This is a genomic window from Cylindrospermopsis sp. CR12 (assembly GCF_001432185.1).
GTDB classification, from domain to species: domain Bacteria; phylum Cyanobacteriota; class Cyanobacteriia; order Cyanobacteriales; family Nostocaceae; genus Raphidiopsis; species Raphidiopsis raciborskii.
Genome location: NZ_LMVE01000131.1, coordinates 1 through 42,271, shown reverse-complemented (window position 1 = coordinate 42,271; position 42,271 = coordinate 1). Strand labels below are relative to the sequence as shown.

Genomic DNA, 42,271 nt, shown 5'->3' with positions numbered 1-42,271 from the left:
CGGTGAAAAACCCGAAGGGTGGGAAGCAAGCGGGAAACGAGTTAGTCGTGGAGTATATGAAACTTCTGATGGGTTCAAAATTAATGCGGACTGTAATGGTGCTGCTAATATTTTGAAAAAAGTAGCGGTGATGCTAGGAATTGATCTTAGCGGAATCAGTAGAGGCTGTTTAAGCCAGCCTCAGAAAGTTCGTTTATGGACTCTTCAGAAATCTCCGTGTCTTTAGACCGGAGAAGCTTAATAACATAACTCAACCAATGTGGGAAAAATAAAAATGCTGCAATTAGCACCTCATATATTTCATATCTTACACCAGCACGGTATAGAACACGCATTTGGCATACCCGGTGATTTTGCCCTTACCTTGTATGATGCCTTAAAAGAAAGCAAAATTAAGCCAGTAATTATGACCCATGAACCAAGTGTAGGTTTTGCTGCTGACGTTTATGCCCGTATTCGTGGTTTAGGTTTGGCAGTAGTTACCTATGGAGTAGGTGGCTTAAACATGGTTAATGCTGTAGCAGGTGCCTATGCAGAGAAGTCACCATTAGTAATTTTAAGTGGTAGTCCAGGAATAAAAGAAAGAAGACAGGATAGCTTACTACACCACAAAGTAAAAACCTTTGACAGTCAAAGACGAGTTTATGAAGAAGTAACAGTTTATGCTAGTGCTATTACTGATGTAGAAACAGCCGAGAGAAAAATACATCGTGCTATTGATTATGCAAAAACGTTTAAACGTCCTGTATATTTAGAAATACCCCGTGATATGGTATACGCGGAGTTACCGGAGGCGGAGTATGAACGAGTACCAATAAAGCACACGGATAGAGATACCTTAAAGGAGGCGGTATCAGAGACATTAGAAATACTAGAAAAAGCCAAATCACCAGTAATTATAGCGGGCGTGGAAGTACACCGTTTTGGGTTACAAGTAGAACTGTTAGCACTTGCAGAAAAATTGGGCGTACCGATTTGTGCCACCATGTTAGGAAAATCAGTATTTCCAGAAACCCATCCCCAATATCTAGGGATTTACAATGGTGAAGCGGGAGACGAAAATATTAACAAAATAGTGGAAGAATCCGACTGTTTATTAATGTTAGGGGTATTCATGACAGATATTAACCTAGGAATGTTTACTGCCCATATTAACCAAAAACATACCATATCTGCCACCTCAGAACGGATTGCTATTAAACATCATGAATATCAGAACATTTTATTTACCGACTTCATTGCGGGACTATTAAAAAATCCCCATTTACCACATTTTCAATTCCCAAATACTTATAGGATGCACCCGCGAGTAGAGGAAAAAATAGATAATATATCTATGGGTGGATTAATTTATGAAATTAATCAATTTATTGATCATAAAACCATAATTATTACCGATGTAGGAGACAGTTTATTTGCAGCAGATGATATTCAAACCAAACAAGGAACAAGCTATTTAGCTCCCGCTTTTTATGCGAGCATGGGTTTTGCCATTCCGGGAATAATAGGTGCTCAATTAGCAGATCCCTTTCGTCGGGTGTTGGCATTAGTTGGTGATGGTGCATTCCAAATGACAGGAATGGAACTATTAACAGCTAAAAGACTGGGAATGAACCCCATAGTAATTATTATTAATAATGGTTCTTTTGCTTCTTTAAGAGCCATGGGACATGAGGATGCGGACTTCGTAAATATTAGTACAATTGACTATGCTGATTTGGCTAAAGTTTTAGGAGGCAATGGCTTTGTAATTCATACAGGATTAGAACTAAGAAGAGCCTTGAGTGTAGCGAAAGACAGTGAAAATTTTAGCATTTTAGATGTGAGAATTTCTGCAGATGATATTTCACCAGCTTTACAAAGACTAAAAACTCTATTTACTCAAACTTTGAAATAAAACACAATAAGGAGTAAGGGAAATACCATGGAAATATTTTTAAAAATTGCTGAAATGGGACACAAGCAAGTAACATTCTGTTATGACCAAGAATCAGGATTGAAAGCTATTGTCGCCATCCACAATACTAATTTAGGTTCGGGGGTAGCCCTAGGGGGGACAAGATTATTGCCATATTCCACAGAAGAAGATGCTCTCAAAGATGTCCTGCGTTTGAGTTATGCCATGACCTATAAAGCAGCTTGTGCCAATATTCCCATGGGTGGTGGTAAAGCAGTAATCATAGCAGATCCCGAACAGAAAACCGATAAGTTATTTAATGCCTATGGAAGTTTTGTCAATAGTTTTGGAGGGAGTTTTATTACTGGACAAGATGTAAATATTTCCTGGGAAGATGCCCATAAAATAGGTGAAAAAACACCCTATATGATTGGGTTAATATCCACATACGGTGGTTCTAGCTATCCTACCGCAGTGGGAGTAGAAGCGGGGATGAAAGCAGCAGTAGATTTTTACTGGGGGAAGAAAAATCTCCAAGGCTTAAAAGTGGCTATTCAAGGAGTAGGCAAAGTGGGTAAAAACCTTTGTGAAATTTTATCCCACCAGGAAGTGGAAATTTTTGTCAGCGATATATCTAATCATAAACTGGCAGAAGTTGAGAAGTTATATCCGGTAAATATTGTAGATGTGGAAGAAATTTATGAATTAGATGTTGATATATTTGCTCCCTGTGCTTTAGGGGGGATCATTAATAGTTGTACCATTCCCAAATTGCAAGCTAAAATTATTGCAGGAGCAGCCAACAACCAACTGGAGAATGAGGAATTAGATAGTCAGCTATTAGTAGATAGAAATATAGTCTATTGTCCAGATTATGTAATTAACGCTGGAGGTTTAATTCATGTTTATGATGGCATGATAGGGCTAAGTGAAGAAAGTTCCTTGGCAAGAGTGAGGAATATATATAATACATTAAAACAGGTATTTGCAATTTCTAAAGAATACAATATTACTCCACTAACTGCATCAAGACAGTTAGCGGAGAGTCGGTTTTTAAATAATAAAACTCAAAATTAAATTGACATATTAACCTCTAATCACTATGATCGCTCTACCCCCTGGACTGACCACTTCTTCTGTAGTAGTACGTTCTTCAATGGGGGGTAAATCAGGGCGACGATCAAAAATCACTAACCAACCCGTATCCAGTCCTAGTCCTGCCAAATATTTATCTAACTGTTGGAGTCCCTGGGGGAGTGGATCTTTCTTACCAGGTTTCCACACCTTCAGTTCCATGCCCATCACCACCACACCATAGCGTAAACAAATATCCATGCGACCCGAACCGATCGCGTACTCTCGCTCTAACGTACCGCCCCCATTCACGATACGGTGTAAGAATGCCATTAATACCAGATGGGGGGCAATCTCGTGGTAGGGCACACTTTTCAGTAACGGTTCTCCATGTTGTCGCCAGAAGTCAAGAAAAGCATTTAAGAGTTTTTCAGGATTTAAACTATGGTCGGTGTTTAACCAACTGGGTTGAATTTGGGGCAAACTATCCTGACTACCTTGAGATAACACGCGAGGAATCACTTCCTGGTAAATGGGATTGGCAATAGTTAGTCCACCCAAAGAACTACGCTTCAGTAAACCTAAATCCAGTACAAAACGGCGATCATCTTCTGGAGTATCCGGTAAGTCTGATCCCGCTAATATAGGCTGAATAATCGCTTTAACCCGATCTTCCCGCAGTCTTTCCGCAAGGCTATCTAAATGGGTATCTTGACGCTGAATAAGGATTTCCTTAGCTTGTTTAATCACATCAATCGTAATAGGTTGATTGACATCTTTTACTAAAACAGTTGTAGCTTGACGAGCTAAAGCATTAACTAACCAGGGTTGTCCATCGGTTAAATAAAAGGCATGATGAATCGCTTCGGGAGTGAAGATTTGTCCCGTGGCTTCTGTATGTTGTAAATAGAGTTCTTGAACTTCATCAAAACTAAAATTAGAGAGGGTTAAGGACTCTGCTTTAATGTTAAAAGGGCTGGCGCTATTTAGGCGTTCACTGCCCCCAGATTTTACTTTATAATCCCGCACATCTCGCATTCCAATTAACCCCAAAGAATGGGGAAATCCGTGAGGACGATTAGGAAAACCAGAACGCAATTGTCGTAATACAAATATTAATGTTTCGTCGCTAAGTGCATCAATTTCATCCAGAAAAACAGCTAAAGGACGATCAGCCGTTGCTGCCCAGTTACTCAAAAAGGTGCTCAGTTGAGAACTACTTTCCGTCGCTGGCCATTCAGTGGGTTGTAAATCTGGAGGTAACCGAAAGCGGAGTGACTGTCGCCATTCCGCTAAAATAGACTGCTCGGCTTTGTGCGGATCCTGGGAAAAAGGTGCCCCCACCTCTAAGGACAGCATCACAGAAGTATAGTGGCCACTCGCAGTTAATTCCTGGGCAAGGGCTATCATAGCAGTGGTTTTCCCCACTTGTCGCGGGGCATGGATGATAAAGTAATTGCGTCCATCAATTAAGGCTTTCAACTCAGGCAGTCGCGCTGTGGGAGATAGCATATAGTGGATATCGGATTGGCATGGGCCAGCAGTGTTAAAGTGTTTAGGCATAGTTTTAATAATTAATAATTATGAAAGCAGCGATCGTTTATTGACTTTATATCTTCCGAGAATAAATCGGGACGCAATTACTAAATGCCAGTCTCACAACGATCGCTTTTGGGGATCCCGCGATCGCATCCGACTCCAGAAAGGAACACAATTCTTAGTGAAACTTAAGGGAAATCGTTTTTAAGTTTTTAAGATAAAATTCTATTTTCGTAAGACCGACGTGATGATGATCGTAATTGTGGCACTGGCAATCAAAGTAAAGGCAAGTTGCACAACCCACTGGGTGGCCTGTTGATAGTTACTAAAACGATCATTGAATTTCTCATTGTCTGCGGATAGCTTTCCCACGGTGCTGGACAACTGATCTACAGTATTAGACAACTGATCTACAGTATTAGACAAGTGATCTACAGTATTAGACAAGTGATCTAGTTTTTGCTCAATGCGATCGAGGCGATCTTCACTGATGGTTGATTGGGTCATGTTGAATCTCGAGATAAGTTTTAGATCCCCATTCTAACAAAAATGATTGCTCTTCTCACCTTCTAACGCTTTTTAGGGGATCCCACGATCGCGTATTTATTATAGGTACAAGACGGTTGAGGGCCAAGCATCGCTCCCAATTCCTGAAAGGATCCCCCTTCAACAAATTCAGGATTTTTCCTTGAGAAGAAACTGGGGATTTATGGAATAGTGGCAATTGAGGCGCGATCGCTAAAACCAGTCGGTTTTCAACCGACTTGCGCTTTGAGACCGGGAATTAATTCCCGGTCTCCCCCACAGACAGTGCTTTACAATCGCCCATTTTTAAAAACATTCTACCATAACTAGTAAAACACATATTGGGTTGAGGAAGGAAACCCAACCTACGTTCTTTACCGCTAACCCACTTATCTGAATTATTAAATTATATAGTACCTCTTCTAAGTGTTTTCAGAATCTTGCTGATCTTGAGAAAATGTGGATTACGTGACAGCTTGATGATAGTTGGGTCGTCAGTTTCTAGAACAATTTTGTTATAAATGTCAATCACCTGCATCAAATTGTCATAATCCAAAATTAACGCTGTTTCACCCTCCGGAAGATGATCTTGAACCAGATTTGTACTGGCTACCAATTTTTCTCCATTTAAGTTGGTAGCAGAAAAATTATTCCCAGGAATATCTAACTGGGATAGAACTTTTACAAATAACCCTAATAGCGTATCAGTATACAAGGGTGAAACTCCATCAGAGATTAAGGATGATCTGATGGAGAAAATGCCACTTGCTGATAAAGAATCACTACTATTGGGAATCAATTCCTGGATGGTATTTCTTAACTCCCGTAGGTTATTAGCAGAAACCACAAGAGTGATTTTTTCCTGATTATTAGTTGGGTTAGAGTCAATACCAGTAGCACTCTCTTGAATCTTGCCAGACTCGGATGTAGAACTAGCAGTTCCAACCATCTTGGCATCAGGTGAACTAACTTGGGCAAAACTCGTAAGCTGATGAAATAAAACTATTAAAGGTGAAAAAGTCAATGTAATAATCAAGGTTTTGATTTTGAACATGGTTATCCTCTTGCTTGAGTAACAGATGCTTGATATGGAATTTCTACCACTCAATTTTTAAAAATCCCGGAGAGCTGACTAGGTATATAAATATCTTGACCGTTTTTTTACAATTGAGACTTAGGAACTGATTAAGTTTTTACAAAATTAAAGGATAGCGAGCTATTATTTACCCGCTATCTAATTTGACAATCTTTGCTCAAACAAAAAGAAATTATTTCTCAGTCAATCATCAACAAGTTATATAATACCTGAACGAAGGGTTTTGAGAATCTTACTAATTTTGAGAAAGTCTTGGTTACGTGATAGCTTAATAATGGTTGGATCATCACTTTCTAGGACGATTCTATTATAGATATTGATTGCCTCTGTCAAGTTGTTAGAATCCAAAATTAAAGCTATTTCACCTTCAGCAAGACTATCTTGAGCTATAGTCACAGTAGGTTTGAAAATTTTTGTGCTCGCTACTAATTTTTCCGGATTTAAGTTGTTGGCAGAAAAATTGGTATTAGGAACACCCAGCTGAGATAATACCCTAGAAAAAGAAACTATTAGCTGCTCAATATGCGCAGGGGAAACACCATCGGAAATTAAAGATGCTCTCAGGGATGAAAAAGTAATCGGTGACAGAGAATCACTACCGCTAGAAACTAGTTGACCAATAGCATTTCTTAACTCCCGTAAGTTATTAGTAGAAACTATAACGGTAATGTTATCGGAACCTATAGATCCACCACCACTCATGGATCCTGCTGTCCCTAAACTGGGAGCGCTATTAGAACCTGTAGATCCACCACCACTCATAGATCCTGCTGTCCCTAAACTGGGAGCAGAAATGGGATTGTTATCAGAACCCGTAGATCCACCACCGCTTACAGATCCTGCTGTCCCTAAACTGGGAGAACTGACTTGAGCCCGACCTGTTAATTGGGTAGAAAGCACTATAAATGGTGTAAAAGTAAGAACAAAAATTACAGTTTTAAGGTTCAACATGATTAGTCTCCAAATTAAAAAGTTACAGCAATTTGCTTACGTAGCCATAGCTCTACTTACCGACAAAATTGAAACCATAACCGACCGTGAGAACAAGTATCCTACCACCCACACTATTATCAGTAAGATCTGCACCCTGAGCTGTGATTGCAAAGGGAATATTGGCTAGGGGAACTACGGATATACCAGCATTTAAACCTACCCCACTCCAACCTATACCCATTCCTATTTGGGGGTGAACTTGCACACCAAAACCCGCAAATAGTCCCGTAGTATCTTTACCCTGTCGGAAGTCACCACCTCCTGCTCCCAAGGAAAAAGAAAGGGCCATAGGATTAACAGGGTTATCAGGTTGTAAAAAAGAATAACTGGTTACGACACCGTAAACACCAGACGGTCTTATACCTTCAGTACCATACTGAGCAAAAGTTCTCCAACCAGCAGCAACACCTATAGCATGGTTTGTTTTTCTGTAGACAATGCGATGAGCTTTTAGGTCAAAGGTACCATTGTAACCAAAATTTTTGACACTCCCGTTGTTAAATGCTAGTTCTAAACCAATCAGGTTATAAGGATCGCCTAATCCAAAACCAGCAGTCATGCTCCCATCTGGATTACCATCACGACTTTTACCTGGTGTTGCAGCACCCGCTCCTATAAATATGTCACCCCAACTAGCACCAAAAGCACTGGGAGCACCAAAACTCAGTCCGGGTGTATAGGTTCGAGAGCTTTTCTGTTGTGATGTTTGTTTTTTGGGAACTGGTTCAGGTCTGGGAATTGTAGGGAGGACTGGTTCAATTAATAGGTCTCGACCCAATTTTTCCGCATTCTGAACAATCTCCATTTTCTCGTCTATCTTTTGTTCAGCATCTACCTGTTGGGCGATAGTTTGAGATTGGATGGGTAAGGGTTGATTAGCCCTTTTTTGACCAGTCTCTCTCAAACTATCAATAAATTCGGTAGTATGGTTTACCTTTATAGATTCTTCATTTGATGGGTCTATTTTTTTGTTCAATAATCCTTGATTATTCTCGCTTATGGAATCATTTGCTGAAACTGCTTTAATCCCAACAGATGTGGAAAAGAAGAGGAAACTTAATAAGTTTAGGGATAACAAACAGAGCCAATAATTAACCATTATTCTGGCTAATCGGTACTTGTACACAATATTTCTCATTAGGTTTTATAGAAGTTAATTATTGAGAAAATAGATTTTTATTCTAGTCTCATTCAGGAGATAGTTTCGATAAATTTCAATGAATTATGGCTGATATATTATGAAGAGATGCTAAATTTATCACCATGTTTATTGATAATGATATTTTTATATAAAATTTACTATATATTATTTGCAAAAAAGTGGGTTTGCAGTAAACTTGCTATTGCTTCTGGTTCCAACTTCTTATATTGCTCCTCTCCTAACATTAATATACAGTTGGGAGCTGTTCTACAAGCTTTCTGGCAATTGGTATGTTCAATTTTAACTTTATCTAATAAACCGCGATTGCACAAAGTTTTTTCTAGGTTAGCCAATAAAGATTTACCTCCATGCTTGAGACATGCAGATTTTTGACAAACCATAATTTTAGCTATATTTTCCTTCGATGAATAATCTAGGGGACAAAATCCTACAGGTCTAACCCCATAAGCTGTAAGTTTAATTTTGCCATTGACTCGATTTAATTTGCTTACTACACTTACACAAATTTGTTCCCCAGTTAATAAATTCCTCAAGGAACAGCGTAAATTCTTGGGAATCTTAATTTTTAGATCTTGGGTAGAAGTTTTTAAATACAAATGTTTGTATTTTATTTTACACTTACCCCCATCATTTCCCTGTGAACTAAAACCTAAAAATTGTCCCTCTATATTCAATTGTGATAAGGTTAGATACTTTTTACCCATGTTAATTACATAAATTAAGTTACTCAAGATATAGATACCTGCATTATTATATAATTCAGGTATCTTTTTGTGTCAGGTTAGTGTAGAAGTTTAGCTTTTACGGTTTGAGGCAAATTTTCTCGTGGGGGGATTTGACTAAATTCTAATTGCCAACCATTAGCTAAAGTAAGAACCTTGCCTGCTTCACTATCTGTTTGTTTAACAACTTCTTCTTCTAAGTCCTTTTTCGCGACATAGACAACTAAAGTTCCAGCATCATTTACCCGTAGCATTACTTTCATAAGATATTTCCTCAGCGGATTCTAGTTCTCTTTTGCGACAACCGATAATGTACCCCGTATTTAAAAAATGGACAGCATATATATAATATGCTTGTAGAAAAGTTCCTATACTCGCCACATAACCCACATCTCCAATCCTAGCTAAAACTTCTCCAATTTCTCGACCAGGAAAAGTACCATCATTTTTAATCAGTTTTTTGACTCGTACTTTTTGCCCAATCTCAAATACAGGTGGAGAGTTTAGTTCTATTTCATCTTTTTGCATTAATACCTCTATTAGTTTAACTTTTTCCTGTTAGTTTTTGAGTTGTTAAGATATAGACCTTCCTTAGTATTTATTTAATGCCAAAATCACCACTCTCCTGGTAGTGCAAATCTTCTATATATTTCCGGGTATTTTTACCTACTATAGCTTTCCAAGGTGGAACATTGGATCCCACTGCATTAGCGACTAGTTGAGATAGCTGTGAAAAGTTATCTGTGTTTATTCCTAAATCAACTCCATATATGTATTTTAAAGCCATAACAACCTCTTCTAAAGCTGCATTTCCTGCTCTTTCACCCAGTCCATTAACGGTAGTATTTACAGATAGGGCACCACCCCTAATACCAGCAATAGCATTAGCAGTAGCGAGTCCAAAATCGTTATGGGTATGAATTTCTATAGGAATTGATAATCGAGAGACTAGTCGTTTAATTTTCAGGTGGGTTTTAAAGGGTTCTAAGATACCCACCGTATCACAAAAACGAAATCTTGATGCACCCCATTCTTGAGCGTATAAAGCAACATCTTCCAGAAAACTTTCATCTGCTCTGGAACAGTCTTCTCCTCCCACTCCTACCCAAAGATTATGATCAAGTGCAAAGTGAATACAATCTTGCAATCTTTGTAAACTAACTCGCCATTGTCCATGGAATTTGCTAGCGATTTGGATTCCAGAAACGGGAATAGCAATGTGTACTCTTTTAATCCCACAGGAGAGAGAAGCTTTAATGTCTGAAATAACTGCTCGGTTCCAAGCTAGTAATTTGGCATTTAGATCTAAATCATTAATAGCTCTAATGGCATTAATTTGTTCTTCCCCCATGGCGGGTATACCTACTTCTAATTCCCCAATGCCAATGGCATCCAAAAATTGGGCGATCGCCACTTTTTCTTTGAGTGTAAAAGTAACTCTTGCTGCTTGTTCACCATCCCGTAATGTAGTATCGTTAATGTTAATTTTACCCATCACAAATATTCCTGTAGGGGACTAGTGATTAATTGGTGATCTTTCTAGCTCCCTGGCTATGGCTAGTAATTAAAGTCACTTAATTATGTCTGATTATGCCTCAATTCTTGCGTCATATCTGTATGCTAAACCACCAATTTTAGAGATAAACTAAGATGGTTTATTGGTGGGCTGATCAGAATCTTTTATGAATAATCTATGACTAATATAGCTATTAGTCATTCCCGTAATCACCAAAATAGTTAATCCAGCAATTAAACTAATAATCATGGTATTTGCCTTTTAGGGTTGGAAATAGATATTGATTAAACATTTTCCGCTAACCAATCAAAAATCTTTTCCAGTTGTTGTAAGTCTATTAGTCCATATTGCCAAAGCAACATGGGAATTGGTGCTTCATCAAACTTACGCTGTCGTAGAGCAACAGCAACATCAGCGTGGGAAAGTTCTAACTCATGATAGAGAAAGTGGAGTAGTTTCTTGTCTGTCTTGCAGTTAATCATAGAATTAGTCTAAATTCCAGTTTCTAAGGGAGGCACAATTATTTGTAGGATGGGTTGAGGTTAGATACTTAATCGGATAGTCCAGACCAAGTTTATCTTTCTAGATTAGTCAAGGATTTTGGTGAAGTTGTATGTTCTGCTTATAGCAGTTGACCTTTAACTCAAAAAAATTGCGCCTAGGGATTAAATTTATTGAATTTATTAAGATTGTACTCACTAGGTTTAAAACCCTAGTGAACAGAACTTAATCTTTTTTTGGGTAATGGGGACTAGTTTTTTATGGATGGGGTACTAGTATTTATCAAGTGGGGTTTTAGTTTTGTAGTACTCCATTGAGAAAACCTCCATGAAGGTTGCTCATGGTAGAGCTAAAAGCTATGTATTAACCGTTGCTATTAATAGTTTATATTTTTGATCGGTAAAAGACCGATTTATTTATTTTCTTTTAATATCTCTTACCCATTATCCAAAAAATTTCCTCCTAGTAAACTTGGTTTTTTTAGGACAATACTCAGAACAGTCTATAGCTGCTTCCGTAAGGACTATATCTGGTTTTACTGCGCACTTGAGATAATGGTTATTAGAAAAGAATTTACAGTTCTTACAGGGGACTTGACTAACTCCATTGACAGTCAATGACATTTTCTCCTCTAAAGCAGAGCGAATTTTTTGGAGAATTAATAAAAATACTGCCCAAACAATCACGAAGCCCAAAGGACTTAAACTAATAGCTATATCGGAAATACTCAGCCACTGACTTACCTCTTGTTTTTGACCATTTTCTTCGACACTTTCCCTTTGTTTCAGTCGATAAAATGTCTGATTTGTTGCTAAACTTTCCGAATGTTTTTCATGTTTTGATATTACCCCCATGCAGTTTTTAAAAACCCCCATAGAAATTTTCATAATTTCATGATTTTTTCAATTATATGTTTAGCGCCATAAAAGTTCACCTATATCTTTCGATAGGTTTCATTGTAAATATCCAAATCTCTATCTCAGGAAATAACTTTTATTCCCACCTTCAACGAGGTGGGAACTCTCGCCCTATTGCTTAATTATTTGACAGACGTGCTTTTACATCCGTTGCAAAGTCTTCATATCTTCTCAGAGGGGTGACCTCCACATGGACACTTTGACCCATTTTTTTCATAATGGGTAAATCCAAGAGGATTTGATCCAGAGTATCAGGTGTGGGAACATCTACAATGGCGATTACCCGACGAGTTCCTACACATTTCCATAGGTCCACTGACCATTAGGAATCAAATTCATGCCGGAAATTACCAGATTTTACGGAATTATCATTAAACTGTTTTTTGCAGGTCATCCTCCTGCTCATTTTCATGCAATTTGTGGTGAATATAATGCCATTTTTAACCTAGAAACCCTAGAATTTATCGAAGGTGAGTATGAAATTTGGACTAATGGTCAACACTGTAGCCAAAACCTTGAACCGTAAGTTAAATTCTACCCAGATATAGAACAGGTTTTTCAACTGGGTGGGATTCCCTCCTCCTCAACAGGACGAATGATTGGTGGAGCGGGGGTAACTTCTGATCTAAATATTGCTTCTAATGCTGCTTCTAAATTTTGTGCCATGACAATACGATTCTCATAAACTACAATCACTCTAGCTAAGGTGGGTAAACTATTTTGAGTTGCTTCTAAATAAATTGGCTCTACATACAATAAGGATTTTTCAATGGGAATAATTAGAAGATTCCCCTGTACTGCTTTCGATCCCTGACGATTCCATAGGGAAATTTGTTGAGAAATGATGGGATCTTGATTAATCCTAGCTTCTATTTGCTCTGGACCATAAATCAACCTTTCTTTAGGAAAATTATATAATAGTAGCTTACCGTAGTTCTCACCATCAGAACGTGCTGCTAACCAGGCAATTAAATTTGTTCTTTGTTTTGGCGTGTAGGGAAGCAATAGGATAAATTCTTCAAAGGGAACACTAGGTAAACTGGTTATCAAATAATATGGTTCAACTTGACGGGGTTCTCCGCTATAGATTTCGTTGGGAATTTGCCATTGGTCTTCGCGGTTATAAAATACTTGGGGATTGATTACATGATATGTCATTAATCGTTCCGATTGTATTTTAAACAAGTCCACTGGATAGCGAACATGACTGCGGAGATTTTCAGGCATGTTTATAAACGGTTGGAACATTTTAGGGAAAATTCTTGACCAAGTAGTAATTAAAGGATCCTCTGGTTTAGCTATATAAAATCTGACGGTACCATTATACGCATCAATGATAACTTTTACCGAATTACGAATGTAATTAATACCATTCTTATTCCGATCTGAGTAAGGGTAACTACTACTAATAGTATAGCCATCAATCACCCAATATAGATAGTTTTTGCCAGCTTTAATTTGTTTGTCTTTATCATTCAAATTACCATCTGCTGCTACTAAATAGGGTTCGCTATCAAATTTTAAAAAAGGAGCGATCGCCTGAATTCTCTGACTAATATTACGCCTGAATAATATCTTGGTTTCCGGTAAAAAATCTCGTGTAAAAATCATTGGCCAATCTTTGAAATACATGGCAAATAACCAACGTTTCCACCCAGTTCCAATTGTAATTCCCCCTTGACCATCGTAGGTATTATAAATATTATCTGCACCGCTAGGATAATCTAATTCTTTAACCCTAGTTCCGGTCATGACATGAGTATTGGAAATTTCTCCATAATAAATTCGTGGCTCACCAATAGGTATACTCTGATCAATAGCTGCATTAGCTGTAGTTAGAGCCTTACCATTACCACTGATGTCTTTAACAAAATATTCTGGCAAGCCTCCAGGTGCAGCTGTATTGACAGGACTAATTGTAAATCCATACCCATGGGTGTAGACTAAACTGCGATTGACCCAAGTTTGTGCTTGCGGGGGAACAGCATCATAATCTAATTCTCGTGCAGCAATTAGGACTTGACGTTTTTCTGGAACTGTCTGTGGTTGTGTTTCTGTGGTAATTTCTTTTTTAATCATGTAGCGGTCAATATCCGCGTCAGGAAACCGGTAATAGGGACGAATTTGCTGTAATTGACGATTAGTTTTTAAAAGTGGTTCTTGATCCCATAGTCGAATATTCCTAATAGTTAAATCATTGGCCCTTAGATCAGACCTAATCAGGTTTTGTTGGGGGTTAAAAGTTTGAGCGTCAATGGAGTCTAAATCAAATGCTTGACGGGTAAGAGCAATAGTACGTTCTATATAGGGTTTTTCTCTTTCCAGTTCATTGGGTTGTACTACCAGATATTGCATAATATTGGGTATCATCCAGTCAGTGAGGATTATTAATCCTGCATAGATCCCCAACCCATAAATTGCCCATTCATGATGGGGAGATTTGCGATGCCAAAATAAACTTTGCCATAATAGGTAAAACGCTAGAATCACCGCGCCCACGCAAAGTATGGTATTAGCTGGCAACTGAAAATGCACGTCGGTAAAACTAGCGCCAAAACTCACTCCCCTGGGTGAATACACTAGCTGATAGCGCCTTAACCAATAACTAAAACCTAATACCAGCATCATCCCACTAGCTAGGGTCAATAAATGACGTTTCTGTTTCGGTGCAAACCCAGGAAATATACCCTGACTAAGACTATTAGCCGATAGTAAATAGGTAAGAGCAACTGATATGATTCCATATACACATAATCCTAAAAACCAAAAACAGAGAATTTCTGCTACTGGTAAAGAAAATACGTAAAAGCTGATATCTTTGCCAAATAAAGGTTCTGTCTGGTTAAAAGTTGTAGGGTAAAAGTATAATAAGATGCTATTCCATCTTTGACATACTAACCAGCCAAAACCACAACTGATAATTATGGCGATCGCCCACAGCAAAAATTCCCTATATACTAAAATAGCTATCCCTATCCCTAATGCCAATATAAAATACCTAAATTGAGATATTATCTTGATTAAGATTTGGGGAATTATTTCAGATCTAAATATAATTGTCGAATCAGATAAATCATCAATTCGAGTACCTGGGTTTTGCCAATAGCTGATGACTAATTGTCCATACCAGATTAATATTATTCCTATTAACAAGCTCAAACCCAAGGTCAATGGTAATAACCAAATAAATTTAATTGGTCGGGTTACAGTTTCTATGTGATCTGGTTGATATAATTGTGGATATTGGGGACTCAAAAACTTTGTGATTCTGGTGCTTAACTTATTTTTTGCTGTAATTGCTGGATCCATCTTCAACTCTTGAGGATATTGCCACTTTTTCGCTAAGGAAAGGTTCCCCCAAAAATAAATTATGCTCGTCCCAGTAATAATCACCCAGATCATACCCTGAGTTATTAGTCGCACCAGTAAGTTGGGCAAGTAACCCACTTCCTGAAACCAAAAAATTTCTGCTCCCAAGGAACACGCCAAGTCTAAACTTAGCCACAACCCCAAAGCAACAATAATAACTTTAACGCACCACTTCCAAAACATCTACTTTCTAGGAAGAATTCTTTACATCCTACATTTTACCTCTGGTTTTTAAAAACTTTAGACATTCTCGCAAAAAGTTTTGGGGAATCTCTATACTCTCACCCCAGTGTTGATGTATATAAGAAGCGTGCACATTAGGTAAATTCCATCCTTCCCATCCCATATTTTCTTCACAGTCATAACGAAAAGTATTAAATAAGGGATATGTGGTTTCACTATTTAAACAAGAACGATGAAACTCGTGTCCATAAATATTTTTTCCCCCATGGTGTAAAAAACTGTTTTCTAAAACTACTGCGCGACGATAACCTAGAGTTAGTTTTTTATCCATTTTCGCCGATGTTGGTATTATTCCTACCATAGACCAGGCTTGATTATCAAAGTCAATGATGCTTTCACATAAATACATTAAACCTCCACATTCTGCGATGGTTGGTATTCCGGATAAGATTATATTCTTCACCTGGTGAATTACCTGAATATTGGCCTCTAGTTCTTGGGCAAATACTTCGGGAAAACCACCGCCAAAATACATCCCCTGAATATTTTTGGGTAATTGATCATCATTGATAGGACTCCAAAATACTAATTCTGCTCCCAGTTCCTGCAATAGGTCTAGGTTGTCTTGATAATAGAAGTTAAAGGCTTTATCCCAGGCTACGGCAATTCTAATTTTATCATCTAATTCTTGAAGATTACCATTCGCTTCATTTAAATTACCTAGATTGGCTAATTTAGGTTCCTTGAGCTGATTCACTCGCAACAGTGGTAATAATAATTCCCAATCAAAACAATTATCTCCTAACTTTGCCAACTGGTCAATCACCCTGTCTAGGGCGGTTAATTCTCCTGTGGGCACTAAACCCAAATGACGATCAGGAATGCTTATATTATCTTCCCTTTTTAGTACACCAACAATAGGTAAACCAAGATTTTTTAGGGAACTTTTTAATAAAGATAAATGGCGATCGCTCCCCACCCTATTCAATACCAATCCAGCAATTTTTATTCTGGGATCTAAATGACAGTAACCATGAGCAATAGCAGCTACAGAACCAGAGAGACGACCACAGTCAATCACTAATATGACGGGAATATCTAATAATCTAGCCACATGAGCGGTACTGGCAAAATCCACCGGGTAATTAATCCTATCACTGTTATTATCAATAATTAGTGACGAAGCACCTACGCCGTCGAATAAACCCATTACTCCTTCAATCAAAGCATATTCAGATTTTTCGCTGTGAAGTTTAAAGCATTTTTGAATATACCCCTCAGAGGTCAAAACCGCATCTAAATTACGACAGGGTTGATTGGTTACATATTGATGAAACATAGGATCAATATAATCCGGACCAACCTTAAAAGATTGAACACTAACTCCCTGACGACACAGGGATGATAAAAGTGAGAGTGTTACAGTAGTTTTACCCACCCCACTCCGCTCTCCAGCGATAATCACGGTCATGAATTTTGATGACTAATAATCCAAGGTCTCTAAATTATAATACCAATATCATTAAACTAATAAACTAATAACCACCTTATTAACATATGTACTTATACCTAATCCGTCATGGTATTGCTCAGGAACATCAATTAGATATTAAAGACGAAGAGCGATCGCTTACTATAGAAGGGAAAAAGAAGATGGAAAAAATTGCCCAAAGACTAATCCAACTCAAATTTAAATTCGATTTAATCTTAACTAGTCCTTTAGTTCGCGCCAGACAAACAGCGGAAATACTTATGCAAGCTGGACTGGGTTCCCAATTAGAAACTTCATTACATTTGAGCTGGGAAGGGAATGTTCACAATTGGATACAAGAATGGTTAGAACCGAGAAGACATGATCAAAAATATGATCAGCAAACTCATTTAGCATTAGTGGGACATGAACCCTGTTTAAGCAGTTGGGCAGAAATTCTTGTTTGGGGAGAAGCAAAAGAAAAACTCATCCTCAAAAAAGCAGGTATGATAGGAATAGAAGTGCCAGATAATGGCTCTATAGTGGGTCATGGTCAAATGTTTTGGTTGACACCCCCAAGATACCTGCTATAACAGTTTTTTTGAGCTTTCGCATACAATGGTTGTTAAATCAACAACTATTAACTGTGAGGGGGATCCCTGGTAAGTTAGCTTGTTGCTGATATTTCATAAGGTAAATGGTGTAGCCATGACGGTGTGCGAGTATAAGCCAGGTTTAGAAGGAATTCCTGCAGCCCAGTCTAGTATTAGCTATGTAGACGGGCAAAAGGGAGTTTTAGAGTATCGTGGCATTAGAATTGAGGAACTGGCAGGTAAAAGTACCTTCTTAGAAACTGCCTATCTCCTCATCTGGGGAAAACTACCCACTAAGGAGGAACTAGTAGACTTTGAAAAGGAGATTGCCAGCCATAGACGGATAAAATACCGTATTCGAGATATGATGAAATGCTTTCCTGAAAGCGGACATCCAATGGATGCTTTACAAGCTTCAGCAGCAGCATTAGGATTATTCTACTCTCGTCGAGATCTCCATAATCCGGTATACATCCGGGATGCAGTAGTGCGGTTAATAGCCACAATCCCTACCATGGTAGCGGCATTTCAACTAATGCGCAAGGGCAATGATCCAGTTAAACCCAGGGATGATCTAAATTATGCTGCCAACTTCTTGTACATGCTCAATGAAAAAGAGCCTGATCCCTTAGCGGCAAGAATTTTCGATATTTGCTTAATTCTTCATGTTGAGCATACCATGAACGCGTCTACTTTTAGTGCACGAGTCACAGCTTCCACACTAACTGATCCCTATGCTGTTGTAGCTAGTGCGGTGGGTACTTTGGGTGGACCATTACATGGGGGTGCTAATGAAGAAGTTATACAGATGTTAGAAGAAATTGGCTCTGTAGATAATGTTGCGCCCTATTTAGAAGACCGTCTGCAAAAAAAAGCCAAAATTATGGGGTTCGGACATCGTGTCTACAAAGTTAAAGACCCCAGAGCCACAATTCTACAAGATTTGGCTCTACAACTATTCGATAAGTTTGGATCTGACAAATATTATGCTATTGCTCAAGAAGTAGAAAGAATCATGACCGAGAAAGTTGGCAATAAGGGAATATATCCTAACGTTGACTTCTATTCCGGTTTAGTGTACAGAAAGATGGGCATTCCGACAGACTTATTTACGCCCGTATTTGCGATCGCTCGTGTTGCTGGTTGGTTAGCCCACTGGAAAGAACAACTAGAAGAAAATCGCATTTTCCGTCCCACCCAGGTTTATAACGGTCTACATGGAATAGCTTACACTGCTATAGATCAGCGTTGATGGTGAGGGGGGGGGAAATCAAACCTTGTTCCCCCCTTGGAACCAATCTCAATCATAAGTAGAAGTTGTTATCTGGGATCAATTGACGAAACCCATCTAAAGATATACTAGACTCAGTAATTGGCAACAAGTCTGCCATTAGCCACCATCTCAGTTGAGATGATATACCAGTAAATTTACCTTTATTAATTTACCTAATATTCGTAGATTTACGACGAGTTGACGACTACAAAGAGTAGCAAAAATGAATGCAGGAATAGACCTCCAAGGAACTTTTATTCAATCGGTGAAGGATTTAGGAATCCCAGCCGGGGTAGCCAAAGCTATTTGGATGCCATTGCCGATGATCTTAATGTTGATTGGGGCCACAGTAGGCGTATTAGTTGCTACTTGGCTAGAGCGGAAGATATCCGCTGCTGTACAGCAAAGAATTGGTCCAGAATATCAAGGTCCATTTGGTTTGCTAGTACCTGTAGCCGATGGTCTAAAACTGATATTTAAAGAAGACATAGTACCAGCGAAAGCAGATGCCTGGTTATTCACTTTAGGACCGATTATTGTCGTAATCCCGGTATTTTTGTCATTTTTGATAGTACCGTTTGGGGAAAATATCGTCATCACTAATGTTGGTCTAGGTGTGTTTTTATGGATTGCCCTATCAAGTATTCAGCCCATAGGGTTACTAATGGCTGGTTACGCATCTAATAACAAATACTCCTTGTTGGGGGGACTTAGAGCAGCAGCACAATCCATCAGTTATGAAATACCCCTAGCATTGAGCGTTTTGGCCATAGTCATGATGTCCAATAGCTTAAGCACAATTGATATAGTCAACCAACAATCTCACCTGGGGATTTTAGGTTGGAACGTTTGGAGACAACCACTGGGTTTTATCATCTTCTGGATTGCAGCTTTGGCGGAGTGCGAACGTTTACCCTTTGACCTACCAGAAGCAGAAGAAGAACTAGTAGCTGGATATCAAACCGAATATGCGGGAATGAAATTCGGTTTATTTTACCTAGGTTCCTACATTAACCTCATCCTCTCCGCCCTACTAGTAGCAATTTTATACTTGGGAGGTTGGCATTTACCCATACCAGTTAGCCTCCTAGGTCAATGGTTAGGACTGAGTGAAACCAGCTCGATTTTACAAGTCATCACAGCGGCTTTAGGTATTACCATGACGGTGTTAAAGGCTTACTTTTTGGTATTCCTAGCCATTTTAATTCGCTGGACAGTGCCCAGGGTAAGAATTGACCAGTTATTAGATTTGGGGTGGAAATTTCTACTGCCAATTGGATTAGTCAACCTGCTGTTAACCGCAGCTCTTAAATTAGCCTTTCCCAGTGTTTTCGGTGGTTAAGAGCAATAATTCCTGAACGCCAATCATCATTAAAGGACTACAGAAGAGATAAACCATGCTAAAGTTCCTCAAACAAGTTGGTGATTACGCCAAAGAAGCAGTACAGTCGGCCCGTTATATCGGACAAGGTTTAGCAGTAACCTTTGATCACATGCAACGGCGTCCTGTTACCGTACAATACCCTTACGAAAAATTGATTCCTGGTGAGCGGTTTCGCGGTAGAATTCACTATGAATTTGATAAATGCATCGCCTGTGAGGTTTGTGTCAGGGTTTGTCCCATTAACCTACCGGTGGTGGATTGGGAAATGGACAAAGCTACCAAGAAGAAAAAGCTTAAACACTACAGTATAGACTTTGGAGTTTGTATTTTCTGTGGTAATTGTGTAGAATACTGTCCTACCAATTGTTTATCCATGACAGAAGAATATGAATTAGCCACCTACGATCGCCATGAACTCAACTATGATAGTGTTGCGCTTGGAAGGTTACCATACAAAGTCACCAATGACCCCATGGTGACACCGCTGCGGGAACTAGTTTATCTACCCAAGGGAGTTACTGAACCCCATGGAGTCCCTGCTGATGCTCCTCGTGCTGGTTCCCTTCCACAAGACTTAGTGGAAAGTGGTCGTGAGTAGTTATTTGTCAAATATCAAAAGGATCGAAAACAGTGAATTTAGGCGAAGGAGTACAATCGGTTTCATTTGGCATCTTGGGTGCAATGATGATTGGTGCAGCATTGGGTGTAGTGCTGTTCTCTAATATCGTTTATTCTGCTTTTTTGCTAGGTGGTGTGTTTATCAGCATGGCTGGACTATACCTATTGCTCAATGGGGATTTTGTAGCAGCAGCTCAGGTGTTGATTTATGTAGGAGCTATTAACGTCCTCATATTGTTTGCTATCATGTTAGTAAACAAGCGTCAAGACTTTGCCGCCATACCTAGCGCTGGTTTACGAAAAATAGTCACAGGTGTGGTTAGCTTGGGACTATTTGCCCTTTTAAGTGCCATGGTGTTAGCAACACCCTGGGGTAACACCACCACACCACCAGCAACCCAAAATTCCGTAGTTGTCATAGGTGAACACCTATTTAGTGACTTCCTACTACCCTTTGAACTGGCTTCAATCTTATTATTGATAGCCATGGTGGGGGCAATTATTCTAGCTCGACGGGAATACCTACCAGACCAGGTTACCCCATCTGAGCTACCACAAACCATCCTCACCTTGCCAGAGCGTCCCAGAGAATTGGTATCCACTACTGGTAATCAGGAATAAATTTCCATCAGCAATTGGTTAATCATGCAACTTCAATACTTTTTACTACTTGCAGCAGCTTTGTTTTGTATTGGTATTTATGGCTTAATTACCAGTCGTAACGCCGTTCGGGTACTTATGTCCATCGAATTGTTGTTAAATGCTGTGAATCTAAATTTAATGGCATTTTCCAATTTCCTGGATTCAACTTTAATTAAAGGCCAGGTATTCACAGTTTTTGTGATTACCGTAGCAGCTGCAGAAGCAGCGGTAGGTTTAGCAATAGTTTTAACTATTTACCGTAACCGTAATACCGTTGATATGGAGCAGTTTAACCTACTCAAGTGGTAACATTGCGTGCAACTCAAGCAGGTAATCATTGCTTACAAAGCACGGGACTCTCAAAGTAAACGTTGGGCAGAACTCTGTGCAAAACAACTAGAGAAGCGTCATTGTCAAGTTTTGGTTGGACCAAGTGGACCTAAAGATAACCCCTATCCCGTATTTTTAGCCTCCGCTACCCAACCTATTGACCTGGCTCTAGTATTGGGTGGAGATGGCACGGTTTTAACTGGTGCTAGACATTTGGCTCCAGCTGGTATCCCCATTTTAGGGGTAAATGTGGGTGGTCATCTGGGGTTTTTAACTGAGTCTATGGATGAGTTTCAAGAACCAGAACGAGTTTGGGATCGACTATTAGAAGATCGCTACGCTATACAAAGACGGATGATGTTACAGGCAGCTGTTTATGAGGGACCCAGGGTTAACCTGGAACCGATAACTGAAAACTTCCTCGCATTAAATGAGTTCTGTATTAAACCCGCTTCTGCGGATAGAATGATAACCTCAATTCTAGAAATGGAAATTGATGGAGAAGTTGTTGATCAGTATGTGGGGGATGGATTGATTGTTTCTACCCCCACTGGATCTACTGGTTATACGGTTTCTGCCAATGGTCCAATTATGCACGATGGCATGGAGGCTATTACCGTTACCCCCATTTGTCCTATGAGTCTTTCCAGTCGTCCTTTAGTGTTACCACCTGGTTCCGTGGTCAGTGTTTGGCCTCTGGGTGATTATGATTTAAGCACAAAGTTGTGGATGGATGGAGTGTTATCCACTTCTATTTGGCCTGGTCATCGTGTGGATGTGCGTATGACTGACTGTCGAGCTAAGTTTATTATCTTGCGGGCTAATAATTCTTATTATCAGACCCTGCGGGAGAAGTTACTTTGGGCTGGTACTAGGGTTCACTACGCTAATAACCATCATAATTAGATGGCGAAAAATCTCTAAATTAATCCTAATTCCCTTTGTAGTAAATTCACTGATTGTAGAGCAATATAATTTGCACAGCGAATTAGTTTGGGAGGACGAATGATATCTTCTGCTATGCCCTGTACTACCGTTTGTACACCAGAATGACTTGTGGCGTCAGTACAAAAAATCACCTCGCATCGCTTGGCGATCGCATTTAACTTATAAGCATCCTTGGGTTGGGCGGTCATGACTAGTAAATCATCACCACGTAACCCATGTAGTATTACTTCTGTAGCTCTTAGAATACCGGGACTAAGACTAACTATACCGACACAACTGGATCTAGGGAGGTTTTTAACTACATTTAGTTCTTTATTATAGTCATGAATATCAAGAGGAATAACACGCACTGCTTTGGGAGCAGCAATTGCTTCCACATCCCCTATAAAGTATCTACTTGTCACCAAGGTAGCGGAGGTAGTTTCTTCTAGGACTGCGGCCAATTCTTCCATGGCCACTAGCTCTACGGGAATTTCTAGGGACTCTTCCAATTCGTCAACCATTAATTGTCCAACCCCAATATCCTGTAATGGTACTGCTACCAAAACCCTAGCACTGCATCGCAGACGCCAATCTACCTCAGCTAAGAATAGCTCTCTAGCTTGATTGAGGGAACAACCTTGATTGAGTAGTTCGTCTAGGGTTTGTTGGATGGATTTAAATGCTTGGGGATATTGTTGCAAAATTGGTAGTTGTAAACGACTACCAGTTTCGTGGCCTTGAACCCGAACATAAATTCCTGAACCTGCTAAACTCTCGACAAATCCTTCTTCCTCCAATTGACGATACACTTTGCTAATTGTATTGCGGTGCAGTCCCGTTTGTATAGCTAAGGCTCTAGTGCTGGGTAGTTTGTAACCAGAACCATACTGTCCACAGGCGATCGCAAAGCGAATTTGATTAAATAATTGACTAGAAGCGGGAATTTCACTGTCTGGCTGAATACGGAATTGAATCATTACCAATTCTCCTAATGACTGTAGCTGTTGTTAACAGTCTTGAATTTTGTATATCTACTTTCTATCTGTTACTTGTTTAAGATAGCAATGTCAGAATTTAGTTAGAATATTCTTCAAATCAATTCATCTACTTTTTGCATTCCCTTATATTTTTTTGATCATGACGGAAAATTATCCTCGAGCTATCAATGCCAAAAAAGTTCAAATTCACGGTTTAGATGGTTCCATAGATGCTTATTTGGCACAACCTGTAGCAACTGGTATCTATCCAGGAATTGTGGTCTTGCAAGAGATATTTGGCGTAAACGAACATATTCGCGATGTCACAGAACGAATTGCCAGGTTAGGGTATGTGGCCATCGCCCCTGCTCTTTTTCAACGCCAAGCACCAGGATTTGAAGCAGGATATAGCCCAGATGAAATTGAGGTCGGTAGAAAATATGCTTGGTCACAAACTAAAGCTACAGAGCTACTGGGTGATATAGGATCCACCATCAATTATCTCAAGACCTTGGAGAATGTGCAACCAGGTAATTTTGGTTGTATAGGATTTTGCTTTGGGGGACATGTAGCCTATTTAGCAGCCACTCTCCCGGATATTAAGGCTACAGCTTCCTTTTATGGCGCTGGAATCCCTACCCGCACCCCCGGAGGTAATCACCCTACTCTACTGCGTACATCGGAAATTTCTGGCACTATTTATCTGTTTTTTGGCATGGAAGATGCTAGTATACCCCAAGAACAGGTAGATGAAATTGAGGATACTTTAAAAAAACACCACGTTCCCCATCGGATCTTTCGCTACGATGGAGCTAATCACGGATTTTTTTGCGATCACCGCGCCAGTTATAATGTTAAAGCTGCTGCTGAAGCTTGGGAACAAGTTCAACAACTGTTTAGCCTACTGGTGACAACTAATGATTGATCAATAACAAACTATCTGGAAATTGTCTACCATTAATCCATTAAATATCTTGCCCTCATCTTCAAAAATCATGACTTCTCCATCCGAATCTTCTCAAATAGCTACCTCATCTTTTTCTATGGATGATTTTGCTAAGGCTTTAGAAAAACACGATTACCAATTTCAAAAAGGACAAATTGTACGCGGTAAAGTATTTCAACTTGACCATGACGGAGCCTATGTTGATATTGGAGGTAAATCATCAGCATTCCTTCCCCGAGATGAAGCTTCTTTGAGAACAGTCACGGATTTATCGGAAATTCTTCCCCTAAATGAGGAGATGGAGTTTTTGATTATTCGTGAGCAAGATGCGGAAGGTCAAGTTACTATTTCCCGTAGACAACTGGAAATTCAGCACATTTGGGAAAAAGTTGCTCAAATGCAAGAAAGTTCCCAAAGCATCCCCGTAAGAGTTATTGGTGTGAATAAGGGTGGGGTGAATGTGGAGGTTCTTTCCCTACGCGGTTTTATTCCCAAATCCCACTTGGTGGAGCGGGAAAATCTAGAAGCTCTCAAGGGACAAACCCTTACTGTCGGTTTTTTAGAGGTGAACCGCGCTAACAAAAAGTTAATTCTTTCTCAACGATTGGCAACTCGTTCCAGTAACCTCAGTTTATTACAGACTGATCAGTTGGTCACTGGTAAGGTGACTGGGATTAAGCCATTTGGTGTGTTTGTTGATTTGGATGGGGTGAGCGCCCTACTCCATATCAAGCAAGTTAGTCAGAAATTTACTGAGTCTTTGGAAAAGGTCTTCCAAATCGGTCAGGAAATTAAGGGTATTGTTATTGATATAGATGAAAGTAAGGGGAGAGTTGCTATTTCTACCAGAAAATTGGAAAACTATCCCGGTGAGGTGTTGGAAAATTTAGCAGAAGTTATGAGTTCTGCTGATGCTCGCGCTAATAGGGCTAATAGCAGTCCCGAATAGCTCATTCATTGATTGACAATAAACCAGGGGGAGGAGTAATTTCAATCCGTCTATTGCCTAAATCTACCACAGGGACAATTTCCATCACAAAGGGAATTAAAACCGTCTTTCCCCCTAAGTTCTTATTCCAAGATGGATCACATTTTACTTCCAACAAGTCGTGTCCAGAAGGTAATATGTCCGTCACATCCCCTATCCTCTCCCCAGATTCTTGCATAAATACAGGTAGTCCTATCAGGTCTATAACGTGAAACTCTCCTGGAGCTAATTCCGGGCGATCGCCTATTGGTACAAATAGTCTACCCTCCCTCAGGTTTTCTGCAGCAGTGCGATCGCCTATACCATGCAATTTAATTACATATAGATTTTTGCCTTCTACATACCGACCATGTAATAACTGTACCGGTTGAGGTGATGGTTCTCCCGGGAGCAATAACCAGCGAGTCCCCGGTTCTTCAAACCTTTCTGGAAAATCAGTCTGGGGATAAACCCGCATTTCCCCAGTTAACCCTTGAGGTGCAACGATTTTACCAATCTCGATCCAATCATCTAGGTTGGGGAATGGGAAACTCTGATTTGTTTCCCCCTTTTTTTGATCTCCAATTTCTTGTTTTCTGTTTTTATTTTCCCGCTTCATTGTGATTCATTTAGTCTGAACACTATTGATGATAAACCTCTTGGGCAATCTTCGCCAAACGCTGCATACCAATACTAATTTCCTCATCAGTACCTGTCAAACTAATGCGTAGACATTGATGTTTGTGTTCCCAATTCTCCTCTAACCCGGGAAAGAAACTACTACCTGGTACAACTATCACACCAACTTTCTTTAACTGTTGGTAAAATTCCCAGTCACTAATGGGTAATTCCTGTAGCCATAACCAGGCAAAAATCGCTCCCTCACCCCGATGTAAAAACCACGGTAAATCCTTGGGCATTACCGCATCTAAAGTGCTTTCCAATACATCAAATTTATGCTGATAAAATGGTCTAATCACAGTTTCCGCAATATTTGCCAAGGCCCCCGATTCTATGGCACGGGTGGCGATCGCCTGACCATATCTAGAAGAATGAATACCAGCATTAGTTTGAAAACACTCTAAAACCTGTAATAATTTTTCCTCACCGATAGCCACCCCAATTCTTTCTCCTGGCAACCCAGCTTTTGACAAACTGATACAGTGGATAATATTTTCGCCAAATACGGGTTTCATCTCGGTAAAATTCAAAGCTGGGAAAGGGGGCGCATAGGCGGAATCTATGAAGACTGGTACATCATAGGGCGTGGCCAGGGCGGCAATTTTTTCCACCTCTTCATTGGTCAACACATTACCTGTGGGGTTACAGGGACGAGAAAAAATCACACAACCTGTTTCCTGAGTAATAGAAAGCTGGGTAAAATCAGGACGGTATTTAAAACGATGATTTACACCATCAACATCCAGAGCTGGTTTATAGGCAATTAAAGATTCTGGACAGATACTCACACCACCATATCCTGTATAATCTGGACTGAGGGGCAAAACAATTTTTTTCAATTTGCACTCCTCAGTATATCCACCGTAAGCATTAGCTGCATAGAAGTAAATAGTTTGACTACCAGCTGTAACTAAAATATTACGTTCTGTTAACTGCAAGCCATAACGTTGATTGAAATCCTTAACGATAGCAGCAATAAAGGGCGCGTAACCCTGAGAAGAACCATAGCGACAGACAACCTCCCCATACTCCCCACTGGACAGTAAATCTGCTGTGCAGTCTCGCCATAATTGCTCTACTTCTGGTAGTATCAAGGGATTGCCAGCACTGAGATTATATAATACCTGCCCTTGATTTGCTCTGAGTGTTTCATTTATATCTTTCATAATTGCTCTAACGCCAGTTAAGTTAGACATTTGAGCGCCAATTTTAGTTAGGGCAGGTTTGATCATAGTTGTTACAACAGTTACAAATTTTAGGGGTTGTAGGATGTAATATGGTATAACCATATCACATCCCAGCTAGTTTAACATTAAAAACAAAGCTCCACCCTGATTATGCTGTTAAAGCACCAGGAGTGGAGACCGAAAAAATTGACAGTTAGCCAGTGTAAATATGAGCTAATCTTAATCGTCGAATCATTTCTCGGCGTACTTCATTTTTAACCCGTTCACCACGTCGCCAATGTTCCAGCTGAATATTATCAACGTAGAACCTGACAGCAAATTCCATGGAAGATCCCTGAATATTGGTGATTTGTACTTGTGGTTCCTTCCAAGCTGTAGAAGACTCCTTAAAGCTGGATTCTAGCCATTCGGCAAAGTTTTCCACATAATTGTCCAATCGAGTTTCCTTAACTCCTGGATTAGAAATGATCTGAAATAGTTTATTCAGTTTAAGTTTGAGCAGGTCAATTTTCTGCTCCCATTCATCAGGTAATATCTGACGGTCTTCCATAACTAAATCTGGATCTTCTAACCAAGTGCGATACCAGATTCTGACTAAAGAAATGAGGTTTGTTTTTTGGCTAGATTCCTCTTCTAACCTAGAGCGCTGTCGTTTACCCTTGCGCTCTGTTACAATTACCATACCCACCAGTTCCAAAATATCCATGTAAGTTTTTTGGAGAACCATTAATTCCTGTGTATCTAAACCACCTCTTTCCAGAACCTTAATTTCTTCCAGTAGTGTTTCAAATGCAGCACCAATCTTTTTCAACTGTAGGCTAATTTCTTTGTCTAATTCTAGACGGTTCCGCCCCGCTTCTTTTTTAGAAGGTTTGTTATCCTGAGCTTCCTTCAATCCATAAAATGAATCCAAGTATCTTAGCTTATCATCAAAATTGGCTATGGTGTCTGGATGTCCAATCACAATTTCCTTCAAGATATTGGTTGCTAAAGCAGAATCGGCATCAATTCTCACAGACACGGGAATTTTATAGGCATAGTGTGTTGTAGGACGACTCAAGTTAGTAATACTCTGATTGCTTAGAGTAGCATTCGGTACATACTTTTCGCAATGCTCTTCAATCAGATACAATTTGGTAACTCGAATACCGATTTCCTTGATAATTGCCAGGGAACCATCAAAAACAATCACATCTCCGAATTCAAATGGTGTGTCAATTAGCAAGACCAGACCACTGAAAAAATTGCTTAAAATGTCTCTGACTGCTAAACCTAATACCAAGGTAATACTACCCAGGGCTAATCCTATTCCCGATAGGTCTACACCCAGAACGGTAAAAAATAGGGAGAAGCCAATAATATAAGTCAGAACTGGGATGAAATTCTTCAAAAGGGGTACTAAAACATCATCCCAAACCGCTTCAGTTTGTCTAGCATAGGATTTTAAGTAGACAACCACCAATTCAGTGAGTATCTGAGTAATCCAATAGGTAAATGCGGCTATGAGAAAAGCTGTAGCAAATTTTTGGATCCATTCAATGATTTCCCCGGAACTGCTAAAATTGACTAGGGAAATCTTGAGACTGGACAATACCAAAACTGCGGACAGAGGAGCTTGAGAAAGACCGAGGACGAGAATCCACGTATCTTTTTCTAACTTACGGACAATAGGTCGCAGGACATAAAAAAGTCCCAGATAAATTGCTACGGAAATTCCCGCACACAAACCCAAAGTTAAAATGAACTTAGTCAATTGTGCACCTGTTGGCGGGATGAAAAGCTCGCCTAATAGGTAGTTTGTCAGTGCAGAAGATGGTAACACTGTTGAAATGTGAGTCATTCTTGATTACTTTGTTTGGTGAGTTTCATCTTAATATATCTATATCAGTTTGCTTTGTGAGCAAGGTAAATGTAATCCCTGGAACCCATAATACTATGATCATTCAAGAGAATATTGATCAAAAATTAAGACTTTCTAATTTTTTCTTGACACTAAATGTGTGGTAAGTAGGGAGGCACAATTATTTGTAGGGTGGGTTGAGGAACGAAACCCGCGCTGTCGTTGGGTTTCATACTTCAATCCAACCTACGTTCATCTTATATTTAATTCCACCCACCCAGTTATCCAAAAACATGCACGGCATTTTATTATGAGTTTAATACCACTCAATAACCACTTAATAGGTTGAAAATCAAACGTTTGTAATTTTGAAATTCCCAACTTTGCTTGACTTGGTCGTATTCATTTTGTGGTAAAGTAATATTAATTTCCTGGCGAATTTTACCAGGACGGGAAGTTAGCACATAAATACGCTGGGAGAGGAAAATTGCCTCCTCCACATCGTGGGTAATCATCAAAATTGTGGTTCCAGTTTGTTGCCAAATCTGACGCAAAAATTTCTGCATTGATTCTTTGGTTTGCACATCCAAAGCTCCAAATGGTTCATCCATTAATAGTATTTTTGGTTGTGATGCTAATGCGCGGGCAATAGCTACTCTTTGTTTCATTCCTCCTGATAACTGCCTAGGCAAGGCTTGAGCAAATTCACTTAAACCAACTACTTCTAAATAGTAAGAAATCGATTGTTTGCGTTTAATAGGGGGAACACCTTGTAGTTTCAGTCCAAAACCGACGTTATCAGCAACATTCATCCAGGGATAAAGGGTATAACTTTGAAAGACTAATCCTCGTTCTTTCCCAGGTCCTTGAACAGGAACACCATCAACCAAAATTTCACCAGCAGTTGGTGTATCTAGTCCAGAAATTAAACGCAGCAGGGTTGTTTTACCAGAACCAGAAGCACCTACAGCACAAACAAACTCTCCTTGGTCAATATGTAGGTTAATGTTTTCTAGAGCATTGAGAGTGCCGCGTCTAGTTTTAAATTGTTTATGTAGTTGAGAGACCTGTAAATGCATAATTTTAAACTTTAAGATTTGAACAAATTTTATTTATGCTAATTATGAGCCCATTTGCAAACCATACGATGTAGCATAACTAACAAAATATCAATAACTACACCAATCAGACCAATGACAATTAACCCAGCAAAAATCTCATCTGTTTTGAGGAATCTTTGAGCCACACTAATGCGTCTACCTAGTCCCTCGGTTGCAGCTACTAACTCTGCTACAATCACCAAGTTCCAAGAAGCTGCCATATTAACTCGACAAGCATCAATGATATTCGGCACAATAAAAGGCAAAATCACTTGCAATAAAATCTGATGGTGTTGACCACCTAATGTATAAGAAGTCTCAATCAATTCTCGAGAAACAAACTTTACCGCGTCCATAATCATCAGAGTGTTAAAGAACACTGTACCAATAAATATCAACAGTATTTTTGGTGTTTCTCCTAAACCGAAATACAAAATTAGCAGGGGAATAAAAGCAGGTGCAGGCATGTAGCGAAAAATACTAATAGCAGGCTCCAATAAAGCTCGAACTACCGGAAAACTCCCCATTAATACACCCAAAGGGATAGAGATAACAGCAGCTAATAAAAACCCACCTAAAACCCGTAATAAACTAAATCCAATATCTGTTTGCAGGTCACCGGTTGCCCACAGTTTTTGTAAAGCAGAAAGAACTGCTTGAGGGGTTGGCAAAAACAATGGTTTAACTAAACCAGAGTTGGAAACAACCAACCAAATAAAAACCGGAATAGTGATTGATAAAATCATGAACAACCAGGTTGAATTATCACCAATACCCCAGGAAACGGCGGGAGAATTATTTTTTGTCATTAATCCTTTGATTGTTTATGAGTTTTTGGTATACTAGTATATTATCTCTACCTATTTTTGCTTGGCAGCGTAGGCTTTGACAAAACGATCATCAAATATTTGACTAAGGTCAGGCAATTTTTTGGCAAGTTTTACCTCAACGAGAAATTTAGCAATTTCCTGAGCTGTATATTTTAATGACACTATATTGCTAGTAGAACTAAAAGCTTGAAGATTATCCTCAACACTAAAAATTTTAGTTCCCTCGGCGTATTTTTTGTATTCATCAACAGTGACTCCAGCTCTTTTTGCCATGATTTCATTGCTTTTTTCTGGATTAGCTTTGATGTAGTCTAGTGTCTCAAACCAAGTATTAACTAGAGCTTGCACATCTTGAGGACGTTCTTTAATTAATTGGCGGGTCACTACCAGATGATCGGGAATCGCTCCAGGAAAATCTCGCGAACTGAACAATTCTTTACTACCAGGACGTTCTAAAGCTTTCGTAGTAAAGGGTGCAAACACACCGACAGCATCAACCTGACCAGCAACAAATGCTGCGGATGCTGCACCGGTTTCCAAGGGTTGCAAAATAATGTCATTTGAGGTCAATCCAGCCTTTTTCATGCCCAGAAGTAATAAGAAATGGTCAACAGTTCCCTCTTCCACCGCTACTTTTTTTCCCTTCAAATCCGCAATGGTGTTAATACCTTCTCGGACGATAATCTTATCATTGCCAGTGGAATTATCGTTTACTAAAACAATAACTTGATCTGATCCTGCTGCTAGGGAGCTAATAGTATCATTGAGGGTTTGGCTATTGGCATCCAATTTCCCAGAATTTAAGGCATTAATTGAGTCTAAATAACCATCAAACCACTTGAGATTTACCTGTATATTATTGGCAGTAAATAGGTTTTCGTTTGCAGCTATTTGCCATGGTAGCCATCCAGGCCATACACTAAAACCTACCTGAATTTCTCTACTATCTCCACCATAAGGTGTACAACTAATTGCTAGCAATAAGCTAAATAGAAATAGTGTGCATAGGGAAAGTGATTTTCGCATTTATTTAGTACCTTTTATATCTAGGTGGTAATTTGACTTAACCTGGGTTTTCACCCAATCACACCAAGTATCCAGTCCCTCATCTGTTTTAGCTGAAAAAGGAATAATTTTGACTCCCGGATTCATCTGTTGGACATTGGTCACAATCTGATTAATATCAGTGTCTAAATAGGGTGCTAAATCTATTTTGGTAATTAACAAACAGTCTGCTGCTTGAAACATAATTGGATACTTAAGAGGTTTGTCTTCTCCCTCTGTGATGCTTAATAAAGCAACTTTAAAGTGTTCACCAACTTCAAATTCAGCTGGACATACTAAATTGCCAACATTTTCCACCAAGACTAAATCCAGTTCAGTTGGATTATGTTTGTTTTCTAGTTGATGAATTCCACCAGCTACCATTTGGGAATCTAAGTGACAAGAACGACCTGTATTAATTGCAATTACCGGAACTCCATATTGACGTAAGCGGTTGGCATCCAGCTCCGTGTTCATATCTCCTTCAATCACTGCAATTTTCAACTCACTTGTTAAAACAGATAAGGTTCTTTCCAATAGAGTGGTTTTACCTGCTCCCGGACTGCTCATAATATTTACACAAGTGATACCCCAACTGTTGAAGTGGGAACGATTGTGATCTGCTCCTTCTTGGTTAGCATGAAGTAAATTAATTTCCAATGCAGCACTATGGGTTTGGTGCATAATCCTCTCTACTCTTCCAAACTATATTCAATCCGCTCTATTTTCAGTTCCCTACCCGAGCGAATATCCTCCATGGGATGATAACAGCGTGGACAGCTATATTGCTGACCAATTTCCGGAAGGTACTCTAATTGACAGGGATGACAAAAGGCAATTAAGGGAATTTCCTTGATTACTAATTCTACTCCATCCAAAAATGTGTTACGTGTTTGTACTTGAAAGGCAAATTGCAAACTCCCAGGTTCTACACAGGTGAACTTACCAATCATCAGGTGAATTGCGGAAATACGCGGACAACCAGGCTGGGATTCCCACCATTGTTTAATCGTGATAATCAATGCCTTGGTCATGTCAGTTTCATGCAAGGTTTAACTCCAATCCACTATCGATTCTTGTCGTGCTTCCATTTCAATGTAAGCGGGTTTATCTTTTCTTGGTAATTGACCAGATTTAATTAAATGTCCCATGGTGTCACAAATAACACGAGTGGCCATAAGTGAAGTAATGTCACTAATATCGTAAGGAGGCGACACTTCTACTACTTCTAGTCCACAAATTGGGGCGCGCTGAACAATTTTACCTAGAATATAAAGTGCTTCCCGAGGCATAAAACCACCTGGTTCTGGCCAACCAGTTCCCGGAACAAATCCAGCATCAATACAGTCAATATCAAAACTGATATAAACACAATCTGTACCATCTAAAGCTCTTTCTAGGGCAAATTCCACCGCATAATCCAGTCCCTTTTCAACAATGTCAGTGATTGTGAGAATATTAGTAGACCTTTGGCGACAAATTTTTACCCCCTGACGTGGTACTTGCCATCCACCAATTCCCAATTGAACTAGATTTTGGGCAGGGGCATTTTTCATATTGGTGGCATGGAACCATGGACAAGTGTGCATCCTTTCGTCTAAGTCTGTCTCTTGTGTATCCACATGGCGATCAAAATGAATAATACCCATTTTTTTATCTCCCAAATGTCGGCAAATACCTCTAACAGTTGGGTAGCCAATAGAGTGATCACCGCCCATAATAATGGGAAATGCACCGGAACTAAAAATGTGGGCAATTCCTTTAGATATCTGGTCGAATGACTTCTCATTATTAGCAGGGATGGTAAAAATATCCCCTACATCACATAGAGTAATTTGCTCCCTTAGATCTATCCCTAATTCAAAGTTATAGGGGGTATATAAAGCGGAAATCCGGCGGATTCCCTGAGGTCCAAATCTAGTTCCAGGACGGTAAGTGGTTCCAGAGTCATGGGGAACCCCCACAATGGCTACGTCATATTCTCCTACTTTCCAGATATCTTCTAAATAGGGGGCCTTCAAAAAAGTATTAATTCCAGCATAATGAGGTAGTTCACCACGAGCAAATGTGGAAATAGTCCGGTCATTAATGCTTGCTGCTGCTTCTAGTCCTAACTCTAAACTGCGAGAAACTTCTTGCTGCCAACCAGTTAGTGGTAGTTGTCTTTCTAGTTCTAAGGCTTGTTGCGCTTCACTTTCGGGTATGGGCGGTTGGAATTCGTTCATAATATCATTAGATTGAGAATTTTGGATTTTAATTTCTAGACCTAGAATTTGCATTGGGATTGGATATGGCTTAAAAACCACAAAGCCCAGGAGAGCAAATACAGTGCCATGACTGCCATTCACTTCTCCCGGGCTTTTTTCCCTCCGTGTAGTTACTGTCTAATGCTAGAAAGTAACTTGCCTCTCTCGGACCTGCATTTTGTTTGGTAATTAAACAAACCGGAACCCTAGAGGCTATTTATTGATTTTTCTCACCTAACAATCCAGTTTAAAATACTAGGTGCAGGATGAATTGGTTGATGAACCTGTCGTACATTTAGTTGCGATCATAACATGTTAATTGTAACAAACTGTATATAAAACTACAAAATTCCCAAGAATGTTGATACATGGAAACAGAAAAGTCAGCTCTAGAGAAAATCAAGGTCATTTTAGTTGAACCTGCGGGATGTTTAAATTTAGGTTCTATAGCTAGGGTAATGAAAAACTTCGGGTTATGTGATTTAATTTTAGTCAATCCTCAGTGTGACCCTACTTCCTTAGAATCCCTAAGAATGGCAGTTCATGCTCCAGAAATATTAGAAACCGCCCGAATAGTAGATAATCTAACCACAGCACTAGCTGGATGCGATCGCGCTATTGCTACTATAGGTAGGGATTATAATGGGGAGTTACCTATAGAAAGTCCTCGTCATGCTTTACCCTGGTTATTAGCAGAGTCGGAAAAACCAGCAGGTTTGATTTTTGGTAGGGAAGACCGAGGTTTAACTAATCAGGAAATTAATTATGCCCAAAAACTAGTATCTATCCCCACCAGTCCGGAATATACCTCTTTAAATTTGGCTACAGCAGTATCTATCTGTTGTTATGAATTATCACAATCTATAATGACAATGGAACCGGGGAAAATGCCCACCAGAGATATTGCTACCTTGGATGTGCTTGAATCTTACTACCAAGAGTTAGAATCTTTACTGCTCTCCATCGGTTATCTCTATCCCCACACAGCATCTAGTCGGATGGAAAAGTTCCGCCATTTGTACAATCGCAGTGAGCTAACAACCACGGAAGTAGCTATGCTCAGAGGTATTTTAAAACAGGTACAATGGGCAATTAAAAATTTTTGATAAAATGTTACATGTTCAGAAATGAGGATCCAAAATAAGGGGACTATAATTAAGTCTGGTTTGTATTTAGTAAACACAGTGGGCAATTTTAAGGAGTAGCAGTGTCAAAACCTAGCGACAAAATGATAACTGGGTCCGGGGACCAATCTCCCAAGATTCGTCGTCGTCATCACAAACAAAGATCTCAAGACCACACACAAAAGACAACTGCAAAAACTGCCCAAAGGACACAATCAAAACCGGCTAAGATGCAATCTACGGGTCTAAATTATCAACAAAACGTGAAGGTGTTACCCACAATTGCCTCTGATAATCATGAACGCAATGAAACTGATAGAATAAGACAATCACAACGCTTGGTAGTATCCGGTAATGTGAAACCTACTGCTAAACCATCTGGCAAAATGACCGGGGGTAACCCCAGGGTCAAAACATTACGTGTACCCGGACATCCCAAAAAATACGCCTATCCATCCCGAAAAGCAAGGTTAAAACCAGCAGCTAATATTATTTTGTATGCCTTGCGACTGTTAATTGTGGGGGTGGGTTTGGGTGCAATTGTGGGCACCCTATTATCAGTGTTAGACCCGGCCAATCGAATTACCACTAACTCCATTAATCCACCTGTAAGTTCTTCTCCCCAGTCTCCTATTAATAGTTCTGGACTGGTCATATCTCAGGAAATTACCCCGCTGAAAACCACTATCGAAAACCTATCAGCAGCTAACCCTAATCTCATCCCCGGTGTGTTTATAGTGGATATAGATTCTGGTGGATATGTGGATGTTAGTGGGAACAAGAATTTCTCCGCAGCTAGTACCATTAAGATACCAGTTCTAGTGGCTTTTTTAGAGGATGTTGATAGGGGTAAAATTCGTCTTGATGAAATCTTAACTATGGAGCAAGAAATGGTCGCAGGAGGTTCTGGTAATTTAAGAACTATGCCTGTAGGTACTAAGCTGAAATCCATTGAATTGGCTACCAAAATGATGACTATCAGTGACAACACTGCTACAAATATGTTGATTAGTAAAATGGGAGGAAAAGAGTTATTAAACGCTCGTTTTCGTAGTTGGGGACTAGTAAATACCGCCATTCAAAGTCCATTACCAGATTTAGAAGGTACTAATACTACCTCCCCTAAAGAGTTGGCAAGCTTAATTGCCAAAGTTAATCAGGGTGAATTAATATCCATGCGATCGCGTGATTTGATGTTAGATATTATGCGACGTACCCAAAGGGATGATTTATTACCTGCTGGTTTAGGGGAAGGAGCGACAGCATATCATAAAACCGGTGATATTGGGACGATGCTAGCAGATGCTGGTTTGATTGATGTTCCTACGGGTAAACGTTATATTGCCAGTATTATGGTGAAACGTCCTCATAATGAACCCGCTGCAGCAAAGTTAATCAATTCTATATCTCAAGCAACTTATTCTTACTTAAGTCAGAGTAATTTTCCCCCTGATGGTTCTACCAATAATCAACCATCAAACAATCAACCGTTAAATAATTCTTCCACCCCAGTTCCCCAACTTCAACCATTTACTCAACCATTTCTCCAACCTCAAGGTGGCAATTCAAATATTCCTAATGCTACAATCAACAATCTACCCCTGGGAAATTATCAGTCTCCTCTGAATAATCCCCCATATTATCCACCACAATCTCATCGGAACTAACAGGGAATTATGACATCTCCATCAATTCAATTTTTTGCGGGTTTATTTGAAGAAATGAGTAATGTAAGTTTACGTCGAGAAGTCAGGACTGGTAAATTGATTGTTGTTCTACAATTTGAGCAATTGAAAGCCATATCAGGATTTAACAGTTTTACTAAACAGTCATTGAACTCCCTATTATTAATTGACGAAGAAGGAGAAATTCGGGTTACTCCTTCGGGAACTAAATTTATTTTCGGTGGGGATGAAGGGGATGAATTAAAAAGAGTTGATTGTAAATTTGTAGTTGATCCTGGCGAAGGTTTTGATAGAATTATGCGCTTTTTACACCGTTATGCTGATGCTAATGGTATGGAGTATGCGGAGAATTAGGAGTTGGCAATTAATAGGACTTCTGATATCGCATTCCAGGAAGTTGGGAAACTAAACCCATCAATTCCAATTGCAATAAATAACCAGAAACCAAACCAGATCCCATCTTAGCCTTTTCCACAATTAGATCAAACGGTAACGCATCCACTGTAAGAATACTCATTACCTGTTGTAATTCTGGCTCCAAATTACCAAGAAAGGGATCGGATTTAACAGCAGGGGTATCAATATGTATCTTAGGAATAGCACCTAACATTGTCAATAGTTCGTTTAATTCCTGACTAATTAATCCTGCACCCTGACTAATTAGCTTTAAACAACCCTGAGAAAGTTCATCATCCACTCTTCCTGGTAAAGCATAAATATCTCGAGAAAATTCGTTAGCATAGGTAGCAGTTATGAGAGCACCAGACTTATTTCCCGCTTCCATGACTAAAACCACACGGGACAAACCCGCAATGATCCGATTGCGACGGGGAAAATGAGTGCGGTGGGGTGAAGTCTTAGTCGGATGTTCACTGATGACTATCCCAGATTTCAGAATTTCTTTATATAAGTCCTTATTACTATATGGATAAATCACATCTACACCTGTTCCTACCACTGCTATGGTTCTACCCCCAGCTTGAATAGCTGCACTATGACTTTCAGCGTCTATTCCATCGGCCATACCTGAAACAATGGTGAAACCATTTTGAGCTAAAACAGTGCTAATGTGACGAGTCCATTTTCTGCCATATTTTGTAGGCTTTCGAGTACCAACAATTCCTACCAGCGGTTTTTCACCCCTATTTTCCTCCAAATCCAACTCTCCCCTATAATACAATATGGGAGGAGGCGTGGAAATTTCTCTTAACAATTTTGGATATTCCACATCTGCTGGTGTCCAAAAATGGGGGTTGATTTTTTCATGTTCAATAAGCAGTTTCTCTGGATTAATTTTACCTCTATACTGAACTATTTTTTGCAAAATGTGAAAACCAACACCCTCTATTTTTCCTAGCTCCCCAGGACTCGATTTCCAAGCATTCTCTAAATTACCAAAGTGTTCTTGTAATCTTTGTAGTAGTATGGGTCCAACCCCGGCAATTTGTGACCATGCTAACCAGTATTGACGATCTTCCGTAATAGTAGACATATTGAGTAGAAGGAGTTAGTTACACTTTTACTTGTTTAGTCTTTGCTTTTTGCGTCGTTTTTCCGTAATAGCGATCGCATGATCTACCGGATAACCCGCAACCGGAATCACCTGGTATTTACGCTCCGCTTCTAAATTTTTCAGTTCTGTATAATCAACCCAGTGAATACAGTCCACCGGACAAGTATCTATGGCCTCTTGTATGACTTCTTCTATATCCCCATCCTGACGCACCACCCGAGAACGTCCATAATCCGGTTCAATATAAAAAGTGTTTCTAGCAACATGGGCGCAGTGCTTACATCCTATACAGGTGATTTCATCTACATAAACCCCCTTTTGTCGCAGCAGACCGCCCAGTTCCGGTTCAAATCCAGATATTTCTGGTTGATCCCGCAAAAGACCACCTAATTCTGGCTCTAAACCGGAAAGATTATTACTTAAATCTTCTGAGAACGGCTGCACTTCAGACATTACGCACTCCAACGCTGTAATACTAAACTAATAGAACCATCAGCATTCTTCTGCTCTTGGCTAATTTGAAAACCCACTTTAGCAGTTTCTTTCATCACTGTTTGGTAAGCATAACGCTGGGTAATCTGGCGTAAAAACCCATCCACTGATAAATTCTGTTGCCAGTATTGAAAGTCTGCTACGAGTTCATATTCTTGACCATTCCACTTAAAACCGATGTCATAACCATTGTCTTGTTCAATAGTGACTTCGGCGGTATGGGTTTGGCCACGATAACCGCGCACCTCCCTAGAACCGGATTTCCAATCTATTCCTAAATCGGAAAGGGCGTCCTGTAAGGATTCTAGATTACGGATTTGAGTTTTAATTTGGCTAAAGTGTGACATATCGTTTTTTAATCAATGAAAATATAGTTGATAAAGCTACCACTCACTAAAGGTGGCTTGGGTATTCACCGTTCCAGATTCCTGGAGGTGATTAGGGTTGAAATATTCTGAGGTTGACTCCCGACTTAGCACTCGTCCCAGTTGTGCTTCTATAGCTGCTGTGACTTCCGCACAAGAAACGCCAATGACACCAGTGACTTTCTCCTGTACTCTCCCATCTGGATGAATGATGAATTCTAATGTTTCCATTTTTTCTAGCCAACCTCGAAGTGTATCCTTGAACTTTTCCTACTGGAGCAGGGTTAGTTTTCCGTCAGGAACTTTAGAAATAACCTAGCCATTTGTTAACTAATGTTCCATATCAGGAAAAGATATATTGCAAAATCTTTACAAAAATTATTAATTGAACTAGTGTTTACACTCGTCTTGGTTTAGTTTCCCTTAATGTGAGCCATTAGTCAAGCTAAAACCAATTTGGTGATTTCTAAGTCTAAAATCGCCAGACATTAATCAACATCTAGCTTTCAGCTATTATGTGACCAGCAAGAAATTCTGAAAAAATCCTAAACTTGATTGGAAATTCTTATTATTATCATTGAATTTAGGTGATTATGATTATTAAATAGCTATAGCTCATCACTATATTATCCATTCGGATGCGCGATCGCCTAGTTCAATGGGAATACTAATAGCCTTACCTAGTCGAGGTCTCTCCTTAGTTTGAACGATAAAGTTTTCTACTTGACTTGTTCCTCCTAAAGCATTAAGGTAGTTAGCAATAGTGTTCAAATGTTCTTGATATTCGGACTCGCTCAAAGGAAAAGAAGTTTGTTCCACATACTTCCACATAATTTGGAGAAAGATTTTGCCCTGGGTGCGACGAAACTGAACATCATAAGAGTATCCCCACTTATTCACTAACATCTGACGCAATTCATTTCCTGTCATTTTTAAATACTCCTTAATCAACTATCTGGAGATCTCCATATCCGTACCATTCTACTATTTTTAGTGGTACAAGATACTAGAAAATGCTAAATACCACACTTGATCCGGAATGGAAATAATGGGATGAATAAAAGTTAAATTGTTCGTGTGCTGTAAATCATTTTGAGGTTATATGTTATCCCAATTGTCATCCAAATTAAATTGTTTAACTTGTGGATCTTATGTAAATGCTGAAAAGGTAAACAGTTATAAGATGGAAGTTCAGGATGAGCACCCCATCTTTAATTCTTGGGGTGGAACAGTTACAACCTATAATGAGTTTACATTTCTTAAATGTCCTCAATGCTTTCAACCTTTCCTAACTTGTACAGAATATTGTAATGGATCAGAGTCTTATAATGACTTTGAGTATGCTCAAGTAAAAACTTTATATCCAATATCAAATACTAGTAGCACATATAGAGTACCCACATACATAAGAAAATCATTTCAGGAAGCTTTCTTGTGTCTAAATGCCAAGGCATTTTCAGCATGTATAGCTATGTGTATAAAAACTATAGAGTCTATATGTGAGGAGCATAAAATTGAGGGTAATTCTCTAAAAGAAAAGCTGGAAATAATGAGACAGCAAGAAATTATTAATCACCATCTTTATAGCTGGGCCAGTAATTTAAGACTACAGGATCTATCCCACGAGGTGGACATAAACTTTAATCAGAATGATGCTCAACAGATAGTTGAATTGACTGATTTACTGATTGAGTACATTTTCAGATACAGGAAGAATTTTGAGTTGTTTAAGAAAACAAAACTTGGTGACAAATAAAAACAAAATAACAAACTAGATTAACTAGCTTGTGACTGAGTCTATACAATACCTATTTAACGTTGACACCTTCTGCTCCTGTATAACCAGTACCAACCCATACAATAGCGCGAAATCCATCACGAACAACCTTTTCTATTGGTTCTGGATCAGTTCTGGAAGGAACAGATATTGGTTTAAGACTAATATCTCTAGTGCCCAAAATAATTTCGCCAACTACACGAGCACGACGCATGTGAAAATCGGACGTAATTAAATAAACACTTTTAATCTTTTTGTCTTGTAAATCATCTAGTATAGTGGTAAAGTTAGTCACTGTGTCTACTGCTTCATAATCTAGATGTAAACGACTTAAATTAACTCCAGCTTTTGCAAACACCTTTTTTGTATGATCAGGCGGACTACCACCAGTAATCCATATTGGTATGTTGGGGTGTTTTTTAGCAAAATTGGCAGCAAATCTCTCTCGCTCTAAACGCTTACTAGAACCACCCAAAACCAAAACAGCTTGTGGAATTGAAAATTGGTTCTGCACTTCTCTGTATCCCCACCAGATAAAAATTGGCAGAATAAAGAACATAATGGGCAAAGATTTACCTTTAAACAATGGCCTAGTGTGTAAATTCCACCTCAATTCTATTTCCTCAAGGGAATTTTTGGTAGGGACGAAAATTACTATTTTTTTAAAAACGACTTATCCGTCTCTACTTAGTGGTTCTGACACAAGTAGGGAGGTAGGGATTAAACCTGTTCCATCAGTGCTAAGTAGTCGTGCAAAATAAA

45 protein-coding genes, 2 pseudogenes and 1 riboswitch are annotated in these 42,271 nt (G+C 39.3%); of the genes and pseudogenes, 17 read left to right on the top strand and 30 right to left on the bottom strand.

The annotated features are described in order from the left end of the window. The 3 genes and pseudogenes from ASL19_RS18750 to ASL19_RS15250 form a co-directional block, all read left to right on the top strand. Window positions 1–226: pseudogene (locus tag ASL19_RS18750) on the top strand (transposase); the annotation flags it as partial. A 48-nt stretch (window positions 227–274) separates the two neighbouring features. Then, entirely contained in the window at window positions 275–1,897 is a 1,623-nt protein-coding gene (locus ASL19_RS15255) for an alpha-keto acid decarboxylase family protein (protein ID WP_057178985.1), read from the top strand. 27 nt (window positions 1,898–1,924) lie between these two features. After that, window positions 1,925–2,974, top strand: a complete 1,050-nt coding sequence (locus ASL19_RS15250; protein WP_006277791.1) for a Glu/Leu/Phe/Val dehydrogenase dimerization domain-containing protein — start codon at window positions 1,925–1,927, stop codon at window positions 2,972–2,974. Window positions 2,975–2,983: 9 nt separating this feature from the next. On the opposite strand, the gene ASL19_RS15245 is transcribed toward ASL19_RS15250, so the two are convergent. The 12 genes and pseudogenes from ASL19_RS15245 to ASL19_RS15190 all read right to left on the bottom strand — a co-directional run bounded on the left by ASL19_RS15245 (window position 2,984) and on the right by ASL19_RS15190 (window position 12,258). Next, window positions 2,984–4,534 (bottom strand): AAA-like domain-containing protein, encoded by a 1,551-nt coding sequence (locus ASL19_RS15245; protein WP_057178984.1) that lies wholly within the window; start codon window positions 4,532–4,534, stop codon window positions 2,984–2,986. 201 nt (window positions 4,535–4,735) lie between these two features. Next, entirely contained in the window at window positions 4,736–5,017 is a 282-nt protein-coding gene (locus ASL19_RS15240; RefSeq protein WP_057178983.1) for a hypothetical protein, read from the bottom strand. Between the two features lie 424 nt (window positions 5,018–5,441). Further along, window positions 5,442–6,089 (bottom strand): hypothetical protein, encoded by a 648-nt coding sequence (locus ASL19_RS15235; RefSeq protein ID WP_057178982.1) that lies wholly within the window; start codon window positions 6,087–6,089, stop codon window positions 5,442–5,444. Between the two features lie 240 nt (window positions 6,090–6,329). After that, entirely contained in the window at window positions 6,330–7,082 is a 753-nt protein-coding gene (locus ASL19_RS15230; protein ID WP_006277795.1) for a hypothetical protein, read from the bottom strand. 52 nt (window positions 7,083–7,134) lie between these two features. Further along, window positions 7,135–8,223, bottom strand: coding sequence for a hypothetical protein (locus ASL19_RS15225; RefSeq protein WP_006277796.1), 1,089 nt, complete (start codon window positions 8,221–8,223; stop codon window positions 7,135–7,137). Between the two features lie 200 nt (window positions 8,224–8,423). Then, window positions 8,424–8,990: a (2Fe-2S) ferredoxin domain-containing protein gene (locus ASL19_RS15220; protein WP_057178981.1), complete on the bottom strand. Its 567-nt coding sequence runs from the start codon at window positions 8,988–8,990 to the stop codon at window positions 8,424–8,426. 77 nt (window positions 8,991–9,067) lie between these two features. After that, the gene (nifT, locus tag ASL19_RS15215) at window positions 9,068–9,271 is read right to left on the bottom strand and encodes a putative nitrogen fixation protein NifT (RefSeq protein ID WP_057178980.1); all 204 of its coding nucleotides are present in this window, start codon (window positions 9,269–9,271) and stop codon (window positions 9,068–9,070) included. Further along, a complete protein-coding gene (locus ASL19_RS15210; RefSeq protein ID WP_006277799.1) occupies window positions 9,246–9,536 on the bottom strand; it encodes a nitrogen fixation protein NifZ in 291 nt (96 codons plus the stop codon). Before ASL19_RS15210 ends, nifT begins: the two co-directional genes overlap by 26 nt. A gap of 103 nt (window positions 9,537–9,639) precedes the next feature. Next, window positions 9,640–10,503 (bottom strand): annotated as a pseudogene (locus tag ASL19_RS15205) (homocitrate synthase); the annotation flags it as partial. A 305-nt stretch (window positions 10,504–10,808) separates the two neighbouring features. Further along, window positions 10,809–11,006, bottom strand: a complete 198-nt coding sequence (locus ASL19_RS15200) for a DUF2949 domain-containing protein (RefSeq protein ID WP_057178979.1) — start codon at window positions 11,004–11,006, stop codon at window positions 10,809–10,811. A gap of 462 nt (window positions 11,007–11,468) precedes the next feature. Next, window positions 11,469–11,912 (bottom strand): hypothetical protein, encoded by a 444-nt coding sequence (locus ASL19_RS15195; RefSeq protein ID WP_115538048.1) that lies wholly within the window; start codon window positions 11,910–11,912, stop codon window positions 11,469–11,471. A gap of 148 nt (window positions 11,913–12,060) precedes the next feature. Then, window positions 12,061–12,258: a muconolactone Delta-isomerase family protein gene (locus tag ASL19_RS15190; protein ID WP_235529019.1), complete on the bottom strand. Its 198-nt coding sequence runs from the start codon at window positions 12,256–12,258 to the stop codon at window positions 12,061–12,063. 21 nt (window positions 12,259–12,279) lie between these two features. On the opposite strand from ASL19_RS15190, the gene ASL19_RS15185 reads away from it, so the two are divergent. Continuing rightward, a complete protein-coding gene (locus ASL19_RS15185) occupies window positions 12,280–12,468 on the top strand; it encodes a DUF4160 domain-containing protein (protein WP_057178978.1) in 189 nt (62 codons plus the stop codon). Window positions 12,469–12,500: 32 nt separating this feature from the next. Here the strand turns inward: ASL19_RS15185 and ASL19_RS15180 are convergent, their stop codons facing one another. Further along, window positions 12,501–15,494: a UPF0182 family protein gene (locus ASL19_RS15180; RefSeq protein ID WP_057178977.1), complete on the bottom strand. Its 2,994-nt coding sequence runs from the start codon at window positions 15,492–15,494 to the stop codon at window positions 12,501–12,503. A gap of 28 nt (window positions 15,495–15,522) precedes the next feature. Next, on the bottom strand, window positions 15,523–16,965 hold the full coding sequence (locus ASL19_RS15175) for a cobyrinate a,c-diamide synthase (protein ID WP_057178976.1): 1,443 nt from the start codon (window positions 16,963–16,965) through the stop codon (window positions 15,523–15,525). An 86-nt stretch (window positions 16,966–17,051) separates the two neighbouring features. Here ASL19_RS15175 and sixA point away from each other — a divergent pair, with 86 nt between their 5' ends. The 7 genes from sixA (at window position 17,052) to ASL19_RS15140 (ending at window position 22,711) form a co-directional block, all read left to right on the top strand. After that, on the top strand, window positions 17,052–17,558 hold the full coding sequence (gene sixA / locus ASL19_RS15170) for a phosphohistidine phosphatase SixA (protein WP_057178975.1): 507 nt from the start codon (window positions 17,052–17,054) through the stop codon (window positions 17,556–17,558). Window positions 17,559–17,673: 115 nt separating this feature from the next. Continuing rightward, window positions 17,674–18,810 (top strand): citrate synthase, encoded by a 1,137-nt coding sequence (locus ASL19_RS15165; protein ID WP_057178974.1) that lies wholly within the window; start codon window positions 17,674–17,676, stop codon window positions 18,808–18,810. A gap of 244 nt (window positions 18,811–19,054) precedes the next feature. Continuing rightward, window positions 19,055–20,173, top strand: a complete 1,119-nt coding sequence (gene nuoH, locus ASL19_RS15160) for an NADH-quinone oxidoreductase subunit NuoH (protein ID WP_006277809.1) — start codon at window positions 19,055–19,057, stop codon at window positions 20,171–20,173. Between the two features lie 55 nt (window positions 20,174–20,228). Further along, a complete protein-coding gene (gene ndhI / locus ASL19_RS15155; RefSeq protein WP_009343498.1) occupies window positions 20,229–20,813 on the top strand; it encodes an NAD(P)H-quinone oxidoreductase subunit I in 585 nt (194 codons plus the stop codon). Window positions 20,814–20,845: 32 nt separating this feature from the next. Next, complete coding sequence (locus ASL19_RS15150) at window positions 20,846–21,454, top strand: NADH-quinone oxidoreductase subunit J (protein ID WP_057178973.1); 609 nt, start codon at window positions 20,846–20,848, stop codon at window positions 21,452–21,454. Between the two features lie 24 nt (window positions 21,455–21,478). After that, window positions 21,479–21,784, top strand: coding sequence for an NADH-quinone oxidoreductase subunit NuoK (nuoK, locus tag ASL19_RS15145; RefSeq protein ID WP_006277812.1), 306 nt, complete (start codon window positions 21,479–21,481; stop codon window positions 21,782–21,784). Between the two features lie 6 nt (window positions 21,785–21,790). After that, window positions 21,791–22,711 carry an NAD(+) kinase gene (locus ASL19_RS15140; RefSeq protein ID WP_057178972.1) on the top strand — a complete coding sequence of 307 codons (921 nt, stop codon included), beginning with the start codon at window positions 21,791–21,793 and terminating at the stop codon, window positions 22,709–22,711. Window positions 22,712–22,725: 14 nt separating this feature from the next. On the opposite strand, the gene ASL19_RS15135 is transcribed toward ASL19_RS15140, so the two are convergent. Further along, window positions 22,726–23,712: a GntR family transcriptional regulator gene (locus tag ASL19_RS15135; RefSeq protein ID WP_057178971.1), complete on the bottom strand. Its 987-nt coding sequence runs from the start codon at window positions 23,710–23,712 to the stop codon at window positions 22,726–22,728. A gap of 160 nt (window positions 23,713–23,872) precedes the next feature. Between ASL19_RS15135 and ASL19_RS15130 the strand changes: the two genes are divergently transcribed. Together ASL19_RS15130 and ASL19_RS15125 are read left to right on the top strand one after the other, a co-directional pair. Next, entirely contained in the window at window positions 23,873–24,637 is a 765-nt protein-coding gene (locus ASL19_RS15130) for a dienelactone hydrolase family protein (protein ID WP_006277815.1), read from the top strand. 70 nt (window positions 24,638–24,707) lie between these two features. Further along, window positions 24,708–25,607 (top strand): S1 RNA-binding domain-containing protein, encoded by a 900-nt coding sequence (locus tag ASL19_RS15125; RefSeq protein ID WP_057178970.1) that lies wholly within the window; start codon window positions 24,708–24,710, stop codon window positions 25,605–25,607. A gap of 1 nt (window position 25,608) precedes the next feature. Here the strand turns inward: ASL19_RS15125 and rimM are convergent, their stop codons facing one another. From rimM to ASL19_RS15080, 9 genes are all read right to left on the bottom strand, one after another. Further along, entirely contained in the window at window positions 25,609–26,244 is a 636-nt protein-coding gene (gene rimM, locus ASL19_RS15120) for a ribosome maturation factor RimM (RefSeq protein WP_057178969.1), read from the bottom strand. A gap of 22 nt (window positions 26,245–26,266) precedes the next feature. Then, window positions 26,267–27,535 (bottom strand): valine--pyruvate transaminase, encoded by a 1,269-nt coding sequence (locus ASL19_RS15115; RefSeq protein ID WP_057178988.1) that lies wholly within the window; start codon window positions 27,533–27,535, stop codon window positions 26,267–26,269. Window positions 27,536–27,686: 151 nt separating this feature from the next. Beyond that, complete coding sequence (locus tag ASL19_RS15110) at window positions 27,687–29,333, bottom strand: mechanosensitive ion channel family protein (protein WP_057178968.1); 1,647 nt, start codon at window positions 29,331–29,333, stop codon at window positions 27,687–27,689. Window positions 29,334–29,659: 326 nt separating this feature from the next. After that, window positions 29,660–30,412: an ABC transporter ATP-binding protein gene (locus ASL19_RS15105; protein WP_057178967.1), complete on the bottom strand. Its 753-nt coding sequence runs from the start codon at window positions 30,410–30,412 to the stop codon at window positions 29,660–29,662. Window positions 30,413–30,450: 38 nt separating this feature from the next. Continuing rightward, window positions 30,451–31,242, bottom strand: a complete 792-nt coding sequence (locus ASL19_RS15100) for an ABC transporter permease (protein ID WP_057178966.1) — start codon at window positions 31,240–31,242, stop codon at window positions 30,451–30,453. A gap of 51 nt (window positions 31,243–31,293) precedes the next feature. Beyond that, the gene (locus tag ASL19_RS15095) at window positions 31,294–32,289 is read right to left on the bottom strand and encodes an ABC transporter substrate-binding protein (protein WP_006277823.1); all 996 of its coding nucleotides are present in this window, start codon (window positions 32,287–32,289) and stop codon (window positions 31,294–31,296) included. Then, entirely contained in the window at window positions 32,290–32,991 is a 702-nt protein-coding gene (gene hypB / locus ASL19_RS15090) for a hydrogenase nickel incorporation protein HypB (RefSeq protein ID WP_057178965.1), read from the bottom strand. An 8-nt stretch (window positions 32,992–32,999) separates the two neighbouring features. Then, on the bottom strand, window positions 33,000–33,356 hold the full coding sequence (hypA, locus tag ASL19_RS15085) for a hydrogenase maturation nickel metallochaperone HypA (protein ID WP_057178964.1): 357 nt from the start codon (window positions 33,354–33,356) through the stop codon (window positions 33,000–33,002). A 3-nt stretch (window positions 33,357–33,359) separates the two neighbouring features. Continuing rightward, a complete protein-coding gene (locus ASL19_RS15080) occupies window positions 33,360–34,532 on the bottom strand; it encodes an agmatinase family protein (RefSeq protein WP_040009335.1) in 1,173 nt (390 codons plus the stop codon). Window positions 34,533–34,655: 123 nt separating this feature from the next. After that, a riboswitch (guanidine-I (ykkC/yxkD leader) is annotated at window positions 34,656–34,774 on the bottom strand. A 147-nt stretch (window positions 34,775–34,921) separates the two neighbouring features. Here ASL19_RS15080 and ASL19_RS15075 point away from each other — a divergent pair. The 3 genes from ASL19_RS15075 (at window position 34,922) to psb28 (ending at window position 37,716) form a co-directional block, all read left to right on the top strand. After that, window positions 34,922–35,659 (top strand): RNA methyltransferase, encoded by a 738-nt coding sequence (locus ASL19_RS15075; RefSeq protein ID WP_057178963.1) that lies wholly within the window; start codon window positions 34,922–34,924, stop codon window positions 35,657–35,659. A gap of 122 nt (window positions 35,660–35,781) precedes the next feature. Next, the gene (locus tag ASL19_RS15070; RefSeq protein WP_082604710.1) at window positions 35,782–37,344 is read left to right on the top strand and encodes a serine hydrolase; all 1,563 of its coding nucleotides are present in this window, start codon (window positions 35,782–35,784) and stop codon (window positions 37,342–37,344) included. A 9-nt stretch (window positions 37,345–37,353) separates the two neighbouring features. Then, window positions 37,354–37,716, top strand: coding sequence for a photosystem II reaction center protein Psb28 (gene psb28, locus ASL19_RS15065; RefSeq protein WP_057178961.1), 363 nt, complete (start codon window positions 37,354–37,356; stop codon window positions 37,714–37,716). A gap of 10 nt (window positions 37,717–37,726) precedes the next feature. Here the strand turns inward: psb28 and dprA are convergent, their stop codons facing one another. From dprA to ASL19_RS15040, 5 genes are all read right to left on the bottom strand, one after another. Beyond that, complete coding sequence (gene dprA / locus ASL19_RS15060) at window positions 37,727–38,854, bottom strand: DNA-processing protein DprA (RefSeq protein WP_082604709.1); 1,128 nt, start codon at window positions 38,852–38,854, stop codon at window positions 37,727–37,729. A gap of 27 nt (window positions 38,855–38,881) precedes the next feature. After that, complete coding sequence (locus ASL19_RS15055; RefSeq protein ID WP_006277833.1) at window positions 38,882–39,328, bottom strand: ferredoxin; 447 nt, start codon at window positions 39,326–39,328, stop codon at window positions 38,882–38,884. Then, a complete protein-coding gene (locus ASL19_RS15050; protein WP_057178960.1) occupies window positions 39,328–39,714 on the bottom strand; it encodes a DUF1257 domain-containing protein in 387 nt (128 codons plus the stop codon). The genes ASL19_RS15055 and ASL19_RS15050 overlap by 1 nt, the downstream gene beginning before the upstream one ends. A gap of 36 nt (window positions 39,715–39,750) precedes the next feature. Continuing rightward, window positions 39,751–39,963, bottom strand: a complete 213-nt coding sequence (locus ASL19_RS15045) for a DUF2997 domain-containing protein (protein ID WP_006277835.1) — start codon at window positions 39,961–39,963, stop codon at window positions 39,751–39,753. A 390-nt stretch (window positions 39,964–40,353) separates the two neighbouring features. Continuing rightward, a complete protein-coding gene (locus ASL19_RS15040; protein WP_006277836.1) occupies window positions 40,354–40,662 on the bottom strand; it encodes a DUF3067 family protein in 309 nt (102 codons plus the stop codon). A 172-nt stretch (window positions 40,663–40,834) separates the two neighbouring features. On the opposite strand from ASL19_RS15040, the gene ASL19_RS18845 reads away from it, so the two are divergent. Further along, the gene (locus ASL19_RS18845) at window positions 40,835–41,488 is read left to right on the top strand and encodes a DUF4145 domain-containing protein (RefSeq protein ID WP_258005075.1); all 654 of its coding nucleotides are present in this window, start codon (window positions 40,835–40,837) and stop codon (window positions 41,486–41,488) included. A gap of 52 nt (window positions 41,489–41,540) precedes the next feature. Here ASL19_RS18845 and ASL19_RS15030 read toward each other — a convergent pair whose 3' ends face one another. Further along, entirely contained in the window at window positions 41,541–42,068 is a 528-nt protein-coding gene (locus ASL19_RS15030) for a YdcF family protein (RefSeq protein WP_006277838.1), read from the bottom strand. Window positions 42,069–42,271 lie beyond the last annotated feature (203 nt).

What these genes read in the sequence shown, in the direction of transcription:
- ASL19_RS15255 (WP_057178985.1), top strand. Translation starts at nt 275, where the DNA reads ATGCTGCAATTAGCACCTCATATATTTCATATCTTACACCAGCACGGT.
- ASL19_RS15250 (WP_006277791.1), top strand. Translation starts at nt 1,925, where the DNA reads ATGGAAATATTTTTAAAAATTGCTGAAATGGGACACAAGCAAGTAACA.
- ASL19_RS15245 (WP_057178984.1), bottom strand. Translation starts at nt 4,534, where the DNA reads ATGCCTAAACACTTTAACACTGCTGGCCCATGCCAATCCGATATCCAC.
- ASL19_RS15240 (WP_057178983.1), bottom strand. Translation starts at nt 5,017, where the DNA reads ATGACCCAATCAACCATCAGTGAAGATCGCCTCGATCGCATTGAGCAA.
- ASL19_RS15235 (WP_057178982.1), bottom strand. Translation starts at nt 6,089, where the DNA reads ATGTTCAAAATCAAAACCTTGATTATTACATTGACTTTTTCACCTTTA.
- ASL19_RS15230 (WP_006277795.1), bottom strand. Translation starts at nt 7,082, where the DNA reads ATGTTGAACCTTAAAACTGTAATTTTTGTTCTTACTTTTACACCATTT.
- ASL19_RS15225 (WP_006277796.1), bottom strand. Translation starts at nt 8,223, where the DNA reads ATGGTTAATTATTGGCTCTGTTTGTTATCCCTAAACTTATTAAGTTTC.
- ASL19_RS15220 (WP_057178981.1), bottom strand. Translation starts at nt 8,990, where the DNA reads ATGGGTAAAAAGTATCTAACCTTATCACAATTGAATATAGAGGGACAA.
- nifT (WP_057178980.1), bottom strand. Translation starts at nt 9,271, where the DNA reads ATGAAAGTAATGCTACGGGTAAATGATGCTGGAACTTTAGTTGTCTAT.
- ASL19_RS15210 (WP_006277799.1), bottom strand. Translation starts at nt 9,536, where the DNA reads ATGCAAAAAGATGAAATAGAACTAAACTCTCCACCTGTATTTGAGATT.
- ASL19_RS15200 (WP_057178979.1), bottom strand. Translation starts at nt 11,006, where the DNA reads ATGATTAACTGCAAGACAGACAAGAAACTACTCCACTTTCTCTATCAT.
- ASL19_RS15195 (WP_115538048.1), bottom strand. Translation starts at nt 11,912, where the DNA reads ATGAAAATTTCTATGGGGGTTTTTAAAAACTGCATGGGGGTAATATCA.
- ASL19_RS15185 (WP_057178978.1), top strand. Translation starts at nt 12,280, where the DNA reads ATGCCGGAAATTACCAGATTTTACGGAATTATCATTAAACTGTTTTTT.
- ASL19_RS15180 (WP_057178977.1), bottom strand. Translation starts at nt 15,494, where the DNA reads ATGTTTTGGAAGTGGTGCGTTAAAGTTATTATTGTTGCTTTGGGGTTG.
- ASL19_RS15175 (WP_057178976.1), bottom strand. Translation starts at nt 16,965, where the DNA reads ATGACCGTGATTATCGCTGGAGAGCGGAGTGGGGTGGGTAAAACTACT.
- sixA (WP_057178975.1), top strand. Translation starts at nt 17,052, where the DNA reads ATGTACTTATACCTAATCCGTCATGGTATTGCTCAGGAACATCAATTA.
- ASL19_RS15165 (WP_057178974.1), top strand. Translation starts at nt 17,674, where the DNA reads ATGACGGTGTGCGAGTATAAGCCAGGTTTAGAAGGAATTCCTGCAGCC.
- nuoH (WP_006277809.1), top strand. Translation starts at nt 19,055, where the DNA reads ATGAATGCAGGAATAGACCTCCAAGGAACTTTTATTCAATCGGTGAAG.
- ndhI (WP_009343498.1), top strand. Translation starts at nt 20,229, where the DNA reads ATGCTAAAGTTCCTCAAACAAGTTGGTGATTACGCCAAAGAAGCAGTA.
- nuoK (WP_006277812.1), top strand. Translation starts at nt 21,479, where the DNA reads ATGCAACTTCAATACTTTTTACTACTTGCAGCAGCTTTGTTTTGTATT.
- ASL19_RS15135 (WP_057178971.1), bottom strand. Translation starts at nt 23,712, where the DNA reads ATGATTCAATTCCGTATTCAGCCAGACAGTGAAATTCCCGCTTCTAGT.
- ASL19_RS15130 (WP_006277815.1), top strand. Translation starts at nt 23,873, where the DNA reads ATGACGGAAAATTATCCTCGAGCTATCAATGCCAAAAAAGTTCAAATT.
- ASL19_RS15125 (WP_057178970.1), top strand. Translation starts at nt 24,708, where the DNA reads ATGACTTCTCCATCCGAATCTTCTCAAATAGCTACCTCATCTTTTTCT.
- rimM (WP_057178969.1), bottom strand. Translation starts at nt 26,244, where the DNA reads ATGAAGCGGGAAAATAAAAACAGAAAACAAGAAATTGGAGATCAAAAA.
- ASL19_RS15110 (WP_057178968.1), bottom strand. Translation starts at nt 29,333, where the DNA reads ATGACTCACATTTCAACAGTGTTACCATCTTCTGCACTGACAAACTAC.
- ASL19_RS15105 (WP_057178967.1), bottom strand. Translation starts at nt 30,412, where the DNA reads ATGCATTTACAGGTCTCTCAACTACATAAACAATTTAAAACTAGACGC.
- ASL19_RS15100 (WP_057178966.1), bottom strand. Translation starts at nt 31,242, where the DNA reads ATGACAAAAAATAATTCTCCCGCCGTTTCCTGGGGTATTGGTGATAAT.
- ASL19_RS15095 (WP_006277823.1), bottom strand. Translation starts at nt 32,289, where the DNA reads ATGCGAAAATCACTTTCCCTATGCACACTATTTCTATTTAGCTTATTG.
- hypB (WP_057178965.1), bottom strand. Translation starts at nt 32,991, where the DNA reads ATGCACCAAACCCATAGTGCTGCATTGGAAATTAATTTACTTCATGCT.
- ASL19_RS15080 (WP_040009335.1), bottom strand. Translation starts at nt 34,532, where the DNA reads ATGAACGAATTCCAACCGCCCATACCCGAAAGTGAAGCGCAACAAGCC.
- ASL19_RS15075 (WP_057178963.1), top strand. Translation starts at nt 34,922, where the DNA reads ATGGAAACAGAAAAGTCAGCTCTAGAGAAAATCAAGGTCATTTTAGTT.
- ASL19_RS15070 (WP_082604710.1), top strand. Translation starts at nt 35,782, where the DNA reads ATGATAACTGGGTCCGGGGACCAATCTCCCAAGATTCGTCGTCGTCAT.
- psb28 (WP_057178961.1), top strand. Translation starts at nt 37,354, where the DNA reads ATGACATCTCCATCAATTCAATTTTTTGCGGGTTTATTTGAAGAAATG.
- dprA (WP_082604709.1), bottom strand. Translation starts at nt 38,854, where the DNA reads ATGTCTACTATTACGGAAGATCGTCAATACTGGTTAGCATGGTCACAA.
- ASL19_RS15055 (WP_006277833.1), bottom strand. Translation starts at nt 39,328, where the DNA reads ATGTCTGAAGTGCAGCCGTTCTCAGAAGATTTAAGTAATAATCTTTCC.
- ASL19_RS15050 (WP_057178960.1), bottom strand. Translation starts at nt 39,714, where the DNA reads ATGTCACACTTTAGCCAAATTAAAACTCAAATCCGTAATCTAGAATCC.
- ASL19_RS15045 (WP_006277835.1), bottom strand. Translation starts at nt 39,963, where the DNA reads ATGGAAACATTAGAATTCATCATTCATCCAGATGGGAGAGTACAGGAG.
- ASL19_RS15040 (WP_006277836.1), bottom strand. Translation starts at nt 40,662, where the DNA reads ATGACAGGAAATGAATTGCGTCAGATGTTAGTGAATAAGTGGGGATAC.
- ASL19_RS18845 (WP_258005075.1), top strand. Translation starts at nt 40,835, where the DNA reads ATGTTATCCCAATTGTCATCCAAATTAAATTGTTTAACTTGTGGATCT.
- ASL19_RS15030 (WP_006277838.1), bottom strand. Translation starts at nt 42,068, where the DNA reads ATGTTCTTTATTCTGCCAATTTTTATCTGGTGGGGATACAGAGAAGTG.